The following is a 45,898-nucleotide window of genomic DNA, read 5'->3' as shown; positions in this document are numbered from 1 at the left end:
CCAGCGTTTTGTGTGCCGTGCAAATCCGTTTTCCGTGATTCGCACCACAAAGTTTCTTTCCTAAACTCCTCCAACATCACCATCCAGATGATCAAGAATCTTCTAAGCAAGAAACCAAAACACTATACAATTGAAAGATATTCAACCGCTTCTGACTAGGAGAAACACCGAAGAAGTTCTTCGTTTTTTCCTCCTCGCCGCGGCGACTCATACAACTATACAGATGCCTAAACGCCCCTGCAACCCGAAATGGGGTGAAGTAGGACACAAACAGGGCCTTGAAGGGGTCCCAGACACCCTTCCAGACAGTAAAACACCTAGTCAGTGCGTTTTATGGGTGGCAAAAAATCTTCAAAAAACTTCTAGAAACCTCAAAAATCTGCGAATTCCCCTCTCGGGAGCCCCAAAACAGGGTCGAAAGGCGCCTAAAGCCCTCGTCAACAAAGACAAACCAAGAAAACCCAGAGCCAGAGGGCAGCAGAACGATACAAGAAGAGCCCCTTCTGACGGAGGGGCTCTGTATATAAAGGGAACGTATATAGGGAACAGAAAAGGAGGGGCACTCCCCCACCGAACATTCGGTACTGAATACTCAGCACTAAACACTCAGCAGAAAAGAACCCCTCCCCATCTATATGTATCGAGAAGACTAAACCAGCTCTGTATTAGATCAGCTCTACAGCGCCCTGGTTCTTCTTGCCACGGCGAACCATCGCAAAACGACCGTGCAGCAGATCATCCTTAGAAATAGCTGCGTCCTCACCCTGAACCTTCACGCCGTTCACCGAAGCGCCGCCCTCCTTCAGAATGCGACGAGCCTCAGAGTTAGACTTCGCAAAGCCCAGCTCAGTCAGAACAGAAATCATATCCAGGCGGTCCTCGGACAGCTTAGCCGAAGGAAGCTCAGCAACCACAGACTCCAAGGTAGCCTCATCCAGAGCAGCGAAATCACCCTTGCCGAACAGAGCCTCCGAAGCAGCCACGGCCTGATCGGTAGCCTCGGTGCCGTGCACCAGCGAAGTCACCAGGTACGCCAGAGTCTTCTGAGCCTCACGCTTAAACGGTTCCTTCTCAACCTTCTCGGCGAACTCAGCAATCTCAGCGCGAGTCAGGAAGGTGAACACCTTCAGACGATCCACAACATCCGCATCCGCGGTGTTCAGCCAGAACTGGTAGAACGCGTACGGCGAGCACATCTGCGGGTTCAGCCAAATAGCGTTACCCTCGCTCTTACCGAACTTGGTGCCGTCAGAGTTAGTAATCAGCGGGGTACCAATAGCGTGAACGCTCTTACCCTCGACCTTACGGATCAGCTCGGTACCGCTGGTCAGGTTGCCCCACTGATCAGAACCACCGGTCTGCAGGGTGCAACCGAAACGACGGTTCAGCTCCAGGAAGTCCAGGCCCTGCAGAATCTGGTACGAGAACTCGGTGTACGAAATGCCCTCGTCGGAGTTCAGGCGCTTCGCCACAATCTCCTTCTTCACCATAGTGCCCACGCGGAAGTGCTTACCAACATCGCGCAGCAGCTGCAGAGCAGACATCTGACCGCTCCAGTCCAGGTTATTCACCATCCGAGCAGCGTTCTCACCCTCGAAAGACAGGAAACGCTCAATCTGTGCGCGCAGGGACTTCACCCACTCAGCAACAACCTCAGGAGAGTTCAGCACACGCTCAGACGTCTGACGCGGATCACCAATCAGACCGGTGAAACCACCCACCAGGCCCAGCGGCTTGTGACCTGCCAGCTGCAGACGACGCATCACCAGCAGCTGCACCAGGTGGCCCAGGTGCAGCGAAGCCGCGGTCGGATCATAACCCGTGTAGAAAGTCAGGGTCTCCTCACTCAGCGCCTTCTCCAGGGCAGCCTCATCGGTGCTCACGTGCACCAGGCCGCGCCACTTCAGCTCCTGCCAAATATTCTCGAAGGTATCGTCATTATGCTGCGCGTTGAGGATCTCGGCAGACATGCTTCTCCCATTCACAAGGTAACAACGCCCGAAGGCGCTCGAACAAAATATGTAACAAGCCTAGCACCGCACCGGCACAAACGCTCAGAAAAACCCAGGCGAGCGCCCAAACCGGTGTGGCACCGGCTCAAAGAAATAACAGATAGAGGCTACACGAGCCGCAAGGCTACAGACCCGCGGGCATCCGCGAACCCACCATGTGCAGGCGCTGAGTCGGACGAGTCATCGACACGTACAAATCACCCACAGCACCATCAGCATCATCAATCAGCTGCTGCGGCTCAACAATCACCACAACATCAAACTCCAGGCCCTTCGCCTCCCACGGAGTCAGAACCAGCACCTGATTTTCCAGGGCGGTCTGCGCGGTACCCGTACGATCAGCATGAGCACGAGCCACAGCCTGAGCAGTCTGAACATACAGGCTCGGCGGGCACACCACACCAATCAGAGCACCACCCGAATGAGCGACCTCCTCGCTGACCACAGACACGGTCTGCTCCACAACAGACTCGGCGGCAACCTCATGCACCAGCGGAGGCCACTTGCCCTCACGTACCGCACGAGGTGCAGACACCTCATAACCAGCGGCCTGAGCGACCGACACCGCCGCCTCAGCAATCTGAGCCGGAGTACGGTAATTAATCGTCAGCTCCTCCAGGGTGAAACGCTCACCCACAAACGGTTCCAACGCCTGCGACCACGAGGAAGCAGCCGCCGCAGAAGAAGCCTGAGCAATATCGCCCACAATCGTGAACGACTTCATCGGGCAACGACGCATCAGCAAACGCCACTGCATAGGTGAAAGCTCCTGAGCCTCATCCACCACAATATGGCCATACGCCCACGTACGATCAGCAGAAGCCGCAGCCGCAGCAGTCATACGTTCGCCACGAACCTCATTCATCATCGCAATCTGCTCAGGAGTAATCACGCCATCAGCGCCAATATCCTCCAGCGACTGGTGAACATTCTCCAGAGCCTTCGCAGCGTTCTCAAGGTTCGCACGATGCTCCGCCGCAGCACGAGCCGCCGCAGCCGCACCGGTCACCTTCGAAAAATCACCCAGAAGCTCAGCAGCCTCATCCAGCAGAGGAACATCAGCCTCGGTGAAAGGTGCATCCGCAGGACGAGCCAGCAGAGCACGCTCGGCCTTCGACAGCTCACGGGTTGCCGACTCCAGGTAATGCGGCTTCGAGAACAGCGAGCGCAACAGAGTCTCAGGCGACAGCGGCATCCACGCCAGGTTCAAGGCACGGCGCACATCCATCGAGGCGCGCACATCATCCTGCAGATACGGACGCTCCACCACACGACCCGCCGCACGGTTCAGCTGATCATCCAGCTTCGCGGTCAGCTCCTTCAACAGAATCTTCACGAACGTCTCACGAGCCTCATTATGCGGCTTGCCCGTCGAACGAGCACGAGAACGAGCCGAACGAACCATCTCCGGAGTCAGCTCAACATCAGTACCCTCAACGTTCAGACGCTGAACCTGAGCCGGCACCTTCTGACGATCCGCCACCGCACGCTTAATAACCTTCACCATGCGCAAATCGCCCTTCAACGCGGCAACCGCGCGGTCCTTCTCAGGCACAGCACGCAGACCCGGGTACAGGGTCGCCAACGAAGCCATCACCACGCCGGTCTCACCCAGCGAAGGAAGCACACGCTCGATGTACCACATGAACGAATTCGACGGACCAACCACCAGCACGCCAGCCTTCGACAGGCGCTCACGGTTCGTGTACAGCAGGTACGCCGCACGATGCAGCGCCACAGCAGTCTTACCGGTACCCGGGCCACCCTGCACAACACGCACACCCGGCAGCTCCGAGCGGATAATCGCATCCTGCTCTGCCTGAATCGTCGCCACAATATCACCCATACGGCCGGTACGCTTCTTATTCAACGCCGCCAACAGAGCACCCTCACCGTGGAGGGTGTCCTCATCTTGCAGCATCTCCGAATCGAAGACCTCATCCTCAATATTTACGACAGTGCGGCCCTCAAGCATCAGGTGACGGCGGCGGCGCACACCCATCGAGTGGAAAGCAGTCGCCTGATAGAACGTACCCGCCTCCGGGGCACGCCAGTCCATCAGCAGACGCTGCTGATTGCTATCCGTAATACCAATACGACCGATATAACGCACCGCATCAGCGCCCTCACGGTCCATATCCAGGCGACCAAAGGTCAGACGAGAATCCACAGCATTCAGCTGCGCCAAACGATCCTCATAGTGAGTAGCAAAAGAGTCACGCTCCGAACGGTTCTGATGACCGCCCACCGCCTGATTCTTACGCACAGCAGCCAGCTTCTCAGCCGTCTCCTCACGGAGCTCATCCAGACGGGCATACACGCGAGCAACATACTCACGCTCCGCAGCCATCTGCTCAGCAAACAGCTTCTCAGCCGCCGAAGAATCAGCAGACTGCTGGGGCAAAGATTCAGATGACACGTAAGCTCCTTAAACCTATGGTGTCTCAAAGACAGGGTGCGACAGGCACCCAAAAATACGGGTCACTATTTTACAGGACAGGCTCCGCAGCGCCGAAATATTACCCCCGTAGAAAACCCGCCCAAGCATACACAGAAAAGTGCCCCACCGGACCAACCGGCGGGGCACCTCCACATCTATAAAACTACTTCGACGGCAGCGGGTACTCAGAGACCAAGCTCAGCGTCTCAAGACGGTAACCGTCCAGCGCCTCACGACCGCCCAGGCCCTCCAGTTCCAGAAGAGCGCCGACGCCGGCAACCTTCAGATCCGCACGCTCCACCAGCTTCGCGGCAGCCACTAGGGTACCGCCAGTCGCCAGCAGATCATCCAGCAGAAGCACACGAGTACCCGGTGCGAAATCATTACAGTGAATCTCAATCGCCGCGCTACCGTACTCCAGCGCATACTCCTCACGGTACGTCTCACGCGGAAGCTTACCCGCCTTACGAACCGTCATCACACCAGTACCGGTAGCGTACGCGAGCGCAGAAGCCAGCAAGAAGCCACGAGCCTCAACACCAGCCACCACATCAAACTGACCCTCAAAACGGGTAGCCAGCTCATCAATGCACGCCTTGAAAACCTCAGCATTAGCGAAGAGAGTGGTCACATCGTAAAAGAGGATGCCCTCGTGCGGGTAATTCGGAATCGTAGCGCAAGCAGCCGGAATCAACTGCTCGATAGGGGTTCGCGAAGCCTCAGAAGCGGGAACGCTCATGCTCTCTCTTTCGTGAAGGGGATAGTCCCGAAAAAAACACCCGGGAACAATAACGCGGTAGAAGCCGCCTACAAGATTCTACCCTCTTCGCCCGCGGTTGTCCTCAGAACAGCGCTAAGAACCGTCTGCCGGGATTAGCTCCGCTGAATCGAAACCCGCAAGTCACGCTTGAGGATCTTACCGGTCGGGCCCAGCGGCATGCTCTCCACCATCACGTAACGGCGAGGATACTTATACGCCGCCAAACGAGTACGAGCCAAAGCATTCAGCTCCGCCTGCAGCACACCCTCATCCGCACCCGGACGCGGCATCACCACGGCGACAACCTCCTCGCCCACGCGCTCATCCGGCACACCCAACACAGCTACCGACTGCACCTGCTCATGGGTATAGAGAACATCCTCAATCTCACGCGGATACACCGAATAGCCGTTACGCAGAACCATGTCCTTAATACGGTCCACAATAAAAATATTGCCCTGCTCATCAACACGAGCAACGTCGCCGGTCGCAAACCATTCACCGTCAAAAACCTCAGCAGTAGCCGCAGGATTATTCCAGTAGCCAGCCATCACATTCTCACCGCGCACCCACAGCTGACCACTCACACCCGGCGCGCACTCGGAACCTTCCGGGCAACGAACCTGCACCTGCACGCCCGGCAGCACACGACCTACCGAACCGAGCACCATGCCAAACTCCGCCTGGTTAAACGAAACCACCGGCGAAGTCTCGCTCAAACCGTAGCCCTCATACACCGGGCACTCAATCAGCGTTTTCAACGCAGAATGCACCGGCGCAGGCAGCGGCGAACCGCCCGAAATGCCGAACCGGATGCGACCACGCAGCGAGCGCGCACGCTCAGGCTCAGCCTCCAGCGCCGCCACCAATGACACATACATGCTCGGGACCGCAGCCAACACCGACACCCCGGCACGCTCCATCAGATTCAGCGCGCCATCAGGGGTAAAACGCGGCAGCAAAGCCACCGTAGCCGACGCCGCAAACGCCGCGTTCATCGACACCGTCTGACCAAACGCATGGAACAGCGGAAGACCACCAAAAATAACGTCCTCAGCGGTGAAACCAAAAACGCTCACGCAGCTACGAGCATTCGAGAGGATATTCGCGTGAGTCAGCGTCGCGCCCTTAGGTTTGCCCGTCGTACCCGAAGTGTAGAGAATAATCGCCGGATCACTCGCCGCCACCGGGACAGGCTCCAGAACAGCAGCCGACGGAACAGCATCCGACAGCGCGCTATCGGCAGGCGCATCAAAAGGAGCCACCGGTGAGCCCTCTCCCCCGGTGAAAATCTCGCAACGAACCGAACCGTTCTTCACCGGCACCGTCGAGGTTGCCTCCGACGCCAGGCGAGTACCCGCAAAAGCAAAAAGCACCTTCGCCCCGCTATCGCGCAGATGATACTCCAGCTCAGCACCCGACAACAGCGGATTCAACGGAACACAAATCGCACCCGCAGCCACAATGCCGTAATACAACGCCGGCATCAACGCCACATTCGGCATAGACAACGCCACCCGGTCACCACGCTCAACACCGAGCGCCGCCACATGACGCTGAACCTGCGCGGCCGCAGCTGCCAACTGCGCGTAGCTCACCACCTGCATATCAGCAGAGTTAGAAGTCGGAATCGTCAAAGCCGCCTTAGCCCCAGAATCAGAAGCAGCCTCCGCCAAAAGGTAGGCAATATTGTTCGCTGAATCGTGCATTTCAGACATGATAGAAAACTCTCACCACAAAAATTCGGTATATCTAGAAAAGAGAAGCCGAGCTAGAAGCCAACAAAAGAGCCCGAAGACAGCAGAAGGGCGTACCTTCAACCGCTCCCCCGAAACATCAGAAGAACAGCGCAAGATACGCCCCAACTACTACTGAGCAGCAGACCAGTCCAAGAAGCTCTCGGCAAGCGCAGCCCCACCATTGGGGTCACGAGTAATCACTATTACCGTATCGTCACCGGCAATAGTGCCCATAATCGCTTCAAGACCGCCCTGATCAATAGACGAAGCCAAGAACTGCGCAGCACCCGGAGGAGTGCGCAGAACCGTAATATTCGCCGAACCCTCAGCGGTAATCAGCAGCTCCTTGAACAGGGAAATCATACGGGCATCAGGTGCAGTGCCGCCGCCACGACGAGCAGGATAATTCGGCACAGCATAAATCAAGCCGGCGCCTTCATCACGGATGCGCTCAGCGCCAATTTCAACAAGATCACGGGAAAGGGTCGCCTGAGTAACCTTCATACCATCATCGGTCAGGTACTGCGCCAGTTCAGCCTGGGAGCGGACACGTCGGGTCTGCAACAATTCAACGATGCGTGCCTGACGCGCGATCTTGGTCGAGGGGAAAGGCATAATATCTCTTCTTCCTACGGTGCCAATCACGAATTCAGAACGGAGCTGCCCAACGGTGGCGCAGCGCAACATTCTTTACTACCCAAGATAATACATATGCACATAAATATGCGCGCCAAATATGGATTATTCCAAGATATGGGGGAATTTTCAGGGTTTATCTCACCAGCTGTCACACAAAACGCCGCGAATGTAGCGTGTATCTACACATTCGGGCGCATAACCTCGCAATGAATGCATAGCGTGCAAGAACATTGTTGGCTGGTGCGCCGCACCAGTCAAGAGACCTCCGGCAGGCGAACGCAAAAAAGGAGCCCGCCTCCAGCAACACAACGTGCGCCGGAAACAGGCTCCTCAACAAAACGTCAACCGGTCAATCCTCAAGATTCAGAAACGCCTAGCGCTCATCCTCCACCAGACCATCCAGGTCCTCATACTCGACATCGCGCGAACGGCGGTTCAGCCACACAGCAAAACCCAGACCCAGCAGAAGCACCAGCACCGCACCAACAATACTTGCGATACCGGCAAAACGCTCAGCATTCACGCTGTCCTCAGTCACAGGCTTCAACGTGCCCTTCTCAGCGGTGTAGACAACCTCAAGAGTGCCGCCCTTCTCCACCAACAGGCCATCCACCTCACGCGGGAACTCGGAAGGAACATCACCAGTCTGCGAACCACGGAACTCAATCGGAGCACCCGAAGTCACTTGATACTTATCTTTCAGGTTCGACACATAGGTCTTACCATTCAGCGCGTCATCAGCCGGCAAGTTGCCCTTATAACGAGCAACATTGCCCTTCGTAATCAGGTCAGGAGTCAAATCCTGGTAGGTGCCCTGAATGACCCAGCTCTTACCGGCATACTCGGCGTTATTATTCACCGACGCAAAAGCACGGACACCCGCAATAGCCAAAACAATGGAAAGAATAACCGCGACAGCAGCAGAAAGAACCGACAGCCAGTTCACGCCCGGACGGTCATCCAGCTCTTCATCACTCATCGCGAAAAGGGAGGAGTTCTCTTCCTCATCATCGTAATCCTCGTACTCGTCGTACTCGTCGTACTCCTCATATTCAGAATCCTCGTACTCAGAATCCTCAAAGTAGGTTTCTTCGACCTCAGTAGACTGCGACAGCTCATCCTGTTCGCGCGAGTTCTCTCGATTAGCCATTACTCTCTCCCTCACTTCATCTATCTTCTAGGGTACCCATAACCACATGAGTTCACCACTGAAAGCGCTTATCAACGCTTCATAAACCAACCCAACAGGTAAACCCACCACGCAACCCCAAAAGCTACGGGGTGGGAGCCAACAACTCCCACCCCGTCAGCATTAGGCGTTACGCCATAGGGTTAGACCCGGTTAGACACGCGGTTCCGCACCCAGCTGCTCAACAGTCGCAGCCACAGCAGCCTCACGAGCAGCCGACGCCTCATCAGCAGTCAGCGTACGATCCGGCGCGCGGAAACGCAGAGCAAACGCCAAAGACTTCTTCGACTCATCAATACCGACACCGCGGTAATCATCAAAGACGCGGATGTCCTCCAGCAGCTCGCCAGCGCCCTCACGCAGAACACGCTCCACCTCAGAAGCAGGCAGATCGCGGTCCACCAGAAGCGCCACATCCTGAGTAGCAGCCGGGAAAGTCAGCACCGGAGTAGCCTGACGCGCCTCAACACGACCAGCGAACAGCGCCGAGAAATCCAGCTCAAACGCGCAAGTACGCTCAGGCAGGTTCAGCTCCTGCAGAAGCTTCGGGTGCAGCTCACCAGCAAAACCAACACGCTCACCGGCAGCGTTCAGAACTTCAGCCACACGGCCCGGGTGGAACGCAGTGTGCACACCGTTACGGACCTGAATCTCAGCCGAAACAGCGTCAGCAACCAGACGCACAGCATCCAGAGCGTCACGCCAATCGAAAGCGCGCGGAGCGGCACCCGGCATCGCCTCGTGCTCAGTACCTGAAAACAGACCAGCAACGAAAGTGGGCTGCTGCGGAATACCGGCGTTCAGATCAGCCAGAACCTCATCCGAAGGACGAGCACCCAGCGGCGGAATGGACTCTGAACCCAGCTGCTCACCCGGGATGAACACGTGGCCCGCCTCAAAAATAGCCAGGTTCTTGAAACCGCGAGACAGGTTACGCTTCAGAACCTCAACCAGGCCCGGCAGCAGCGAACGGCGCATCCAGCCCTCAGCCGAAGAAATCGGGTTCTCCAGGCGAACCGAAGGAACCTCAGTCACCGGGTTCTCAGGGGTGCTCACCCACGGAGCCGACCACAGGTTGTTCGCATCAGCCGACACGAAGGGGTACGCGAAAACCTCAGTCAGACCCGAAGCCGCCAGCGCGTTCAGCGCACGACGCTTACCCGCCTGCTCCGGAGTGTAACCGCGACCCGCAGGAGCCACCGGCAGAGTCGAGGGGATGTTCTCGTAACCGTCAATACGTGCGATTTCCTCCGTCAGGTCCTCCTTCGCACGCAGGTCAGTACGCCACGACGGGACAGTCACCGCGTAACCAGACTCGGTACGCTCCACCGAGCAGCCAATCTCACGCAGGCAAGACTCAATCTGCTCCGGCGAGTAATCCACGCCAATACGACCAGCAGTGTAATCAGCAGGCAGGTCAATCACGACCGGCTCATAGCCGAGCGACACATCAGTAACACCCGGCTCAACCTGAGCACCAGCCAGCTCAACCAGCAGCTCAACCGCACGCTGAGCGGCAGCAGCCTGAATCTGCGGATCCACGCCACGCTCAAAACGCTTCGAGGACTCAGAAATCAGCTTGTGACGGCGAGCAGTACGAGCCACCGACACCTCATCAAAACGAGCAGACTCCACCAGAATGCGGGTGGTCGAATCGGTCACCTCAGTCGAGGCGCCACCCATCACACCGGCAAGACCAATCACGCCGGAATCATCAGCAATGACAATATCCTCGGGGTGCAGAGTACGCTCAACGCCATCCAGGGTCACCAGCTTCTCACCAGCTACGGCGCGGCGCACCACAATCTCACCCTGAACCTTGTCAGCATCGTAGAAGTGCAGCGGCTGACCGGTCTCCAGCATCACGTAGTTCGAAATATCCACCGGCAGCGACAGCGAGCGCACACCCGCCAGACGCAGACGCGAAGACATCCAGGTCGGAACCGGCGCATCCGCCTTCACACCCGACACCTCACGCATCACGAAACGAGTGCATGCCGGGTTACCGTGAATCGGGGCGTCATCACGCAGAACAACCGGGTGACCGGCGTCGTTAGCCTCCGGGGCGCGCTCGCCGTACGCCAGCACAAAATCCTCGAAGGAAGAACCGGTAGCGTGGCACCACTCGCGAGCAATACCGCGCAGAGAGAACGCGTAACCGCGGTCCGGGGTCACGTTCACCTCGGCAGCCTGATCGTACAGACCCAGCAGCTCCATCGCATCGGTGCCAAGCTCCGGGTCCAGGCCCAGGGTCGAAAGCACCAGGATGCCGCCGTGATCATCGCCAATACCCAGCTCACGAGTCGAAGCAATCATGCCAGCCGACTTGTGACCGTAAGTCTTACGAGCGGTAATCTCAAAACCACCGGGCAGAACAGCGCCGGGCAGGGTCACAACAACCTTGTCGCCGGGTACGAAATTGTGGGCACCACAAATAATGCCCTGAACACCGGAAGGCTCAATGCCCTTACCGGTCAGAGTCTGCTCCTGGCCCTCCGGAACCACACGCACCTGGCACCAGTTCACGGTCTTGCCGTTCGAGTGGGTCTCCGGCTCCATAGAGAGCACCTGACCAACCACAATCGGGCCGGACAGCTCATCAGAGGGGCGGTGAACGTCTTCTTCTTCCAGGCCAACCTTCACCAGGGTCGCCATCAAATCTTCAGCCGAAGCATCCTCGGCTACAGGCACGAACTCGCGCAGCCATGACAGGGGTACACGCATAATTTAGATCTCCATCCCGAACTGCTCAGAGAAACGGATGTCGCCTTCAACCATGTCATGCATGTCAGCGACGTTGTTACGGAACATGAGGGTACGTTCAATACCCATACCGAAGGCGAAGCCCGAGTACTCCTCAGGATCAATACCCGCAGCACGCAGAACATTCGGGTTCACCATGCCGCAGCCGCCCCACTCAATCCACTGCGGGCCACCCTTAGCATTCGGGTGCCACAAATCCAGCTCAGCGGAAGGCTCAGTGAACGGGAAGAAGTTCGGGCGCAGGCGAATCTTAGCGTCCTCACCGAACATGGCGCGTGCCATGTACTCCAGGGTGCCCTTCAGGTCAGCCATCGTCAGGCCCTTATCCACGGCAAGGCCCTCAATCTGGTGGAAGACCGGGGTGTGGGTCGCGTCCAGCTCATCGGTGCGGTACACCTGGCCCGGGCACACAATGTACAGCGGCAAATCACGCGAAAGAAGCGAGCGCATCTGCACCGGCGACGTGTGAGTGCGCAGCAGCAGGTGAGCGTTCTTCGGCTCAACGTAGAAAGTATCCTGCATTTCGCGTGCCGGGTGATCCGGCTTAATGTTCAGAGCGTCAAAGTTGTACCACTCAGACTCCAGCTCCGGGCCGTCAGCAACTTCCCAACCCATACCGACGAAAATATCAGTCAGGCGCTCCTGCATCAGAGCAATCGGGTGGCGGCCGCCCAGGGAACGGCGAGGCGACGCAGCAGAAACATCCACAGCCTCCTCAGCCAGGATGCGAGCCTCACGCTCAGCCTCCAGCTCAGCGGTACGAGCCTCAATAGCCTCAGTCAGGGCTGCACGAGCCTGACCCATCAGCTTACCCACCGGGCCCTTGTGCTGGTTCTGAAGATCACGCATCTGGCGGTTAGCGATGCTCATGATGCCCTTCTCACCGAAGAAGCTCAGGCGCACCTCCTTGAGGCTGTCAAAGTCCTTAGCCTTCTCGCGAATCTCCTGGCGGGCGCGCTCACGCTCAGCCTCAAAAGCCTCACGGATAGCGTCCAAACCGTTCTCGGGGTTCTCCTCCAGAACCTGCGCAATGCGGGCGAGAACCTGAGCCGGGCCGTTAAGACCCTCGTGTTCCTGCACGGAATCGGTCATTGTCACTCTTCTCTGCATACCACCGGCACTATGCCGGCTGGCTCGTTATACACCTTAGGCAGCACCGTCTGCTCTCCCCCGGCTACCCGCACAAGGTGCGGAACAGGGGGAAGGCGACGGGCGCATATCCTATCCATTTTAGACCAGAGAAGGAAGCGTAAACAGCAGAACGCCCGGATAGTCCATCCGGGCGTTCTTAGGTATATAGCCTCAACAACAGTGTTGAAGGGTTGTACTTACTTCAGAGCCTGCTTCACAGCCGGGTCAAAAGAAGCACGAATCCACAGCACGTTCGCAATGAACCATGCCGCGTACAGGGGCACGAAGCCGTAGCGCTGAGCGTCAATAACATTACCAATCAGAGACAGGATCGCCACGAACGCACCCAGAATTGCAAAAATCAGACCGACAGTCAGGCCCAGACGCTTGCCCTTCTGAATCGTGAAGTACACCCAAATGTACACAACCGCAGAAACAACCAGCAGGCCGATACCGCCTGCAACGCCGACCTCCGGCAGACCCTTCAGCGGGGACAGGTTATCCGGTGCGAACGAGGAAATAACACCGTGGATCAAGCAGAGCAGCGCGGAGACAATCATAATCTCCTGCAGACGCAGAATCTTCGGGTGCTTGGTCGGCGAGTGGAACAGAATTCCGCGCGGCTCAGCGCCGCCTTCCTGAATATAAATAGCTTGAGTGTCCGAGGGAACCGCGTCGGAGCGGTAGGCACCCGGATCAAACGGGGGTTGAGCAGTCATCATTGTCTCCCAATACGTATGTGATTTCTCCCTCAATACTACCCGCCTACCGATTGGTTTCCAAAGTATGTATCCGTGTCGAACCCATATATGACAAAATCCCCTCCCCAACAAATACACAAGTCAGAATCACCTGGCGCATAAATCACCCTCAAAATATGAATAAAGGCGGGACTCCCCACAGGGAATCCCGCCTTCACAGTGTCAAAAAAGATAGAGAAAATTTATCCTGTTGCTGCCGCAAACGTGTCACACAACGGCGAATTAGCCTCGCAACGAACTAGCGCAGAGCATTAGGTCAGATCTTGGGTCTACGCCTCGCCAGTGCCAGTGTCCTGCAGCTGCTGCAGGAGCGCTTCCACAATCGGCAAATCCGCCGGAATCCACGGCAAACCCAGCAGGTCATCATACGCCTGCGCGTCATCCTTAGACTTCGGCAACGGCATCCACCGCAGAGCACTGTGATCTTCCAAAGTATCCGGAGTACCCGAAAGAATCTCCGCAAAGAACACGCGCATCGCCAGACGCTCGCTCAGACGCCAGCCCTGCGGGTACGCGCCGGGCACCTCAGCACCCAAACGCGCCTGCACGCCCAGCTCCTCCTTCAGCTCACGCACCAGCGCCTGCTCGCAGCTCTCCCCCGGCTCGACCTTACCGCCCGGGAACTCCCACATGCCGGCAACAGTCTGCGGCTCAGAACGCTGAGCCACCAGCATACGGGTCGGAGCCTCCAAAGAATCAACCACGGCGGCGCCAACCACCTGAACCTCAAACGAGGGCGACACTTCACTCATCTTTCTCTACCTTCTTCTACGCTTTAGAATCCTTCATCGGATGCGCGTCCTCAGCAGCGTGCTCCGATACTTCCTTCTCGGCATCCCCAGTATCCTCAGGCTCAGGAGCTTCCTCCACGCCTTCCTGCCACTCTTCTGCCTCATCATTCATATTCGAGGTCTCTGCTACCTCACGGCGAATATTAGTGCCGTCATTCAGCAGAATCAGCAGGCGGTTACCGTTCTTGAACTCCATGAGGAAGACATCCTCAAGCTCGACCTCAGCGGCACGCAACTGTAGGTACACCCAATCCTCGGTCTTGTGCGCATCCGCGATATCGCGAGTGACCAAGCTACCCTTCACAATCAGAGCAAAGTTCGGCACACCGTCACCCTTACGGATCACGCTCAGCGCACCGTTCGGTTCAATCTGAGCGAACTCAATGTCTTCCAGGTCGTAAATACCCTGCGCACGAAGGTCAGCAATCAGGCGCATCGGATCAAGAACCACATCTGCCTGCTGGAAGCTCTTAATATCGATATCGCCATCCGTAATGACCGGCACGCGCTGCTCACGCACCGCCATATGCAGAAAACGAATCTTCGTGGTCGCCACGTTCAGCAGCTGAATCATGCACAGCGTAAACACCATGTAGATGACAAAGTAGAACAGGCTAATCTGCTTGCTGTACAACACGCCACCGAACACACCACCGATGACAAAGTTACCGATGGTATCAATCGGGGTCTGGTGCCCCGCCTGAGAACGGTGAGTCAGACGCAGGTACACCAAAAGAATGATCAGGCCAACGAAAATCTTTAGCAAACCATCAACGATCATCTCAACGGTCATAACAAAAATCTCCTAGAGCTAGGCCCGGAAAATATCCGGTTCCAGATAAATGATGCGTGCCGCAGGAACAGCCTCGCGAATACGAACCTCAGCCGCGTCAATCTCATCAGCCACAGCGCGGCCGGTGTCGGCATCGTGAATACGAATCTTCGCCGCCACCAGAATCTCCTCGGGACCCAAGTGCACGGTCTTAATGTGGATAATGCGCTCGCTATCGCCATCCTCAATCGCCGCACGAATCTTCGCCAAATCCTCCGGAGAAGCCGCCTCACCCAAAATCAGAGACTTCATCTCCACCGCAAGGAACACGGCAATAAAGACCAGCAGCACGCCAATAGCCAGGGTGCCGAATGCATCCCACAGACCATTACCGGTCAACAGAGTCAGACCCACGCCAAAGAGCGCGAAAATCAGACCCAGCAGCGCACCCGCATCCTCCAGCAGAAGCACCGGAAGCTCCGGGTTCTTCGAAGTACGCAAGAAACGCATCCAGCTCTGCTTGCCCTTCAGATCACGCGACTCCTTCACCGCCACGCGGAACGAATTACCCTCCAGCAGGATCGAACCAACCAGAACAGCCACCGGAACCCACTGCCACTCAGTAATACCGTGCGGGTCATGTAGCTTCTCATAACCCTCATACAGAGCGAACAAGCCACCCAGGGCAAAGATAATAATCGAAACAATAAACGCGTAAATATAGCGGTTACGGCCATAACCAAACGGATGTTCCTCATCAGCCTGCTTCTGCGAAGCGCGACCGCCCAGAAGAAGCAAAAGCTGATTACCCGAGTCAGCCACCGAGTGAATAGCCTCCGCCAACATCGACGAAGAACGAGTCAGCGCAAAAGCCAAAAACTTCAGCACCGCAATACCCAGATTCGCACCCAGCGCGGCAATAATCGCGCCCGAACCCGAATGACCAGAAGGAGCAGACATATTTTCCCTTTCTCAGCCCTAAACTAAAACTCTAAAACCTATGAGGCTAAGGCGGCCCGCCGCTATGCCACAGCCGCGAACCGCCCAAAACCTAGAAAAATCTAGCGAGAAACGCCGCGCTGAGCCATCGCCGAAGCATACAGGCACACAGCAGCAGCCGTACCCACATTCAAAGACTCAGCCGAACCATAGACAGGAACAGCCACGCGCATAGTGGCGGCCGCCTTCTCTTCAGCGTTCAAGCCCTGCGCTTCATTCCCGAAAAGCCACATGGTCGGCTTAGAAAGATCAAAATTACCCTTCACACCGGACGGGGCACTCGCCTCCACACCGGCACGACGAGCCGCCGTGTACTCACTCAGCCCCTGCAGATTCACCGCACCATAACCGTCAGCAGCCAGCACAGCAGTACCCTGAGACTTCACATCCTCCGCGAAATCCTCCAGCTGCACGCCCTGAATAATCGGCACATGGAACAGCGAACCCGCGGTAGAACGCACCGTCTTCGGGTTATACAAATCCACCGAACCCTTAGTCGTAATCACCAGGTCAGCACCGGCCGCATCGGCCACACGAAGAATGGTGCCCGCATTACCCGGATCCTGCACACGAGACAGCACAGCAATCAGCTTCGGGTTCAACGCGCCCTCACCCCACAGCAGCGAGAACGACGCATCCACCATAAAGGAAACCGCAATAATACCCTGCGGGCTCACCGAATCAGCCATCGCCTCCAGCACCTCATCGGTCACCACACGCATAAAGACGCGGCGGCCCTCCTCCGGGGTGGGAGTGCCGTACACCTGCTCCAGCAGCTCAGCAATATCCTCATGACGGTCAAAAGCCGCCTCCGTAACGTAGACAGCATCCAGAATCGGCTTCTTCAGATGCGCCTTCAACGCCTCACGCACAGCCTGCGGGCCTTCCACCAGGAACTGGCCCTTCTTCGTGCGGGCAGCGCGGGTACGCAGCTTCGCAATATCGCGGACACGATCTGCCTGCGGATTGGACATCACAACGGGGGTACTAATACGTTCAAAAAAGTTCACTCTTAAAGGGTACAGGCAAAGGCACACCCCAAAACGCAGAACAGCCACAAGCACAACCCCAGATACGCAGAAAGCGGCCGCCCACACTCAAAAGTGCAGACGGCCGCTCACGACGCTTAAGCCTCCTACCCCGAACCTAGATTTTCGAGGTAAGAACACAACCTAGGCTAATTAAGCCTTGGGAGCCGAGGTGTCCTCGGGCAGGTTGTTCTTAGCAATCTCAACCAGTGCGTTGAAGGCAGCGGGCTCGTTAACAGCCAGCTCAGCCAGCATACGGCGGTCAACCTCAACACCAGCAGCCTTCAGGCCCTGGATGAAGCGGTTGTAGGTCAGGCCCTGTGCGCGGGAAGCAGCGTTAATACGCTGAATCCACAGGCGACGGAAGTCACCCTTCTTCTTACGACGGTGGTCGTAGCTGTAAACCAGCGAGTGAGTGACCTGCTCCTTAGCCTTACGGTACAGGCGAGAACGCTGACCGCGGTAGCCGGATGCACGATCGAGAATAGTACGGCGCTTCTTGTGCGCGTTAACCGCGCGCTTCACACGTGCCACGTGTGTCTCCTTCGTCTTATGTCCTGAACAGCTCACATATCACGCTGAACAGGAGCGAGTCTTTAATCAGTGCGCACCACTATCGGTGCGCCAGGTGCAGAGAGTAAGCGTTGCTTACTTACCCAGCATCTTCTTGACAACCTTTGCCTGGCCGCCGGTAACGATCTGGTCAGAAGCCAGACGACGGGTCAGACGAGAGGACTTGTGCTCCAGGTAGTGGCGACGGTTCGCCTGCTGGCGCTTAACCTTGCCGCTACCGGTGAGCTTGAAGCGCTTCTTAGCACCAGAGTGGGTCTTCTGCTTCGGCATAGCTGCCGTTCTCCTTACATTCATCCCCCGCCACAACGGCGGGGGAGCTTAGTGGGGTTGAGCGATACACGCATCAGCCCCAAGGACCAAAGGTGAGGCACCCCCAACGAGGTGCCTCGGAACCGGCACCGGGTGAACCCGCAACACCCACCCAACGGTGGAGGCGCGTGCCCATCCTAAAGTGACGACCCGGTTCCCTACTCGGCGGAAGCCTGTGCCTTCAACTCGGCAGGCATAGCGTCTGCCAGAGAATTAGTTACGGGCTTCGCCTTGGTCGTGTCAATACGCTCGCGACCCTTGCGACCGCCGGCGCCCTGCTCACGGCGAGCCTCTGCCTTACCGCGAAGCGGAGCCAGAACCATCACCATGTTGCGGCCATCCTGACGGGGGCGAGACTCAACGGTGCTCACCTCAGCCAGTTCAGCCGCCAGACGCTCCAGCAGACGCACACCCATCTCGGGGCGCTGCTGCTCACGACCACGGAACTGAATCATTGCCTTGACCTTGTCACCACCGGAAAGGAAACGACGAGCGTGTCCAACCTTGGTTTCGTAGTCGTGGGTATCAATCTTCAGGCGGAAACGGATCTCCTTCAGAACGGCATTAGCCTGCTTCTTGCGGGATTCACGAGCCTTGATTGCGGCTTCGTACTTGTACTTACCGTAATCCATGAGCTTGCACACGGGCGGCTTCGCGTTCGGGGCAACCTCGACCAGGTCGAGTTCGGCGTCCTCAGCCAGACGCAGAGCGTCCTTCAGAGGGACAACGCCTACCTGCTCGCCACCGGGACCGACAAGACGGACCTCGGGAACGCGGATACGATCGTTAATGCGTGGTTCGCTAATGACTAGCTCCTGTGCTCTGTGGGTTTCCCCGTGAATACTATCCGTTGCGGGAACTAAAAAAGCCCCCGCAGTTACACAAGCGGAGGCACAAACCAGCGTACGCCGAAAGCGGCGGACAAACCCGTTCACCTCAAAACTCGCAAACAAACGCCTGCGGCGGTCAACCGGGTGGGAGGCATGCTCCACTTGCAAACTGCCTACAACCATACCGCAGAATCCCCGACAGACGCAAGGAAATAGACGCAAAACACCATAAAAATTGCGGGGACTCCCCCAGAAAGTCCACAGAAGCACCCACTCTTAAGGACGCATTTACCGAAACAAACGAAATATGAGATTCTAAGACTATGAGCACTGAAAACACGAACTTCCGCTTCACCGCGGAAGAAGAAACCCCCGTACACGGTCACACCGAACTCACCGAAGAGCAGGTCGAAGCCGTCAACGAACAGCTGCGCGACATTGCAGACGTACCCGCCATCGAAATCATCAGCTCCGCAGCCATCCACATGATGAGCGCCGCAGCCGTCAAGTGCGGCCTGGCAGCAGACGAAAACGCCGACGACCTCAAGGACCTCGACGAAGCACGCAAGCTCATCACCGCACTGGCAGGCCTCGTCACCGCCGCAGCACCCGAAATCGGCTCCCAGCACGCAGCACCCCTGCGCGACGGCCTGCGCACCCTGCAGCTCGCCTTCCGCGAAGCATCCCCCTTCCCGGACGAGCCCGGCAAGGGCCCCGGCGAAAAGCTCACCGGCCCAGTCTACTAAACCGTACCCGGTCTATTCACAGCGAAGCCCCGCCTCCCTCGTACTGAGGAAGACGGGGCTTCGTCACATATAAAGCCTATGAGGATAAAAAATCGACGCGGGCTAGATAAGCGGACTAGTGCGAACCGGTAGCTTTAGCGGGAGCCAGCGGCCTCAAGAGCCTGCTCAAAACTAAAGTTGCCCACATACAGCGCCTTACCCAGCACCACGCCCTCCAAACCATGAGGCACCATAGAACGCAGCTTCTCAAGATCAGCCAGCGACGCCACACCACCGGACGCCACCACCCGACAAGCAGTTTGAGCCAGTACCTCATCCAGCAGCTCCGCACCGGGACCCGCCAGAGAACCATCCTTGCTCACATCCGTGACGATATAGCGGCGCACACCCGCGCCTTCCAGCCACGCCAGCGCCTCCGCCAGGTCAGGACCCGACCAGTCGGTACCGCGAGCCACCGTCACCCAGCCCCGCTCAGGGTTGTAGCGAGCGTCGAGCCCCAGGGCCAGAAGATCAGAATCTGCGTAACGAGCCAGGGTGCTTTCAAGCCAGGAAGAATCCGCCAGAGCCGCACTGGTCACGTTCACACGATCCGGGTTCAGGCTCAGGGCGCGCTCCAGACTCTCAGCATTACGCACACCGCCGCTGACCTGAATACGAACCGGAGCGGAGTCGCGGGCATTCTCGGCACGGACGGCGGCAACTACCTCGGACAGAACCTCAGTATTCGTGCCGCGACCAAATGCCAAATCAAGGTCAACCAGGTGAATCCAGCGAGCACCAGCCTTCACCCAGGTCAGAGCCGCCTCAACAGGGTCGAGGCGCTGCTCACCACCGGACAGGGTGCCACCCACCGGGCGCACCGCGTAGCCTTCAGAAATATCAACAGCGGGCAGAAGTTCAAGAACGGGTGCAGACATTAGTTACCTCCCGCAGCAGTAGAGGAGTCGTCAGAAGACAGGCGACCGGTCACCGCCAGGGACGCAACCCAGCGGCGCATAAACTCTGCGCCCAGTTCACCAGAGCCCACAGGGCAGAACTGCACCGCCGTCAGCGGACCGTTCTCAACCGCCGCGATATAGGCGGGCTCGGTGACAGTCCAAGTCACTGCCGGAGGGGCAATATATTCAATGCTCTGATCAAAAGCCCACTCAAAAACGCCGTGCTCAGATTTGAAGTGAGCCTCGCCCTCAAGATCCTTGAGCAGCGCACTATCGGAGGAAGAACGCAGGGCAGAAACACCGGGCACCAGGTCGCGGGTAGAAAGTTCCACGCTCTCACCGGGCCACTCCCCCATGCACTGCACCTGAACCTGCCCCATCTGCGGATGCTCCACCGTAACCGAATCGAAGAGGCAGCTCAGCGCCGCACCGGCAACCAGCACCGGACGACCACCAGCAACACGGCGACCAATCACGCGCTCAGCGTCCTTAGCTTTCAGATCTTCATACGCCTCAAGAGAGCTCGCACCGCCAGTAACCACCATGCCGTCAGCCTCACGCAGCTGATCGGGCACGGTAGTGACGATAACGTCCGCCCCCGCATCCTGAAGAAGCTTCACCAGGGCGCCACGAGTTCCGGGTTCCCCCAAAACGGCAACCACAGGACGGGCGGTCTGAGCGCTCTGTACAGATTCAGTTTCCTGTACAGATTCAGTTTCGACGGGTGTGGGTTCAACGGGAACAGGCATCGGTGCGCTCCTATTTCATAGGCTCAAGAATTCGGCTCAAGCGCTCTAGCTTGATAGATAGAGGATTCGGAGTCAAGACATCAACTTCATGCAGAAGCCAACCACACACGGGCCCATGCTTAGCGCTGAGGCTGAGGAATTTCCAGACGCTGACCGGCATCAACAGAGGTGCTGGTCAACGAGTTCAACTCCATAATACGAACCACAGTATCACGGGTGTCACCGTGCGGATCCACCGCCTGAGCAATATCCCACAGGGTCTCGCCGTGCTTGACCACAACGACGGTTCGAGCCACCGAGGCGTTCTCCACGGAAGCAGAAGCCGCCGGGCCAAAGAAGCTAATAGCACCGAGCACAATCAGCGCCGCCAAAGTCAGCAGAGGCAGGCCCTTCAAGAAACCGCGCGGAGTACCAAGACGACGAATAGAACCGGGAACCGAGCGCAGAAGCTCGCCCCCCTTAGCAAGAAGAACGCTCTTCGCACTAGGTGCCTGCACATCAGAAGCAGCCTGTACCTCAGAAACTACAGGGCGAACCTGCGCAGGTGCCTGGGCAGAAGTAGCGGGAGCGTGGGCGGGCTGAGCCACCTGCGCGGGACGGGGTGCATGAGCCGCACGAGAACGCCCCTGCACGGTGCGGGCAGACACGGTGCGGACGGACGCGGTGCGGGCGGGGTGAAGTACCACCAAACCTGCCGGAAGGTGTGCAGAAGTGCCATGAGAAGCAATAGGTGCTGCAGTAGTCATTGTGGTTCCTTTCTCTCAGCTCGCCCCGGGGTTGCCCCGCGGGTCTAGCAATGCCGAGCGATACCCGCTCGGAGGTCCTAGTTGAGTGATAACTATGGAGTGGTGATTGTTAGGCGATAACTATTGGGTAGCTATTCTCTAGTTAGGTCAGAGCGTCGGGTGCACCGGGCTGCGCTGGGTCGCCCCAGCACCCCATCCCCTGCGCTCTCTCTTCGCCAGATGCTCGCTAGAGCATCCGGGGTAGATCATGCGAAGAGAGAGGCAGAGGATTCGAATACATTCGAACACTCATTCACTCTCCTCTCCTGGAAGACTCCGGGTCGAATCTTCGAATATTCTTCGAACATCCACCCGTAAATCCTGAATTTCAGGAGAGATTCAAGAGTATATACGAACTCTTGTTCTAAAGTCTAGCAGAGATGTACTAAAAATTTCTTCGAGTTTCGAAGAAAAAATCTAGAATATTTGTTTGAGTTTTTCGGTGTAGTGTTCTACACTGGTGTCAAGAGACGTTCCACACGCTCCTGATGAGTCCTACTCACAGCAGGTTTCTGTACCCGCTACAGCTTGGTTCTGTATCGAATGCAGGTGCTGCTGACTGAGTTTTATAGGGCGGAGGCGCATACTCGTTGCCTGCATATCGCTCCGGCACGGATAGAATTCCTCCACCCCCTGACGAGATAAGACCCATTTCGGCAGAACCCAAAAAATTTTAGACCTCCACCAGAAAACGTGTGAAGCACCCATCCGTGCCCCGACCGGAATACAAAGGCCGGAGTACAGACCGAAGGAAAAGAAATGGCAACAGCACCCCGTCCGGCGCTGACCGCGCGCCAGCAGAAGATTCTTGACGCGATCCGCACCGAGATTGAGCAGAAGGGTTACCCGCCGTCCATGCGCCAGATTGGTGACATGGTGGGTCTTGCGTCCCTGTCCTCGGTCACCCATCAGCTCGGTCGCCTCGAGACTATGGGCTATATTCGCCGCGATCCCAAGCTCCCCCGCGCCATTGAGGTGCTGGATGAGAACGGCGTCGGTATCCACGGTAGCTCCTCCTCGTCCCTGCCCGAGTTGCCGAACTTCGAAGTCGGCGATGAAGACCTCGTCCCCGTTCCCCTGGTTGGACGAATTGCAGCGGGCGGCCCCATTACCGCCGAGCAGTCCGTGGAGGATGTGCTCGCCCTGCCCCGCCAGTTGGTCGGTAGCGGCAAGCTGTTCATGCTCAAGGTCAAGGGCGATTCCATGATTGACGCCGCAATCTGCGATGGCGACTGGGTGGTTGTCCGCGAGCAGCACACCGCAGACAACGGCGATATCGTAGCTGCGCTGCTCGATGATGAAGCAACCGTGAAGGTGTTCCGTCAGGTCGACGGCCACACCTGGCTCATGCCGCGCAACTCCAACTACGAGCCGATTATGGGCGACCGCGCAACCGTCATGGGTAAGGTCGTCTCCGTGCTGCGCAGTCTCTAGACAGCACAGCTTCTAAAAGACATAACCGCGAGGCTTTTAGCTCTATATAGAAATCACCCCGGTGATACGTGAACGTTCACGTATCATCGGGGTGATTTATATATTTCCAAAGCGGATATCTCCAAAGCGGAGGGCCGGCGCCGCCAGGAATGGAGCCTGCCCGAGCTAACGCTCAATACTCGCCGAAAGACGAGCCAGCGCGCCAATTACGGCTGCCTTATTCTGGGTCGACCACATCGGCGGCATAGCCTTCATCAAGAAACCGCCGTAACGCTTGGTTGCTACACGAGAATCCAGCACAGCCACCACGCCGCGGTCAGACACCGAACGGATTAGGCGACCGGCGCCCTGCGCCATACGAATCGCCGCGTGGTGAGCAGAAACCGCCATAAAGCCGTTACCGCGGTGACGGTTCACCGCCTCCGTACGAGCCTGCGCAATCGGGTCATCCGGGCGCGGGAACGGGATGCGGTCCATCACCACCAGGCGGCAAGAGTCACCGGGAACGTCCACGCCCTGCCACAGGCTCATCGTGCCGAACAGGCACGAATCGACGTCCTCGCTGAACTCCTCCACCAGAGCCTTGAGCGAAGACTCGCCCTGCAGAAGAATGTTCAGGTCGCTGTGCTCACGCATGTATTCGGCGGCACGCTCGGCGGCACGCTTCGAGGAGAACAGGCCCAGGGCGCCTCCTTCCGAGGCCTCGCACAGCTCACGCAGACGCTCCAGCTGACCCTCATGCACACCGAATCCCGGAGGTTTCAAATCTCCGGCAACGTACATGATGCCCTGCTTGCGGTAGTCGAAAGGCGAACCTACGTCGATGCTCGTCCAGCGAGGCGCGCCCTCGCCCTGCAGTCCCAGGGCACCGGCGGCAACGTCAAAAGAGTCACCCACCGTCAGGGTCGCACTCGTCAGAATCACGGTGCGGTCAGCGAACAGGCCGTCACGTAGCTGTAGGCCAACGCTCAACGGGGCGATGTTCAGGGTCGCCGGGTCGGTATCGGAAGCAGCCACATAGCGGCCGTTCTCCCAACCACCCTGACGAGAAATCCACAGCACGTCCTGCTCGCCCGAAGCCTCCAGAATGCGGCTACTCATATCGTGCACTTCAGAGACACGCGAGCGCGCCATCTGCAGGCCGGCGTCAACATCCTGACCGTCCGGTTTCGTATCGGACAGGGCGGTGCGGGCGGCATCATTGACCGCAGAAATAGCGGTCAAAAGGCGACCGTCCAGGCCCTTCAGCAGGCCCTCGGCAAGACCCTCAAACGCGGTCTCCAGGGTGCCGGCAGCCATTTCCAGTGCGCCGGAATCAGCCTTCGAATGCTTCTTCACGCTACGCGCCGCACGGCGAACCATCGCAACCGTCAAAGAACCAGACACGGCACCTGTCACGCGGTCCACCAGCTCATGAGCCTCATCAATAATGACCGTCTCATGTTCGGGCAGAACCTTCATGCCCTCGAAAGCGTTAATCGCCAGCAGGGCGTGGTTCGTGATGACGATATCAGCCTCAGCGGCACGGCTACGCGCCATCTCGCTAAAGCACTCTTCCACCAGCGGGCAGCGGCGGCCCAGACACTCGGCGGCACTGACCGACACCTGAGCCCAGGCACGGTCAGAGACGCCGGGCTTCAACTCGTCACGGTCGCCGGTCTCAGTGCGGTCAGCCCACTCGCGCAGGCGCACCACTTCCTCACCCACGCGGGAGGTCGAAGAAGGCATGTCAAAGAGAGCATCTGGCTCGTCTTCTGGGTAGCCGCCCTCCAGCTTGTGCAGGCAGAGGTAGTTATTACGGCCCTTGAGCAGAGCCACCTGCGCCTGCGACTCCGGGCGTGGCTCCAGCGCTTGTAGAAGACGCGGAATATCGCGGTTCACGATCTGCGCCTGCAGGGCAAGAGTCGCCGTCGCAACCACAATCGGCTGGTCCGACTCCCCCACCCGCGCCAGGGCAGGCACCAGGTAGCCCAGGGACTTACCGGTACCGGTACCCGCCTGGACCAGCAGGTGACGCTGCAGTTCAAGAGCCTGCGCCACATGCGCCACCATGGTGCGCTGACCGGCACGATTCTGACCGCCAGTGGCGGCAACCGCCTCATCCAGCAGGGTCAGGGCATCCTTCGCACCAGGCAGGGTCTCAAGCTCCTGCCCGGTGAATCGGGTGCCGTCGGTCGCCGATCCGGGCACAGTTCCCGGGACGTTTTTGGGCGCGTTGATGCTCTCGGTCACGCTCATCCGCCCCTAGAGAGCCTCGGAGGTAGAGGACTGTTCGGATTCAGAAGCGGTCGCTTCAGCCAGGGCGTGCGCCTCCGCAAGTTCCTCTTCCAGAACCTCCAGCAGGTCGCCCTCCAGCACATACTCGGACAGTTCGGAGGCGACATCCTCACGGACCAGAGCCACCACGAAGGTGCCGTCCGATACGAAATCGGTGCTCTTAATTTCGGCATCCCACTCGTGCAGGCGCGAAATAATCTCACCGTGCGAGTACGGAATCAGCAGCTTCACCTCAATGGAGGGGCGCGGAATAGTGTCCGCAATCTTCTGCTTCAGCTCCTCGATGCCCTCACCGGTACGCGCCGAAACAATCACGTGCTCCGGCTCGCGCTGGCGCATACGCTCCAGTACGAACGGGTCGGCGGCATCCGCCTTATTCAGCACAATGATCTCGGGGATATGGCGGGCGTCAACCTCCGCGATGACCTCGCGGACAGCACGAATCTGCCCCTCCGGGTCCGGGTGCGAAGCATCCACCACGTGCAGGATGACGTCAGCATCAGCAACCTCTTCCAGGGTGGAGCGGAATGCCTCCACCAGCTGGGTCGGCAGCGAACGTACGAACCCCACCGTGTCAGAGAGGGTGTAGCCGATACCGTCCGGGGTCTGAGCCTTACGGACGGTCGGGTCCAGGGTCGCAAACAGGGCGTTCTCTACGAGCACGCCGGCATCGGTCAGACGGTTCAGCAGGGAGGACTTACCCGCGTTCGTGTACCCGGCAATAGCCACCGAAGGCACGCGGTTACGGCGACGGTTCAGACGCTTCGTCTCACGCGCCGGCGCCATCGCAGCAATCTCACGCTTAAGCTTCGCCATGCGAGCGCGCAGGCGGCGGCGGTCCATCTCAATCTTGGTTTCACCGGGACCACGCGAACCGATACCCTCACCGGCTGCGGCACGGCCACCCGCCTGACGGGACAGGGACGCACCCCAACCACGCAGACGCGGCAGCATGTACTCCAGCTGAGCCAGCTCAACCTGCGCCTTACCCTCGCGGGACTTAGCGTGCTGAGCGAAAATGTCGAGAATCAGGGCGGTGCGGTCAATGACCTTGACCTTCACAATGTCTTCGAGGGCACGACGCTGCGAGGGAGCCAGTTCCGAGTCGACGATGACGGTATCGGCACCGGTCGCCTCGACAATGTCCTTGAGCTCCAGTGCCTTACCGGAGCCAAGGAAGGTGCCGGGGTCCGGCTTGAGGCGGCGCTGAACCAGGCCGTCCAGAACCTCGGAACCTGCGGTTTCAGCCAGTGCCGCGAGCTCGCGCAGGGAGTTCTCTGCGTCCTCTACGGTGCCTTCAGTCCACAGACCAGCCAGCACCACGCGTTCCAGGCGCAGCTGGCGGTACTCGACCTCGGTGACGTCTTCAAGTTCGGTGGAGAGGTTCGCGATACGGCGCAGTGCGCGGCGCTCAGCGAGATCTTCCTGGTCACCGTCATATTCGGAGTGCTCGCGCTGAACGTCAGAAATTTCACGCGCACGAGTATCCAGCACACGGCGGCTATTGTTGCCGTGGGTGCTGGAAGAATTATCGCTGTGATGCGCGGTACCGGCAGCGTCATAAGTAGTGACGGAGGCGGCGGCCTGGGAGCGGCCCAGAACGCGGTCTACGGTGCGGCGCAGCTGCTCATCACTGGGCAGCTTTTCGGTATCAGATACGGGGGTGTTCTTAGAATTCATACGACTATAATTCTACCGCCGTTGCCCGCATCGGGTAGGGGGTTCGGTCGCCTGTGCGCTCAGGGCGTGCAAGCTACCGACCCGCCCCGTACATTCTCTGCCCGTGTGCGGCGGGTTCTTGCCCTACCGGTACACTGGATAGCATGAGCGAGCAGCATTATTTCTCTGAAACCCCCGAGACCGAATTCAAGCCCCGCCCCGTGCAGGTGGAGCTTGCCGGCCGCAAGGTCACCGTCACCACAGCTAACGGCATTTTCAGCCCCTCCGGTATTGATAAGGGCACCGCTATTTTGCTGCAGGAAGCACCCGACCCGCAGGGCGAACGCATGCTCGACATCGGCTGCGGTTGGGGCCCCATTACCCTGACGCTGGCGATGCTCGCACCGGACGCGCAGGTGCACGCGGTGGATGTGAACTCCCGCTCCATTAGCCTGACCGAACGCAACGCCGCCGCTCTCGGCCTGTCCAACGTCACCGTGGGAACCCCCGAATCGGTTGACCCCGGACTGCGTTTTGACACCATCTGGTCGAACCCGCCGATTCGCGTGGGCAAGGAGGTTCTGCACGAGATTCTGCTGACTTGGCTGCCTCGCCTGGCGCCCGGCGGTGACGCCTACCTGGTGGTCCAGAAGAACCTGGGCTCCGATTCTTTGCAGAAGTGGATGGACGCGCAGCTTGGACAGCTGCACCCCGGCGAGTTTGAGGTGTCGCGCTATGCGACCTCGAAGGGCTTCCGTATTCTGCAGGTACACCGCTACGAGGACTAAAACCTCTGGCGCTAAATCCTCTGGCGCTAATTGCTTAAAATATAAAAGCGGCGGGTGTTTTCTGAATGTGTTATCAGAAAACATCCGCCGCTTTTCTCTATAAAATCTCTGGTCTAGGGCTGCCCGCTATTGCAGCCGACTATCGCAGCACGACGGTTGCAACCATCTGCGCCGGACCAGCCAGAACAACATGCTCCAGGTCGTCCGGGCCCAGCACGAAAGTCACCGCGAGGGTACCGCCGGGCACATGCACCAGCCACTCATCCGGTGCTTCCTCGCCGCCCCAGAAACGGGTCGCCGCAGCCGCCGCACACGCACCGGTACCGCACGACAGAGTCTCGCCCACGCCGCGTTCGTGCACGCGCATACGGATAGCGCCCACATGCGCGCCGCTCTCAACGTCCAGGTCGACCGGCACCACAAACTCAACGTTCGTGCCGTTGACCGGGGCGGGGTTCACCTGAGGCAGGCTGTGCAGGTCCAGGCCGTCCAGCTTACCGTCGGAGCCGAGCATCACCACGGTGTGCGGGTTACCCATCGAAATGGACAGGCCAGCACGCGGAGTCTTCAGGCCGCGAGCAGACACCAGGCAGTCCTCGCCACCCTCGCGGGCAGCCTCACCGTGAATGAAGCTCCACGGACCCATATCAATCGCGTAACCCTCTTCGGTGCGCGCCACAGTCTTCACACCGGCACGGGTACCAATCTTGACGGTCTCGCCCACCTCAAGCTCAATCAGGCCCTCAGTGCGCAGGTACTCCACGAACGCGCGCACACCGTTGCCGCACATTTCAGCGATAGAGCCGTCACCGTTGCGGTAGTCCATGAACCAGACAGCGTCCGGGTGCTCCTCGAGCAGCTTCTGACCCGCGCGGGAGGCGGTGCTGCGGGCAGCGCGAATGAAGCCGTCCGCGCCAATGCCGAAGTGTCGGTCGCAGGCACGGGCTACCAGCTCGGGGGTGAGGGCAATTTCTGCGTTCTCGTCCGTCAGAAAGATGAAGTCGTTACCGGTGCCGTGACCCTTGGTGAGGGTCAGGCCTGCCAGCTCGCCCCAGATGGAAGGGTTCTCGCTCATATGCTGTCCTTAAGGTTGGTGACCTGTCCGTTTATGATTTTACCGCGCCAGATGGTGATTCAGGCATTCTTCCTCAGAAACGCTTCTGCGGCTCCCGGTTTACTTGATGAGTTCATCATGTTCACCGAAAGCCGCAGAAATAGGCGGGATACTTTACCGGTTTATGAAGATGCCGCTACGGCGTCTGCGGGACGATTACGGCGAATGCGCAGAAGCTGGCGGTCCTTCAAAGCCAGTGCCGGCTTCTCAACATACAGCCAAGACAGCCACGCCAGACCAATAGTAATTGCGAAGGTAAGGATGGCGTTCAGAATCCAGCCCAGAGACGCACTACCAAAAATTATCAGTAGAATCTGCACAGGGAAAGCGTAGATATAAACGCCGTAAGAGATATCGTTATGTCGGCATAGGTCAGTCTTAATCGCAGCGCTGAGAGCCAGGATTCCGTAAGCCACAGGCAGGTGCATATACTGGGCAATACCAGGTACAAACCATTGCAGAGCAAATCCTAGAATCGTGACCACGATAGCCACAGTAGCGTTATAGCAAATACGCTTACCCCACATGTAGAGAATGACACCTGCGAAAAAGTAAGGATGCAGACGAAGAATATGCTCTACAAAACGATTAGGTTCACGCCCCATCAGTTCAAAAATCTGGTGCCCGAAAAATAGCCCAGCATAGATGACAGGAACCAACCATTTTGCGTTCTTACGAATAAACCCAATGTAGAAAATCGGGATAAGCGCTAGGTAAGCAAGGAATTCAAAACCCAGGGTCCAGGCTGACCCATTCCATGCGTGGGTGAAAGGGATGCCAACAGGACCACCAAAAAGAGGGTACTGCAAATTGAAAAGGTCAAAATTGTGCGCTATGTATCCGCCTACGCCTTTCAGTGAATAGGGCTCTACCGTATGTCCGGTTGCTACTGCGATGGGTGCGCACAGGAAGACAACAAATAGAATGGATACCCAGTAGCCGGGGAAAATTCTTAGGGCACGACGCTTAACATAGCCGGAGATGGTACCCCGTTGCGCGCTATGAGCAATCAGGAATCCTGAGATGCAAAAGAACATATTCACGGCCCATTCACCCAAAGTGCCGATATGTTCAGGAACAGGAATTCCGAGAATTCCAGCGTTAAAACCGACAAGAGGGGCAGCGTGGGCCACGATAACTAACGAGGCCAATGAAAGGCGAATGAAGTTCAGCGAATTCGTTCCGCCCAGAATGGCGTCGTAAAGGGAACGCGGAGTGGATTCTGCCACGGACAGAGTGGCAGAATTTTTTGTATGTGATGTGAGTGACATATTTCCTCTATAGTTGAGTTCAATATGTCCCTAGAGTAACCTCAATTTCCCAGCTTTAGTACGTCCATTTGCTTATTTTTGCAAAATTGTAGCCAACGCCTCATCAGCAAGGGTGGATGAGAGCGCATCCAGCCAGTGCACGCGCGGGTCCGCGCGGAACCAGGTCAGCTGGCGGCGCGCAAACTGGCGAGTCGCAATGGTCGTATCCTCAATCGCCTGCTCCACGCTGTAGTCCGCATCCTCAAGGGCGCGGGCAAACTGCGCGTAACCAATCGCGCGGGAGGCAGTCTTACCCTCCTGCAGTCCCTTCTCGTTCAGGGCACGCACCTCGTCCAGCAGGCCGCGCTCGTGCATGAGCTCCACACGGCGGTGCAGACGCTCGTGTAGCAGGGCACGATTCATATCCAGACCAATCTGAATACTCGCCGTCACGTACTCGCGCACCGGCATGAACGCCGAGAACGGGCGGCCCGTCACCTCGAACACCTCCAGGGCACGAATAATGCGACGCTCATCCTTCACGCGCGCAGCCGACTCCGGGTCGACCTCCGCCAGGCGGGCGTGCAGAACACCAATACCCTCGGTACGCGCCTGCTCCTCCAGGCGCTCACGCACCCGCGCATCCGTGCCGGGAAACTCCAACTTATCCAGGGCGGCACGCACATACAGGCCGGAACCACCCACCAGAATCGGGTACCGGCCACGGCCACGAATCTGCTCAATCAGCTCACGGCTACGCTCCTGAAACTCCGCTACGGAGGCCTCGTCCCGCACGTCCATGATGTCCAGCAGGTGGTGCGGAACACCGCGCATCTCCTCCGCCGTGATTTTTGCGGTGCCGATATCCATGCCCCGGTAGAACTGCATAGAATCAGCGTTAATGCACTCACCGTTCAGACGCAGAGCCAGCTCAATGGCGAGCGCGCTCTTACCGGTGCCGGTCGGGCCCACAATAGCGATAACGGGCAGAGTTTCGGAGATAGTCATGCGCCCCATTCTACCGGTTCCCCCACCCCCACTTGCGGTGGCGGCAAGAGCCCGAAGAACAGGGCGCATGATTCGATATAGGTTTTAGGGGCGCAGACCGATGGTCGGCATGCCCAGACCCACCGGCGCACCGGGCACCTGGGTGGTGCCGGTACCGCAAGAGTCAGCCTGGGAGCGGTCCCACGCGTCACCGGCGCGGGTGCGGCGCAGCTGGTACTGCTCGGCGGTCGGGTCAGAAATCAGGTGGAAGGAACCAGCCTCGGTAATCGGTACGGTGACCATGTCGCCGGGGCGCGGAGTCTCGCAGCCCTCGGGCACGGAGAAGTGCACGAGGCGCTGGTCCGGGCCACGACCGGAGAGGCGGTGAGTCTGCTCAGCCTTACGACCTGCCTCCGCAACGACCATCAGCTCAACGGTCTTACCGAGCTGCTTGCGGTTCTCTTCACCCGCAATGCGGTCCTGCAGGGCAATCAGACGTTCGTAGCGTTCCTGCACGACCTCCTTCGGGATCTGGTTCTCCATGGTTGCCGCGGGGGTGCCGGGGCGGATCGAGTACTGGAAGGTGAACGCGGAGGAGAAACGAGCCTGCTCCACAACCTTCAGGGTGTCCTGGAAGTCCTCTTCAGTCTCGCCGGGGAAGCCCACAATGATGTCGGTGGTAATCACGGCATTCGGGATGCGCTCGCGCACCTTGTCCAGAATGTTCAGGAACTTCTTGGAACGGTAGGAGCGGCGCATGTCCTTGAGCACCTTGTCAGAGCCGGACTGCAGCGGCATGTGCAGCACGGGCATAACGTTCGGGGTCTCGGCCATCGCGTCGATCACGTCGTCGGTGAACATTGCCGGGTGCGGGGAGGTGAAGCGTACACGCTCCAGGCCCTCAATCTCACCGCAGGCACGCAGCAGCTTGGAGAATGCCTGACGGTCGCCGAACTCCACGCCGTAGGAGTTCACGTTCTGACCGAGCAGAGTCACCTCAATAGCGCCGTCATCGACCAGCGCCTGAACCTCAGCGAGAATGTCGCCGGGGCGGCGGTCCTTCTCCTTACCGCGCAGAGACGGCACGATGCAGAAGGTGCAGGTGTTGTTACAGCCAACCGAGATGGACACCCAGCCGGAGTACACGTGGTCGCGCTTAGTGGGCAGGGTGGAGGGGAAAACTTCGAGGGATTCGAGCAGTTCTGCCTGCGCCTCGTGGTTGTGGCGGGCACGCTCCAGCAGGGTGGGGAGGGCACCAATGTTGTGGGTACCGAACACTACGTCCACCCAGGGTGCCTTCTCAATGATGGCGTCCTGGTCTTTCTGCGCCAGGCAGCCGCCCACGGCGATCTGCATGCCCTTGTGGGCGCGCTTGACCGGTGCCAGCTGACCGAGGTTGCCGTAGAGGCGGTTGGAAGCGTTTTCGCGGACTGCGCAGGTGTTGAAAACCACCAGGTCGGGCTGGGTGCCTTCCTCAGCGCGAACGTAGCCGTTAGCCTCCAGCAGGCCGGACATTCGTTCGGAGTCGTGCACGTTCATCTGGCAGCCGAAAGTGCGCACTTCGTAGGTGCGGGGGCTGGTTTCGGGGGTCTGGGCGGAATCGCTGAGGGTCGAAGTCATGCCCTATAGGGTATCCGATGGGGGATAATGGCTCTATGCAGGTTTCCCTTAGTAGTAACTTTCCGGCTCTGTCACCGAACAATTCTTCCTCTCCCGCCCCTGACGGGGAGCTTCTGAGCACCCTCATTGAGGAGGCGATTGCCGCCTACTCTCCCGTGCCGCCTCAGGCGAGCGCTGATTCTGCCTCGATGCGTCAGACCCTGATGCAGCTGCTCAGCTGGGCGCATTCTTTGGAGCAGGTAGCTGCCCGTGCGGTTGAGCGCGTGCAGATTCTGGGCACCGGCATGCGTTCCGTTGTGGTGCGTGTCGTGTATGAGCCTGCCGCCGAGTCTGCACAGTCTTTCGAGTCTACACAGTCTTTGCCGACCTCGATTATTGTGAAGCGTTACCGCCGTAAGGATTCGACGGTGAACGCGGGCGGTTTCGGGTACCTGCGTGAGCGCTACGGTTTGGAGGCGCTGAACCGGCAGGTTCCGGGTCTGTTCCCGCAGCTCTACGGCGCGGATCCTGAGCTGCGCGTGCTGGCGCTGGAAGATGTGAGCGCCGGAACCGTTGAGGGCGAGCAGTATTCGGTCGCCCACGCCCTACTGGAAGGCACCGAACAGCAGGCGCTGGATGCGCTGAACTACTACATTGAGGCGTACCGTTCCCTTGCCGCCAGCGGCATTATGGGCGAGGCGGTGGAGGATTACCGCCTGAACCTGGCGCGTGCCGACCGCAAGGCACAGTTCCCGGGCGCTATTGCCTCGCCGGGTTTGGCTGAGCGCGGTTTGAAGAAGCTGTACGGTGTGGCTGATGAGGCGCGCACCCCCGAGCACGATGCTGACAGCCCGGCTTCCAGCTCTGCCGCGCATGAGGACGCGCCTGTTCTTCCCGCCGCCGTTGAGGAGCTGTCCTTCCGTTTCCGCCGCGTTCTGCAGCCTTTCTTTACCAAGCGCCCGCCGGTACCCGAGCAGTTCAAGCTCAACCGCGGCAGGGTATATATGCTCTCTTCGGGCGATTTTTCGCCGCAGAACGTGCTGATTGGTTCGGCGGACGGCGCGCAGGTGCGCATGGTCGATGCGGAGGGCACCTGCCTGCATCACCGCGGCTTCCCGTTTGTTGAGGCGATGCTGGGCTTCCCTTCCTCGCCGGAGTACCCGCGCTACCGGGTGGACCGCAAGAAGGCGCTGCCGGCGCTGTACTCTGCCCTCTTTGAGGACGCCCCGCTGGATGAGCACCTGGCGGAGGATTTGGCGGTGTGCACGGCGGTGACCGTGTGCGCCCTGTTGGAGCTGTACTCTTCTTCGGCGCGTTCCGATCTGTTGCCTCGTATTCGCCGTGAAGGTGCGCAGCTGATGCGCCTGCTCCTTGAGATTGCCGGTTCTCAGGATGCAACCCTCGCCGAGTTCGCGGACCGTCTGGGAGCCGCTGAATAAGCAGCGGAGTAAACAGCGGATATAGCCTTCGACAAGGTGTTTTATAAAACTCAAAAGCGTAAAGGGTGAGCCCGCCACAGAGTATGTCTGTAGCGGGCTCACCCTTTTAGCTCACTTGCAGAGAGTTATTGACGGAGGCTCTTTGGAGGAGGCTTTTTGACAGTGGCTCGTTGAAGGTGCGTACCTGCTCGTCCTCTACCGGAGCTGCAACCTACCAGAGCTCGTCCTCCGCACCGTAGGCAGCAAGTTCCTCACGAATCACCGACATCGACACCGAAGAGGAGTACCCGCGGCGAGCCAGCATCCCCAGCAGTCGGCGGGTCACCCTATCCTTTTCGGCGCGGTCGCTCAGATCCATGCCGGGGCGCAGCTTCTTACGCACCAGCTCGGCGGCGTCCTCACGTTCCTGCTCGTCGGTACGCTGAGCCAAGGCGTTCTCCGCCTCTTCACCGTGCACCCCGCGTTCAGCAAGCTCACGGCGCAGCGCGGCGCGGGAGAGCTTCTTGGTGCGGCTCTTCTGCGCCACGAACGTTTGGGCGTATTCGGCGTCGTCAATGAGTTTTGCAGCCTCGAACTTATCGAGCAGCGGCTCAATAAGCTCCGCGTCAAAGCCTTCTGCCTGCAGCTTCTTACGCAGCTGACCTCGGGTTTTTGCCGAGTACGCCAGTTGGTTGTACACGATGGTTTTAGCGCGCGTGTAGGGGTCGGTTTCTTCCGCGGCTCGGGCGGCACGCACCTTCTGCTTCCAGGAGGTCACAGCGCCTTCCGCCTGTGAGGAAGCGCTTCCCTTCTGAAAACCGCGTGTCGGAGAACCGCCCTTTGGGGATCCAGCCGAAGCGGCACGGCGCTTGCCAATACCGACGCCCTGTGCTTCCTCCTCGGCAATACCGCGAATGAGTGCTTCTTCGGCGGGGGTGAGTTCTTCGTTCAAGCTACTTCCCTCCCTAAATAGGTTGCTCCCCGAGCCGCGGCCCGCAGGACTCTTGCGGGTTTCCTCGTCGTCATTTCGAGCCCCGAAGGCGGGCGCGTAGGGCGAGCGGCTCCGCATTTTCTCTTGCTGCGCCGCACTCATGCGGCGGAACCCGCGCTTGTAGTCGGTGTTCTTGGAGGCGCGCGAAGACTTGCGTTTCTTCTGCTTATCCCGCTGAGCGGCTTGCCTCTCGATTTCTTCCTTCTCTTCGGCGGTGAGCCCCGATCCGATGGAGGCGGCACCCGCTCGACTCATGCGCCCCGCCGCCATAGGGCGCGGCTCGGCACCGCCGGGGGTGAAGGCACGAATGGGCGCTTCGTCAATGGAGACGGCGGGCAGGTTCGGATCAACGAGCAGGCTGCGGCGCGGCGAGCCCTCGGAGGATTCTTCGGCCCCTTGCTCCGCTTCCCCGCCCGGTACGGGTTCGAGGGGCGCTGTGGGCACCGGAAAGTAGCCCGGGTGGTCGTCGCCAAGGTCGCGGGCGATGCTTTCTTCAACAAAGCCGTGCGCGGCGGGGTGCCAGTCCGGGAACTCCTCAGCTGCTACCAAATCCGCGGCCCTGTTCCGCGCCCACTTTTTGGGTGCGTTTTCTGCGGACGCTGACTTCTTCTGAGGCGCTGGCTTCTTCTTATGCGCGGGCTTTTCAACCTGCCGCGCTTTCGGATTGGGTTTTTGGGGTGCGGTTTCTTGGCCCCCACACTGCTCCGCTATCGCGTCTGCGGGGGTCGCTTCGTCCGAGGGTACCCAATATTCCCCCGCGTACTCTGCTTCAGGGTACTCTGTTTCAGGGTACTCTGTTTCAGGGTACAAAGGCTCTGCCGGATACGTAGGTTCGTCCTCGTAGGGAGGCTCGTCAGGGTATGGGGGCTCTTCAACAGAAGGAGGCGCAACAGCAGGAGGCACCTCCCAGCTGAGGGTGGGCTCAGCCAGGGGCGCGGGTGCCTCAAAATTGAGCGCTTCAAAGCCGCCTACCTCAACCGGCGGGGCGGTAGATTCAAACGAACCAGTAGCTTCAAAGGAAATAGCGGGCGCAAGAGATACAACGGGTTCAAAGGAAACAGGCGCAGAGAAAGTCGAGTCCTCGAAGGCTAACCCCTGCAGAGCGGAGGAACCGAAGTGCGGTTCGGTCGCATCCAGCGCCGCAAAACCAGCGTCGCCGTCACGCGCGCTGTTTCGCTCGTGCTCTTCATGACCGTTCTGTTCCGTCATGTTCAGTTCCTCCTCTCCCCTGTGTTGGCTCGTTTGATGAGTTGGGTCGCTGATGACCCGTGCGCCGGGTTATACGGCGCTCCCCCATTGTAACGAGGCGTTGTCTCGGCGCCCCCCCCCGATACTCCCCTTAATGCACGCCCGTTAATGCGCTTCCGTTAACGACAGATTGCCGTGCACCGTGCGGAATGCACAGCACACGGCAATTAGTCGTGGCGTTAGCAAGAAGCTACGCGGGCCGGTTTAGAACTCCTCAGCTAGCTCGTCCAGCGGGTCGTTACCCTCGGACTCAGCAGCTGCCTGCTCGTCAGCTTCTTCCTCAATGATGCCCAGCTTCACCAGAACCTTGTACTGCAGTTCCTCGGTGAGCTCGGGGTTGTCCTTGAGCAGCTTACGAACGTTCTCGCGGCCCTGGCCCAGCTGCTCACCATCGTAGGTGAACCATGCGCCGGACTTCTTGACGATGTCGTTCTCCACCGCCAGGTCCAGGATGCCGCCCTCAACGGAGATGCCCTCACCGTAGAGGATGTCGAACTCAGCCTGCTTGAAGGGCGGAGCCATCTTGTTCTTCACGATCTTGGCGCGGGTGCGGTTACCGATCGGGTTAGCGCCGTCCTTGAGGGTCTCAATGCGGCGGATGTCGATACGGACCGAAGCGTAGAACTTCAGCGCCTTACCACCGGTGGTGGTTTCGGGAGAGCCGAAGAACACACCAATCTTCTCACGCAGCTGGTTGATGAAGATTGCGGTGGTGCCGGTTGCGGAGAGGCGGCCGGTAATCTTACGCAGCGCCTGGCTCATGAGGCGAGCCTGCAGACCCACGTGGGAGTCACCCATGTCGCCTTCAATTTCGGCGCGGGGAACCAGCGCGGCAACGGAGTCGACGACCACGATATCAACGGCGCCGGAACCAACCAGCATGTCCATGATTTCCAGCGCCTGCTCACCGGTGTCGGGCTGAGAGACCAGCAGCTGATCGATGTCCACGCCCAGCTTAGCCGCGTAGATCGGGTCCAGCGCGTGCTCGGCATCGATGAATGCTGCCACGCCGCCTGCCTTCTGAACGTTCGCTACAGCGTGCAGTGCAACGGTAGTCTTACCGGAGGACTCGGGACCGTAAATCTCGATGACGCGGCCGCGGGGCAGACCGCCAATACCCAGAGCGGCATCCAGGGCGATAGCGCCGGTGGAGATAACCTCGGTCTTGGTGATTTCCTTATCACCCAGGCGCATGACTGCACCCTTGCCGTAGTTCTTGTCGATCTGTGCCATCACGGCTTCAAGTGCCTTGGCGCGACCCTCTTCGGGAACGCGAGCTACGCTCTGAGACTTGGTGTTCTTAGCCACGGTAGTACCTCGTTCTTTGTGTTGTCAGTGGTTGACGGGAGTAATGTTTCTTCGGAATCGGTGGGACTCGTAATCGAGACCTTGAAGGTTTTGGCCTACCGGTTCCTTCTGAGACTACTCTAGGGTCACAGCCTGACAGGATAAGGCCATTTTTTAAAATCTGTGGAAAACTTTGAAAATTTTTCCGAAAAATTCCTGATGTGGAAAAGTCTAGCACGAGTCGAACAAAATTACGACCCAGTTTCGAATAAATCGGATAGGGTTTCGGCATATATTTTCGAAAAACCCCGGATTATCGGCTAATTATTCGAAAATACCTCCCGCGCAGGCGCTAGCACTCGAACAAACGACAGGCCCCGACCCTACGCGAGAAAGCGCCAGACTCGCCGACTAGCGCAACGGCTCCTTATCGGGACCCAGGCGGCGCTCCTGCGGAATCTCCTGCTCCTCACAGATCGCAAGCCACACATCCTTCGGGTTAACGCCCTGGTCCAGCGCCTCCGCAGCGGTCACATGACCCAGCGAGCCCAGCACCAAGTCACGCGCCAGCACCGGCGCGTACCCGGCACCAAACTCATACTCCATGCACGCCCAAAATTCGCTCAGCTTCACAAGCACTCCTTACGCTTCGCCGCTAGATCGCTTCATAATTCGTCACATCACCCACATCTCGCCCGAGAATAAACCCAGAACAAACCCGAGAATAAGCGATGCCGCGCACCCCCACCTTACGGGGATGCACGGCATCGCTTCACGTTTAGCGCGGCATGTGCCGCCTCTCGTTACTTCGAGAGAATGTAGTAATCGCTCTTGTACTGCTCAGACATTTCAGCCGGAACAGTATCCGGAATCTGAACGCCCTCGAGAACCGCCATACGGTCGGCAACCTCACGCAGCATCTGGGACATCGGAATGTCCAGAGCCTGGCAAATCCACGCCAGCAGTTCGGAGGAAGCTTCCTTCTGACCGCGCTCAACTTCGCTCAGGTAACCGAGGGAAACACGGGCACGCTGGGAAACCTCGCGCAGGGTGCGGCCCTGACGCTGGCGAACATCGCGAAGAACCTCACCGATTGCCTGTCGCAGGGGAACAACCTTAGCTTCCTCAACGACCGGGGCGACCTGTCGGGGGGTCTCCTCGATTTCCTTCCACTTAGTAATGCCATTAATCGATACGCGCTGCTTAGCCATGAGCTTCTATATCACTTTCCTGAGTAGGTATTCCCGACCTGCGGGACTGTACAGAGTTAAGCCTAACTGATTTTTGGAGCGTGAGCTAGGAGCCCCGCCATTTTCGTCCTCTTCTTATGGCTTGTATCTATTCAAACAGACGAACCTATGCCTTTATTCCTACGGAGCTGAAAGAACCCTGTGAATATATTTGAACCGTAAATTTTTCTCAGGTAGGCGCCGCACAGACGGCTGCACAGCCATTCCAAGCACCGCACAGCACAACACAGTCCAGCCCTAGCGCGCTACGCCAGCTCGTCCTTCAGAACCCCACCGGCACCGCCGCGCACCGCACGCGCCAGCAAAGCAATCGCATCCGCGCTCGCCGCCGCACGAATCTTCGCCCGGTCCCCCGAATAGTGGCGCTCAAACACCTCAGAACCGCCCGGGGAACACACACCGATATAGACCGTACCCACCGGCTGACCATCCGCGGGATCAGGACCGGCAACACCCGTGGTCGACACCGCATAATCGGCACCGCACACACGCGCCGCACCGACCGCCATCTGCACAGCCACCGCAGGATGCACCGCACCCTCACGCGCCAGCAGCTGAGCGTCCACGCCCAGCACCTGAGCCTTCACCTCGTAGGCATAGGAAATCACGCCGCCGCGGTAATACGCGGATGCGCCCGGCACCGTACAAATCGCGCCGCCAACATCCCCGCCGGTCAGCGACTCAGCTGTCGCCACCTGCACCGGCCCCTCCTGGGAGGCGCGCAACTGCACCGCATCACGCAGCAACAGCGCCGCCGCCTCCGGGGTACCGGAGAAAACCTCAGCGGAGGAAAGCTCAAGGGACAGAGCATCTTCAAGTACGAGGGGAACCATCAATCTCTCCTTTCAGCGGCGAACCGCCGCCCAAAACCTCACGCGGCACACAACGCGCCGCAGGTACAGCGAAGGGGAGCAGCGCACGCCACTCCCCTCGCCTCTACTGACCGCCGCCCTGGGAGGCCTGAGCCTGCAACCAGTTACGACGCAAAATATACGCATCACGCACATACACCAGGCCGGTCCACACGGTAATCGCCGTGACCGCGCCCATCAGCACCCAGCCCGGCACCAGCCAGCCCAGGCCCAGCTGACCCAGCGGCAGGAGCATCAGCACCAGCGCCACGGTCTGCAGTACCGTCTTGATTTTGCCGCCCTTGCTGGCCGCCATCACGCCGTACTTGATGACGAACAGGCGCATCACCGTGATGCCCCACTCGCGCAGCAGAATCACGATGGTCACCCACCACCACAGCTCGCCCAGGGCCGAGAGCACAATGAACGCGGCACCGGTCAGGAACTTATCGGCAATCGGGTCGGCGATCTTGCCGAAGCTCGTGATGAGGTTGCGGGAACGCGCCAGGTAGCCGTCGGCCCAGTCCGTGAGCATCGCGAGGATGAAAATCACCCAAGCGAGCCAGCGGTGGGTCGGGTCGTCGGCACCAAAGGTACCGCCACTGACCAGCGCCACGATGAAGAAGGGCACCGCGATGATGCGCAGAACCGTCAGCACGTTGGGAACGTTCCAATTCGACGTGCGAGGCTGCACCGCCCGGACCTCACCGGTGGGGGCTGGGGTGTGAGCGTCGCTCATGGGTGCTCCTTAGAGTCGGCGGGCTCGACGGGTGAGCCCGGTGTCGTGGTCGTTCGATGCGGGCCGCACACCGCGCGAGGCACGCGCACAGCCATCGTCAAATATTGGCACCGAAGGGTATCGGGAACGCACAAACGCCCCGTACGTCCATTATACGGGTGCCTCATCGGGCACCGCCGAACGTGCGGGGCGCTTGTGGATAACGCGTGAGCTTAGCGGCCCGTCAGCTGCCAGGCGTCCTCCGAGCCCTCGTCATCGGATTCGTCGTAATAATCGGTAACCGGCTCCCCCGGATCCACCGCGTTCGCGTACGGGTCGGCCGCCGGGGGCTCCTCGCCGCGAATACGCGCCAGGGTGGCCTGCAGGTCGTCGGGGCGGATGAGCACCTCGCGGGCCTTCGAGCCCTCCGAGGGGCCCACCACGCCCTGCGACTCCAGCAGGTCCATGATGCGTCCGGCCTTCGCGAAGCCCATGCGCAGCTTACGCTGCAGCATCGAGGTCGAACCGAACTGCGTGGTAATCACGATCTCGGCCGCCTGCAGCAGATCGTCGAGGTCGTCGCCGATTTCCTCGTCAATCTGCTTCTTCGCGGCCGAAACCATCACGTCCTCACGGTAGATGGTCGGGGCCTGCTTCTTCACGTGCTCAACCACGGCGTGAATCTCGGATTCGGAAACCCACGCACCCTGAACACGCATCGGCTTCGAGGCACCCATCGGCAGGAAGAGCGCGTCACCCTGACCAATCAGCTTCTCGGCGCCGGGCTGATCCAGCACCACGCGGGAGTCAGTGACAGAGGAGGTCGCAAACGCCATGCGGGAAGGAACGTTCGCCTTAATCAGACCGGTCACCACGTCCACCGAAGGACGCTGGGTAGCCAGCACCAGGTGGATACCGGCGGCACGGGCCAGCTGCGTGATACGCACGATGGCCTCTTCCACGTCGCGCGGGGCGACCATCATCAGGTCGGCCAGCTCGTCCACGATTACCAACAGGTACGGGTACTCGTGAATCGTGCGCTTGCTGCCAGGCTCGGGCTGAACCTTACCCTCGCGCACCGCCTTGTTGAAGTCGTCCACGTGCTTGTAGCCGTAGTGGGCGAGGTCGTCGTAGCGGGCGTCCATCTCGCGAACCACCCACTGCAGGGCCTCGGCGGCCTTCTTCGGGTTCGTGATGATGGGCGTAATCAGGTGCGGAATACCCTCGTAGGCGGTCAGCTCCACGCGCTTGGGGTCGACCATCACCAGGCGCACCTGGTCGGGGGTTGCGCGCATCAGAATCGAGGTAATCATCGAGTTCACGAACGAGGACTTACCGGCACCGGTCGCACCGGCGACCAGCATGTGCGGCATCTTGGCCAGGTTGGCCAGCACGAAGCCGCCCTCAACGTCCTTGCCCACGCCCATGACCATCGGGTGGTGGTTCGCGTGGGCCTGCGGGGAGCGCAGCACGTCGCCCAGGGCCACGGTCTCGCGGTCGGTATTCGGAATCTCAATGCCGATCGCGGACTTGCCGGGAATGGGCGAAAGGATGCGCACGTCCGGGCTGGCCACCGCGTAGGCGATGTTCTTGCTCAGCGCCGTCACGCGCTCCACCTTCGTGGCCGGTCCCAGCTCAATCTCGTAGCGGGTCACGGTCGGGCCGCGCGAGAAACCGGTCACGTGGGCGTCCACCTTGAACTGCTCCAGCACGCTGGTGAGGGCCTCGACCACGTGCTCGTTGACCTCGGAGGATTCCTTGGCGGGCGGGCCGGAAACCAGCATCTCCTCCGAGGGCAGCACGTAGGCGCCGCGGGAGGACTGCACAACCTGCTCGCCGCGAGCCTGCTCGGTGGTCGCGGTCTGGGTGTTGTTCTGCAGGGGGCGGGATGCGCCAGCCTCGGGCGCTCGCGAAGCCGCGGGAGCCGCGTTCTTCGGGTGCGCACCCGGCGAGTGCATGCGGGTCGGAATCGGAGGCTGAGCCGCGGGAGCCGGGGCGGCACCCTGGTTCACTACCTGGTGAGGTTTGGTCTGCGGTGCAGCGTCCTCAGCGGCACCAAAGCCGTCGTATGCCTCAACATCAAAGAGGGGCTCCTCGCCAGGAATGCGGTTCACGCGGCCATTCGCCACGGCGGCGCGCTGCACCTGGTCCAAGCGGGCTGCGGGTGCATCCGATGCCTCAACGTCGAAGAGGTCCGGGCTGCTCGAGTAAGCACTATTCTGCGCAGAAGTGCCCTGCGCGGCAGGTGCCTGGTTAAGGCGACCGGGCAGACGAGACAGGCGGTTCGGCTTAGCCGCCGGGCGCGTCTGCTGAGCGGATCCCTGCGCGGAATCCTCCGGCTGTACCGGCATCTGCGTGGTCTCCGGGTGAGTCTCATCCACCACGGCGCTCACGAATGCCTCATCACCGGCGTACTCGTCCAGGGAAGGATCGGTCGACACAGCGGGAGCAATGCCCAACCAACCGCGCAGACGCGAGAGCAGCCCACCAGACTTCTGAGTCGAGCGCGCCGGCTTCTCATCGTCACCGTACAGGTAGCTGCGGTCATGCTCCTCAGCGTTCAGGTCCACGGTCTGAGTCGCATCCGAAGGGCTGTCCTTCAGGGAGGTTCGAGTCGTACCGTTGGGCTTCTCACCCAGAGCCAGACCGACCAGGTGCAGGGTACGCGGCACCACCTGACGAATCGGAGTGTTCGTCAGAACCATCAGACCGGCAATACCCAGCAGCAGATGAATCAGAATCTCAACGAACGCAATACCGCCGCTCACACGCACAATGGGGGTGCCCAGCAGCACGCCAGCCACGCCACCACCAGCCCAGACGGCGTCAAAACCATCCGCGAAGGTCGGGTGACCCGCATGGCGAGCAAAGAACAGGGAGGTCGCCACCAGGATGATGAAGGAGCCCAACGCCACGCGGTTATTACGTTTAATCAGGTCGGGCCCACGGAAAACGCACCACGCCATGATGAGGCAAAGCACCGGGACCAGCAGGGCGCCCTGACCGAAAATACCGCCCAGCATGGTGTGCCAGGCGTCCAGGGGCGCACGCAACAAACCGAGGGAGGTGTGGGCACGCCAGTTGTACCACTCCACTCCGGCGCTAATCAGGCCGAACAGCAGGATGGTGAGCGCGCCGCCGTCACGGCGGTCTTCGGGCGCAAGGTCGGTGCGCACCGCGCCAATGGAGCGGAAGAGCCCACCGATAGCGTGAGCGATGCTCAGCCAGACGGAGGAGATAGCGCCCGCTACAGGGTTCGCCGCGTTGGCACCGCGCTGGGCACCGCCTCGGGAGGTGGTGCGCTTGCGGGTGGTCTTCTTAGTGTTTGCTTTAGTAGAGGTCGTGTTACGACCCTTCGTGGTCCGTGGAGCCATACCTTTTAGGGTATCAACCTTCCCGTTAATGTACCGATTCTTTCGTTATCAGTGAGCTAAAAAGTGCGCCCCGCCCTGTCTCTGTGAGGGCATTGATAGGGCGCTGATGAGGCGCTTCTCCCCTACCGTGTTCGCTTTCGCGTAGCTTTCGGGCATACGTTCGGCAGATACACAGCAGGCGGGGCCGACACTACGTATCGACCCCGCCTTTTCACTATGACAGGCAACTAGCCTCGCGCAGAGTATTAGTTCTTCGCGGCCTTCGAGGAGTTCTCAACAACCACGGGAACAATCATGGGCTTGCGGCGCAGACGGCGAGAAATCCAGGCACCGATGGTACGGCGCACAATCTGCTGCAGCTGCTGCACGGTGTGCACCTTCTCGGGTGCGCGGTGCAGAGCATCCTCCAGGGCGGCGGTAATCTTCGGAACGATCTCGTCGAATACCGCGTCGTCCTCCGCGATACCGCGAGCGTGAATATCCGGGCCGGTCACCACGCGCTTGGTTGCACGGTCCACCACGGTCACGATGGACACGAAGCCCTCTTCACCCAGGATGCGGCGGTCCTTCAGGTCACTCTCGGTAACCTCACCGACGGAGCGACCGTCAACGTACAGGTACTCGCAGGGAACCTCGCCCACCACGGACGCCACGCCATCGCGCAGATCCACGACGGTGCCGGACTCGCAGAGCAGCACGTTCTTCTTCGGAACGCCAGTCTCCATCGCCAGGTCACCGCTGGCAATCAGGTGGCGAACCTCGCCGTGAACCGGCATAACGTTCTTCGGCTTGAGAATGTTGTAGCAGTACAGCAGCTCACCCGCGGCAGCGTGACCGGAAACGTGAACCTTCGCGTTGCCCTTGTGCACCACGTTAGCGCCCAGCTTCATGAGGGCGTTAATGATGCGGAAGACGCTGGTCTCGTTACCGGGAATCAGCGAGGAGGCGAGCACCACGGTGTCGCCGGGCTCAATCTGAATCTTGTGGTCACCGTTCGCCATGCGCGACAGTGCCGCCATCGGCTCGCCCTGCGAACCGGTGCACATCATCACGATCTGGTCGGGGCGGTAGTCGTCAACCTTCTTCAGGTCCACCAGCACGTTGGCGGGGACCTTCAGGTAGCCCAGCTTCTCAGCGATGGTCATGTTACGCACCATGGAGCGGCCCACGAGCACGACCTTGCGGCCACGCTCAGCGGCTGCGTCCAGCACCTGCTGCACACGGTGAACGTGCGAGGAGAAGGACGCCACAATGATGCGGCCGCTTGCGTCACGGAAAACGTTCGACAGCACCGGACCGATGTGCTTCTCGGTCGGGGTGAAGCCAGGAACCTCAGCGTTGGTGGAGTCCGGCAGGAACAGGTCCACGCCCTCCTCGCCCAGGCGGGAGAAGTGGCGCAGGTCGGTCAGGCGACCGTCCAGGGGCAGCTGGTCCATCTTGAAGTCACCGGTGTGCAGGACCTTACCCGCCTTGGTGCGAATGTAGACAGCCAGCGCATCCGGAATCGAGTGGTTCACAGCAACGAACTCGCACTCGAACGGGCCGAAACGCTCAACCTGGTGCTCCTTCACCGCGAGGGTGTAGGGCTTGATGCGGTGCTCGGCGAGCTTCGCCTCAACCAGTGCCAGGGTCAGCTCGGAACCGACCAGGGGGATGTCGGGACGGCGGCGCAGCAGGTAGGGAACCGCGCCGATGTGGT

37 protein-coding genes (1 of these 37 only partly in view) are annotated in these 45,898 nt (G+C 59.4%); 4 read left to right on the top strand and 33 right to left on the bottom strand.

Annotation, left to right across the window (positions count from 1 at the left end):
* Nucleotides 1-665: 665 nt before the first annotated feature.
* The 16 genes from tyrS to infC form a co-directional block, all read right to left on the bottom strand.
* Entirely contained in the window at nucleotides 666-1,970 is a 1,305-nt protein-coding gene (tyrS, locus tag HMPREF2999_RS05455) for a tyrosine--tRNA ligase (protein ID WP_070674023.1), read from the bottom strand.
* A gap of 166 nt (nucleotides 1,971-2,136) precedes the next feature.
* The gene (locus tag HMPREF2999_RS05450) at nucleotides 2,137-4,431 is read right to left on the bottom strand and encodes a HelD family protein (RefSeq protein ID WP_141757044.1); all 2,295 of its coding nucleotides are present in this window, start codon (nucleotides 4,429-4,431) and stop codon (nucleotides 2,137-2,139) included.
* A gap of 184 nt (nucleotides 4,432-4,615) precedes the next feature.
* Nucleotides 4,616-5,191 (bottom strand): adenine phosphoribosyltransferase, encoded by a 576-nt coding sequence (locus HMPREF2999_RS05445; protein ID WP_070674026.1) that lies wholly within the window; start codon nucleotides 5,189-5,191, stop codon nucleotides 4,616-4,618.
* Nucleotides 5,192-5,325: 134 nt separating this feature from the next.
* A complete protein-coding gene (locus tag HMPREF2999_RS05440; protein ID WP_070674029.1) occupies nucleotides 5,326-6,930 on the bottom strand; it encodes an AMP-binding protein in 1,605 nt (534 codons plus the stop codon).
* Between the two features lie 150 nt (nucleotides 6,931-7,080).
* Nucleotides 7,081-7,566, bottom strand: coding sequence for an arginine repressor (locus HMPREF2999_RS05435; protein WP_005507137.1), 486 nt, complete (start codon nucleotides 7,564-7,566; stop codon nucleotides 7,081-7,083).
* A 397-nt stretch (nucleotides 7,567-7,963) separates the two neighbouring features.
* Nucleotides 7,964-8,740 carry a hypothetical protein gene (locus tag HMPREF2999_RS05430; protein ID WP_070674031.1) on the bottom strand — a complete coding sequence of 259 codons (777 nt, stop codon included), beginning with the start codon at nucleotides 8,738-8,740 and terminating at the stop codon, nucleotides 7,964-7,966.
* Nucleotides 8,741-8,932: 192 nt separating this feature from the next.
* On the bottom strand, nucleotides 8,933-11,503 hold the full coding sequence (gene pheT / locus HMPREF2999_RS05425; RefSeq protein ID WP_070674034.1) for a phenylalanine--tRNA ligase subunit beta: 2,571 nt from the start codon (nucleotides 11,501-11,503) through the stop codon (nucleotides 8,933-8,935).
* Nucleotides 11,504-11,506: 3 nt separating this feature from the next.
* Nucleotides 11,507-12,634: a phenylalanine--tRNA ligase subunit alpha gene (gene pheS / locus HMPREF2999_RS05420; RefSeq protein ID WP_070594156.1), complete on the bottom strand. Its 1,128-nt coding sequence runs from the start codon at nucleotides 12,632-12,634 to the stop codon at nucleotides 11,507-11,509.
* Nucleotides 12,635-12,870: 236 nt separating this feature from the next.
* Nucleotides 12,871-13,392 carry a hypothetical protein gene (locus HMPREF2999_RS05415; RefSeq protein ID WP_049352677.1) on the bottom strand — a complete coding sequence of 174 codons (522 nt, stop codon included), beginning with the start codon at nucleotides 13,390-13,392 and terminating at the stop codon, nucleotides 12,871-12,873.
* Between the two features lie 311 nt (nucleotides 13,393-13,703).
* Nucleotides 13,704-14,186 carry a (deoxy)nucleoside triphosphate pyrophosphohydrolase gene (locus HMPREF2999_RS05410; protein ID WP_070674036.1) on the bottom strand — a complete coding sequence of 161 codons (483 nt, stop codon included), beginning with the start codon at nucleotides 14,184-14,186 and terminating at the stop codon, nucleotides 13,704-13,706.
* 16 nt (nucleotides 14,187-14,202) lie between these two features.
* On the bottom strand, nucleotides 14,203-15,018 hold the full coding sequence (locus HMPREF2999_RS05405; protein WP_070674039.1) for a DUF421 domain-containing protein: 816 nt from the start codon (nucleotides 15,016-15,018) through the stop codon (nucleotides 14,203-14,205).
* A gap of 18 nt (nucleotides 15,019-15,036) precedes the next feature.
* Nucleotides 15,037-15,957, bottom strand: a complete 921-nt coding sequence (locus HMPREF2999_RS05400; RefSeq protein ID WP_005507873.1) for a cation diffusion facilitator family transporter — start codon at nucleotides 15,955-15,957, stop codon at nucleotides 15,037-15,039.
* Between the two features lie 101 nt (nucleotides 15,958-16,058).
* Nucleotides 16,059-17,060, bottom strand: a complete 1,002-nt coding sequence (locus HMPREF2999_RS05395; protein WP_070674041.1) for a TrmH family RNA methyltransferase — start codon at nucleotides 17,058-17,060, stop codon at nucleotides 16,059-16,061.
* Between the two features lie 117 nt (nucleotides 17,061-17,177).
* Complete coding sequence (gene rplT, locus HMPREF2999_RS05390; RefSeq protein ID WP_005507127.1) at nucleotides 17,178-17,558, bottom strand: 50S ribosomal protein L20; 381 nt, start codon at nucleotides 17,556-17,558, stop codon at nucleotides 17,178-17,180.
* Between the two features lie 114 nt (nucleotides 17,559-17,672).
* Entirely contained in the window at nucleotides 17,673-17,867 is a 195-nt protein-coding gene (gene rpmI / locus HMPREF2999_RS05385; RefSeq protein WP_004006287.1) for a 50S ribosomal protein L35, read from the bottom strand.
* A gap of 197 nt (nucleotides 17,868-18,064) precedes the next feature.
* On the bottom strand, nucleotides 18,065-18,919 hold the full coding sequence (gene infC / locus HMPREF2999_RS05380) for a translation initiation factor IF-3 (RefSeq protein ID WP_371325959.1): 855 nt from the start codon (nucleotides 18,917-18,919) through the stop codon (nucleotides 18,065-18,067).
* A 140-nt stretch (nucleotides 18,920-19,059) separates the two neighbouring features.
* On the opposite strand from infC, the gene HMPREF2999_RS05375 reads away from it, so the two are divergent.
* The gene (locus HMPREF2999_RS05375; RefSeq protein WP_005507125.1) at nucleotides 19,060-19,482 is read left to right on the top strand and encodes a DUF1844 domain-containing protein; all 423 of its coding nucleotides are present in this window, start codon (nucleotides 19,060-19,062) and stop codon (nucleotides 19,480-19,482) included.
* A gap of 134 nt (nucleotides 19,483-19,616) precedes the next feature.
* On the opposite strand, the gene HMPREF2999_RS05370 is transcribed toward HMPREF2999_RS05375, so the two are convergent.
* The 3 genes from HMPREF2999_RS05370 to HMPREF2999_RS09300 form a co-directional block, all read right to left on the bottom strand.
* Nucleotides 19,617-20,399 carry a HisA/HisF-related TIM barrel protein gene (locus tag HMPREF2999_RS05370; RefSeq protein WP_070674044.1) on the bottom strand — a complete coding sequence of 261 codons (783 nt, stop codon included), beginning with the start codon at nucleotides 20,397-20,399 and terminating at the stop codon, nucleotides 19,617-19,619.
* Complete coding sequence (locus HMPREF2999_RS05365; protein ID WP_083315051.1) at nucleotides 20,399-21,169, bottom strand: type 1 glutamine amidotransferase family protein; 771 nt, start codon at nucleotides 21,167-21,169, stop codon at nucleotides 20,399-20,401. The genes HMPREF2999_RS05370 and HMPREF2999_RS05365 overlap by 1 nt, the downstream gene beginning before the upstream one ends.
* A gap of 119 nt (nucleotides 21,170-21,288) precedes the next feature.
* Nucleotides 21,289-21,915, bottom strand: a complete 627-nt coding sequence (locus tag HMPREF2999_RS09300) for a LysM peptidoglycan-binding domain-containing protein (protein WP_083315052.1) — start codon at nucleotides 21,913-21,915, stop codon at nucleotides 21,289-21,291.
* Between the two features lie 798 nt (nucleotides 21,916-22,713).
* Here HMPREF2999_RS09300 and lexA point away from each other — a divergent pair.
* Nucleotides 22,714-23,388 (top strand): transcriptional repressor LexA, encoded by a 675-nt coding sequence (gene lexA, locus HMPREF2999_RS05355; RefSeq protein WP_070674047.1) that lies wholly within the window; start codon nucleotides 22,714-22,716, stop codon nucleotides 23,386-23,388.
* A gap of 165 nt (nucleotides 23,389-23,553) precedes the next feature.
* On the opposite strand, the gene HMPREF2999_RS05350 is transcribed toward lexA, so the two are convergent.
* Both HMPREF2999_RS05350 and hflX read right to left on the bottom strand, forming a co-directional pair.
* Entirely contained in the window at nucleotides 23,554-25,626 is a 2,073-nt protein-coding gene (locus tag HMPREF2999_RS05350) for an ATP-dependent DNA helicase (protein WP_070674050.1), read from the bottom strand.
* Between the two features lie 6 nt (nucleotides 25,627-25,632).
* Nucleotides 25,633-27,345: a GTPase HflX gene (gene hflX, locus HMPREF2999_RS05345; protein WP_070674053.1), complete on the bottom strand. Its 1,713-nt coding sequence runs from the start codon at nucleotides 27,343-27,345 to the stop codon at nucleotides 25,633-25,635.
* A gap of 143 nt (nucleotides 27,346-27,488) precedes the next feature.
* Between hflX and HMPREF2999_RS05340 the strand changes: the two genes are divergently transcribed.
* Nucleotides 27,489-28,112: a class I SAM-dependent methyltransferase gene (locus HMPREF2999_RS05340; protein WP_070674056.1), complete on the top strand. Its 624-nt coding sequence runs from the start codon at nucleotides 27,489-27,491 to the stop codon at nucleotides 28,110-28,112.
* Nucleotides 28,113-28,251: 139 nt separating this feature from the next.
* Here HMPREF2999_RS05340 and dapF read toward each other — a convergent pair whose 3' ends face one another.
* The 4 genes from dapF to miaB all read right to left on the bottom strand — a co-directional run bounded on the left by dapF (nucleotide 28,252) and on the right by miaB (nucleotide 33,083).
* Nucleotides 28,252-29,187, bottom strand: coding sequence for a diaminopimelate epimerase (gene dapF / locus HMPREF2999_RS05335; RefSeq protein WP_049359377.1), 936 nt, complete (start codon nucleotides 29,185-29,187; stop codon nucleotides 28,252-28,254).
* Nucleotides 29,188-29,348: 161 nt separating this feature from the next.
* Complete coding sequence (locus tag HMPREF2999_RS05330) at nucleotides 29,349-30,455, bottom strand: acyltransferase family protein (protein WP_168165996.1); 1,107 nt, start codon at nucleotides 30,453-30,455, stop codon at nucleotides 29,349-29,351.
* A gap of 114 nt (nucleotides 30,456-30,569) precedes the next feature.
* The gene (miaA, locus tag HMPREF2999_RS05325) at nucleotides 30,570-31,484 is read right to left on the bottom strand and encodes a tRNA (adenosine(37)-N6)-dimethylallyltransferase MiaA (RefSeq protein WP_070674062.1); all 915 of its coding nucleotides are present in this window, start codon (nucleotides 31,482-31,484) and stop codon (nucleotides 30,570-30,572) included.
* An 84-nt stretch (nucleotides 31,485-31,568) separates the two neighbouring features.
* Nucleotides 31,569-33,083 carry a tRNA (N6-isopentenyl adenosine(37)-C2)-methylthiotransferase MiaB gene (gene miaB, locus HMPREF2999_RS05320; RefSeq protein ID WP_005507888.1) on the bottom strand — a complete coding sequence of 505 codons (1,515 nt, stop codon included), beginning with the start codon at nucleotides 33,081-33,083 and terminating at the stop codon, nucleotides 31,569-31,571.
* Nucleotides 33,084-33,118: 35 nt separating this feature from the next.
* On the opposite strand from miaB, the gene HMPREF2999_RS05315 reads away from it, so the two are divergent.
* Complete coding sequence (locus tag HMPREF2999_RS05315; protein WP_005507889.1) at nucleotides 33,119-34,501, top strand: hypothetical protein; 1,383 nt, start codon at nucleotides 33,119-33,121, stop codon at nucleotides 34,499-34,501.
* Nucleotides 34,502-34,712: 211 nt separating this feature from the next.
* Here the strand turns inward: HMPREF2999_RS05315 and HMPREF2999_RS05310 are convergent, their stop codons facing one another.
* The 8 genes from HMPREF2999_RS05310 to HMPREF2999_RS05275 all read right to left on the bottom strand — a co-directional run.
* Complete coding sequence (locus HMPREF2999_RS05310) at nucleotides 34,713-36,680, bottom strand: regulatory protein RecX (RefSeq protein ID WP_070674064.1); 1,968 nt, start codon at nucleotides 36,678-36,680, stop codon at nucleotides 34,713-34,715.
* A gap of 243 nt (nucleotides 36,681-36,923) precedes the next feature.
* A complete protein-coding gene (recA, locus tag HMPREF2999_RS05305; RefSeq protein ID WP_005507111.1) occupies nucleotides 36,924-38,027 on the bottom strand; it encodes a recombinase RecA in 1,104 nt (367 codons plus the stop codon).
* Nucleotides 38,028-38,417: 390 nt separating this feature from the next.
* Nucleotides 38,418-38,639 carry a DUF3046 domain-containing protein gene (locus tag HMPREF2999_RS05300; protein WP_005507110.1) on the bottom strand — a complete coding sequence of 74 codons (222 nt, stop codon included), beginning with the start codon at nucleotides 38,637-38,639 and terminating at the stop codon, nucleotides 38,418-38,420.
* A 170-nt stretch (nucleotides 38,640-38,809) separates the two neighbouring features.
* Nucleotides 38,810-39,217 (bottom strand): helix-turn-helix domain-containing protein, encoded by a 408-nt coding sequence (locus tag HMPREF2999_RS05295; protein ID WP_005507109.1) that lies wholly within the window; start codon nucleotides 39,215-39,217, stop codon nucleotides 38,810-38,812.
* A gap of 284 nt (nucleotides 39,218-39,501) precedes the next feature.
* A complete protein-coding gene (locus HMPREF2999_RS05290) occupies nucleotides 39,502-40,092 on the bottom strand; it encodes a CinA family protein (RefSeq protein ID WP_070674066.1) in 591 nt (196 codons plus the stop codon).
* Nucleotides 40,093-40,192: 100 nt separating this feature from the next.
* Nucleotides 40,193-40,846, bottom strand: coding sequence for a CDP-diacylglycerol--glycerol-3-phosphate 3-phosphatidyltransferase (pgsA, locus tag HMPREF2999_RS05285; RefSeq protein WP_070674068.1), 654 nt, complete (start codon nucleotides 40,844-40,846; stop codon nucleotides 40,193-40,195).
* 212 nt (nucleotides 40,847-41,058) lie between these two features.
* The gene (locus HMPREF2999_RS05280; RefSeq protein WP_070674070.1) at nucleotides 41,059-44,199 is read right to left on the bottom strand and encodes an FtsK/SpoIIIE family DNA translocase; all 3,141 of its coding nucleotides are present in this window, start codon (nucleotides 44,197-44,199) and stop codon (nucleotides 41,059-41,061) included.
* 245 nt (nucleotides 44,200-44,444) lie between these two features.
* Nucleotides 44,445-45,898, bottom strand: partial view of a ribonuclease J gene (locus tag HMPREF2999_RS05275; RefSeq protein ID WP_070674073.1) — the 3' portion only. 262 nt of this gene lie beyond the right edge of the window; the window shows 1,454 of its 1,716 coding nt (coding positions 263-1,716); its start codon lies off the right edge, out of view — the gene reads right to left on this strand; the stop codon is at nucleotides 44,445-44,447.

Origin of the sequence: Rothia sp. HMSC066H02 (assembly GCF_001814995.1) — a bacterium.
GTDB classification, from domain to species: domain Bacteria; phylum Actinomycetota; class Actinomycetes; order Actinomycetales; family Micrococcaceae; genus Rothia; species Rothia mucilaginosa.
This window is presented reverse-complemented; position numbering and strand designations above follow the sequence as displayed.

Coding starts and splice junctions, on each gene's coding strand:
- tyrS (WP_070674023.1), bottom strand. CDS start 1,970: ATGTCTGCCGAGATCCTCAACGCGCAGCATAATGACGATACCTTCGAG.
- HMPREF2999_RS05445 (WP_070674026.1), bottom strand. CDS start 5,191: ATGAGCGTTCCCGCTTCTGAGGCTTCGCGAACCCCTATCGAGCAGTTG.
- HMPREF2999_RS05440 (WP_070674029.1), bottom strand. CDS start 6,930: ATGTCTGAAATGCACGATTCAGCGAACAATATTGCCTACCTTTTGGCG.
- HMPREF2999_RS05435 (WP_005507137.1), bottom strand. CDS start 7,566: ATGCCTTTCCCCTCGACCAAGATCGCGCGTCAGGCACGCATCGTTGAA.
- HMPREF2999_RS05430 (WP_070674031.1), bottom strand. CDS start 8,740: ATGGCTAATCGAGAGAACTCGCGCGAACAGGATGAGCTGTCGCAGTCT.
- pheT (WP_070674034.1), bottom strand. CDS start 11,503: ATGCGTGTACCCCTGTCATGGCTGCGCGAGTTCGTGCCTGTAGCCGAG.
- pheS (WP_070594156.1), bottom strand. CDS start 12,634: ATGACCGATTCCGTGCAGGAACACGAGGGTCTTAACGGCCCGGCTCAG.
- HMPREF2999_RS05415 (WP_049352677.1), bottom strand. CDS start 13,392: ATGACTGCTCAACCCCCGTTTGATCCGGGTGCCTACCGCTCCGACGCG.
- HMPREF2999_RS05410 (WP_070674036.1), bottom strand. CDS start 14,186: ATGAGTGAAGTGTCGCCCTCGTTTGAGGTTCAGGTGGTTGGCGCCGCC.
- HMPREF2999_RS05405 (WP_070674039.1), bottom strand. CDS start 15,018: ATGACCGTTGAGATGATCGTTGATGGTTTGCTAAAGATTTTCGTTGGC.
- HMPREF2999_RS05400 (WP_005507873.1), bottom strand. CDS start 15,957: ATGTCTGCTCCTTCTGGTCATTCGGGTTCGGGCGCGATTATTGCCGCG.
- rpmI (WP_004006287.1), bottom strand. CDS start 17,867: ATGCCGAAGCAGAAGACCCACTCTGGTGCTAAGAAGCGCTTCAAGCTC.
- infC (WP_371325959.1), bottom strand. CDS start 18,919: ATGGTTGTAGGCAGTTTGCAAGTGGAGCATGCCTCCCACCCGGTTGAC.
- HMPREF2999_RS05375 (WP_005507125.1), top strand. CDS start 19,060: ATGAGCACTGAAAACACGAACTTCCGCTTCACCGCGGAAGAAGAAACC.
- HMPREF2999_RS05370 (WP_070674044.1), bottom strand. CDS start 20,399: ATGTCTGCACCCGTTCTTGAACTTCTGCCCGCTGTTGATATTTCTGAA.
- HMPREF2999_RS05365 (WP_083315051.1), bottom strand. CDS start 21,169: ATGCCTGTTCCCGTTGAACCCACACCCGTCGAAACTGAATCTGTACAG.
- HMPREF2999_RS09300 (WP_083315052.1), bottom strand. CDS start 21,915: ATGACTACTGCAGCACCTATTGCTTCTCATGGCACTTCTGCACACCTT.
- lexA (WP_070674047.1), top strand. CDS start 22,714: ATGGCAACAGCACCCCGTCCGGCGCTGACCGCGCGCCAGCAGAAGATT.
- HMPREF2999_RS05350 (WP_070674050.1), bottom strand. CDS start 25,626: ATGAGCGTGACCGAGAGCATCAACGCGCCCAAAAACGTCCCGGGAACT.
- hflX (WP_070674053.1), bottom strand. CDS start 27,345: ATGAATTCTAAGAACACCCCCGTATCTGATACCGAAAAGCTGCCCAGT.
- HMPREF2999_RS05340 (WP_070674056.1), top strand. CDS start 27,489: ATGAGCGAGCAGCATTATTTCTCTGAAACCCCCGAGACCGAATTCAAG.
- dapF (WP_049359377.1), bottom strand. CDS start 29,187: ATGAGCGAGAACCCTTCCATCTGGGGCGAGCTGGCAGGCCTGACCCTC.
- miaA (WP_070674062.1), bottom strand. CDS start 31,484: ATGACTATCTCCGAAACTCTGCCCGTTATCGCTATTGTGGGCCCGACC.
- miaB (WP_005507888.1), bottom strand. CDS start 33,083: ATGACTTCGACCCTCAGCGATTCCGCCCAGACCCCCGAAACCAGCCCC.
- HMPREF2999_RS05315 (WP_005507889.1), top strand. CDS start 33,119: ATGCAGGTTTCCCTTAGTAGTAACTTTCCGGCTCTGTCACCGAACAAT.
- HMPREF2999_RS05310 (WP_070674064.1), bottom strand. CDS start 36,680: ATGACGGAACAGAACGGTCATGAAGAGCACGAGCGAAACAGCGCGCGT.
- HMPREF2999_RS05295 (WP_005507109.1), bottom strand. CDS start 39,217: ATGGCTAAGCAGCGCGTATCGATTAATGGCATTACTAAGTGGAAGGAA.
- pgsA (WP_070674068.1), bottom strand. CDS start 40,846: ATGAGCGACGCTCACACCCCAGCCCCCACCGGTGAGGTCCGGGCGGTG.
- HMPREF2999_RS05280 (WP_070674070.1), bottom strand. CDS start 44,199: ATGGCTCCACGGACCACGAAGGGTCGTAACACGACCTCTACTAAAGCA.